The 55840-nt window shown below is 72.1% G+C and carries 52 protein-coding genes and 1 pseudogene (1 of these 53 cut by a window edge); 19 read left to right on the forward strand and 34 right to left on the reverse strand.

The window, feature by feature from the left end:
* Window positions 1-121 precede the first annotated feature (121 nt).
* From ABZ192_RS17420 to ABZ192_RS17435, 4 genes are read left to right on the forward strand one after another with little or no spacing between them, the layout of a single operon-like run.
* Window positions 122-556 (forward strand): CBS domain-containing protein, encoded by a 435-nt coding sequence (locus ABZ192_RS17420; RefSeq protein WP_356925347.1) that lies wholly within the window; start codon window positions 122-124, stop codon window positions 554-556.
* A complete protein-coding gene (locus ABZ192_RS17425; RefSeq protein WP_356925348.1) occupies window positions 553-1227 on the forward strand; it encodes a diguanylate cyclase in 675 nt (224 codons plus the stop codon). The genes ABZ192_RS17420 and ABZ192_RS17425 overlap by 4 nt, the downstream gene beginning before the upstream one ends.
* A gap of 5 nt (window positions 1228-1232) precedes the next feature.
* On the forward strand, window positions 1233-1775 hold the full coding sequence (locus ABZ192_RS17430) for a type 1 glutamine amidotransferase domain-containing protein (protein WP_356925349.1): 543 nt from the start codon (window positions 1233-1235) through the stop codon (window positions 1773-1775).
* Entirely contained in the window at window positions 1775-3877 is a 2103-nt protein-coding gene (locus tag ABZ192_RS17435) for a catalase (protein ID WP_356925350.1), read from the forward strand. Before ABZ192_RS17430 ends, ABZ192_RS17435 begins: the two co-directional genes overlap by 1 nt.
* A gap of 527 nt (window positions 3878-4404) precedes the next feature.
* On the opposite strand, the gene ABZ192_RS17440 is transcribed toward ABZ192_RS17435, so the two are convergent.
* Window positions 4405-4692, reverse strand: a complete 288-nt coding sequence (locus ABZ192_RS17440; RefSeq protein ID WP_010038687.1) for a DUF6158 family protein — start codon at window positions 4690-4692, stop codon at window positions 4405-4407.
* A gap of 65 nt (window positions 4693-4757) precedes the next feature.
* On the opposite strand from ABZ192_RS17440, the gene ABZ192_RS17445 reads away from it, so the two are divergent.
* The gene (locus tag ABZ192_RS17445; RefSeq protein ID WP_356925351.1) at window positions 4758-5858 is read left to right on the forward strand and encodes a Vms1/Ankzf1 family peptidyl-tRNA hydrolase; all 1101 of its coding nucleotides are present in this window, start codon (window positions 4758-4760) and stop codon (window positions 5856-5858) included.
* Between the two features lie 46 nt (window positions 5859-5904).
* On the opposite strand, the gene ABZ192_RS17450 is transcribed toward ABZ192_RS17445, so the two are convergent.
* Together ABZ192_RS17450 and ABZ192_RS17455 are read right to left on the reverse strand one after the other, a co-directional pair.
* Window positions 5905-7524, reverse strand: coding sequence for an ATP-binding cassette domain-containing protein (locus ABZ192_RS17450; protein ID WP_356925352.1), 1620 nt, complete (start codon window positions 7522-7524; stop codon window positions 5905-5907).
* A gap of 106 nt (window positions 7525-7630) precedes the next feature.
* Window positions 7631-8173 carry an MOSC domain-containing protein gene (locus tag ABZ192_RS17455; protein ID WP_356925353.1) on the reverse strand — a complete coding sequence of 181 codons (543 nt, stop codon included), beginning with the start codon at window positions 8171-8173 and terminating at the stop codon, window positions 7631-7633.
* 92 nt (window positions 8174-8265) lie between these two features.
* Here ABZ192_RS17455 and ABZ192_RS17460 point away from each other — a divergent pair, with 92 nt between their 5' ends.
* The 3 genes from ABZ192_RS17460 (at window position 8266) to ABZ192_RS17470 (ending at window position 10749) form a co-directional block, all read left to right on the forward strand.
* Window positions 8266-9615, forward strand: a complete 1350-nt coding sequence (locus tag ABZ192_RS17460) for a diacylglycerol kinase family protein (protein ID WP_356925354.1) — start codon at window positions 8266-8268, stop codon at window positions 9613-9615.
* Window positions 9616-9714: 99 nt separating this feature from the next.
* Window positions 9715-10536, forward strand: a complete 822-nt coding sequence (locus tag ABZ192_RS17465; protein WP_356925498.1) for a methyltransferase domain-containing protein — start codon at window positions 9715-9717, stop codon at window positions 10534-10536.
* Between the two features lie 42 nt (window positions 10537-10578).
* Window positions 10579-10749, forward strand: a complete 171-nt coding sequence (locus tag ABZ192_RS17470) for a hypothetical protein (protein WP_020270859.1) — start codon at window positions 10579-10581, stop codon at window positions 10747-10749.
* A 1-nt stretch (window position 10750) separates the two neighbouring features.
* On the opposite strand, the gene ABZ192_RS17475 is transcribed toward ABZ192_RS17470, so the two are convergent.
* The 13 genes from ABZ192_RS17475 to ABZ192_RS17535 all read right to left on the reverse strand — a co-directional run bounded on the left by ABZ192_RS17475 (window position 10751) and on the right by ABZ192_RS17535 (window position 21004).
* Entirely contained in the window at window positions 10751-11071 is a 321-nt protein-coding gene (locus tag ABZ192_RS17475) for a gas vesicle protein K (RefSeq protein WP_356925355.1), read from the reverse strand.
* The gene (locus ABZ192_RS17480) at window positions 11068-11256 is read right to left on the reverse strand and encodes a gas vesicle protein (protein ID WP_003994122.1); all 189 of its coding nucleotides are present in this window, start codon (window positions 11254-11256) and stop codon (window positions 11068-11070) included. Before ABZ192_RS17480 ends, ABZ192_RS17475 begins: the two co-directional genes overlap by 4 nt.
* A 16-nt stretch (window positions 11257-11272) precedes the next feature.
* Window positions 11273-12028, reverse strand: a complete 756-nt coding sequence (locus tag ABZ192_RS17485; RefSeq protein ID WP_356925356.1) for a GvpL/GvpF family gas vesicle protein — start codon at window positions 12026-12028, stop codon at window positions 11273-11275.
* Window positions 12025-12363 (reverse strand): gas vesicle protein, encoded by a 339-nt coding sequence (locus tag ABZ192_RS17490; protein WP_086560744.1) that lies wholly within the window; start codon window positions 12361-12363, stop codon window positions 12025-12027. The genes ABZ192_RS17485 and ABZ192_RS17490 overlap by 4 nt, the downstream gene beginning before the upstream one ends.
* Window positions 12360-13460 (reverse strand): SRPBCC family protein, encoded by a 1101-nt coding sequence (locus ABZ192_RS17495; protein WP_356925357.1) that lies wholly within the window; start codon window positions 13458-13460, stop codon window positions 12360-12362. Before ABZ192_RS17495 ends, ABZ192_RS17490 begins: the two co-directional genes overlap by 4 nt.
* Entirely contained in the window at window positions 13457-14062 is a 606-nt protein-coding gene (locus ABZ192_RS17500) for a DNA primase (protein ID WP_356925358.1), read from the reverse strand. The genes ABZ192_RS17495 and ABZ192_RS17500 overlap by 4 nt, the downstream gene beginning before the upstream one ends.
* A complete protein-coding gene (locus ABZ192_RS17505; RefSeq protein WP_356925359.1) occupies window positions 14059-14322 on the reverse strand; it encodes a gas vesicle protein GvpG in 264 nt (87 codons plus the stop codon). The genes ABZ192_RS17500 and ABZ192_RS17505 overlap by 4 nt, the downstream gene beginning before the upstream one ends.
* Window positions 14323-14326: 4 nt before the next feature.
* Window positions 14327-15100 carry a GvpL/GvpF family gas vesicle protein gene (locus ABZ192_RS17510; RefSeq protein ID WP_356925360.1) on the reverse strand — a complete coding sequence of 258 codons (774 nt, stop codon included), beginning with the start codon at window positions 15098-15100 and terminating at the stop codon, window positions 14327-14329.
* On the reverse strand, window positions 15097-15531 hold the full coding sequence (locus ABZ192_RS17515) for a gas vesicle structural protein GvpA (protein ID WP_010038714.1): 435 nt from the start codon (window positions 15529-15531) through the stop codon (window positions 15097-15099). Before ABZ192_RS17515 ends, ABZ192_RS17510 begins: the two co-directional genes overlap by 4 nt.
* A 46-nt stretch (window positions 15532-15577) precedes the next feature.
* Window positions 15578-15955: a gas vesicle protein gene (locus ABZ192_RS17520; protein WP_356925361.1), complete on the reverse strand. Its 378-nt coding sequence runs from the start codon at window positions 15953-15955 to the stop codon at window positions 15578-15580.
* A 92-nt stretch (window positions 15956-16047) separates the two neighbouring features.
* Window positions 16048-16977 carry a non-homologous end-joining DNA ligase gene (ligD, locus tag ABZ192_RS17525; RefSeq protein WP_356925362.1) on the reverse strand — a complete coding sequence of 310 codons (930 nt, stop codon included), beginning with the start codon at window positions 16975-16977 and terminating at the stop codon, window positions 16048-16050.
* Entirely contained in the window at window positions 16974-18821 is a 1848-nt protein-coding gene (locus ABZ192_RS17530; protein ID WP_356925363.1) for a transketolase, read from the reverse strand. Before ABZ192_RS17530 ends, ligD begins: the two co-directional genes overlap by 4 nt.
* Window positions 18818-21004, reverse strand: coding sequence for an FAD-dependent oxidoreductase (locus ABZ192_RS17535; protein ID WP_356925364.1), 2187 nt, complete (start codon window positions 21002-21004; stop codon window positions 18818-18820). The genes ABZ192_RS17530 and ABZ192_RS17535 overlap by 4 nt, the downstream gene beginning before the upstream one ends.
* A 171-nt stretch (window positions 21005-21175) precedes the next feature.
* Between ABZ192_RS17535 and ABZ192_RS17540 the strand changes: the two genes are divergently transcribed.
* The gene (locus ABZ192_RS17540; protein WP_356925365.1) at window positions 21176-22138 is read left to right on the forward strand and encodes an LLM class F420-dependent oxidoreductase; all 963 of its coding nucleotides are present in this window, start codon (window positions 21176-21178) and stop codon (window positions 22136-22138) included.
* Between the two features lie 115 nt (window positions 22139-22253).
* Here ABZ192_RS17540 and ABZ192_RS17545 read toward each other — a convergent pair.
* Window positions 22254-22655, reverse strand: a pseudogene (locus ABZ192_RS17545) (SDR family NAD(P)-dependent oxidoreductase); the annotation flags it as partial.
* A 6-nt stretch (window positions 22656-22661) separates the two neighbouring features.
* A complete protein-coding gene (locus ABZ192_RS17550; RefSeq protein WP_356925366.1) occupies window positions 22662-23165 on the reverse strand; it encodes a phage holin family protein in 504 nt (167 codons plus the stop codon).
* Window positions 23166-23213: 48 nt separating this feature from the next.
* On the opposite strand from ABZ192_RS17550, the gene ABZ192_RS17555 reads away from it, so the two are divergent.
* Window positions 23214-23561 carry a VOC family protein gene (locus ABZ192_RS17555; RefSeq protein WP_354746164.1) on the forward strand — a complete coding sequence of 116 codons (348 nt, stop codon included), beginning with the start codon at window positions 23214-23216 and terminating at the stop codon, window positions 23559-23561.
* Window positions 23562-23578: 17 nt separating this feature from the next.
* On the opposite strand, the gene ABZ192_RS17560 is transcribed toward ABZ192_RS17555, so the two are convergent.
* The 11 genes from ABZ192_RS17560 to ABZ192_RS17610 all read right to left on the reverse strand — a co-directional run bounded on the left by ABZ192_RS17560 (window position 23579) and on the right by ABZ192_RS17610 (window position 36197).
* Complete coding sequence (locus ABZ192_RS17560; protein WP_356925367.1) at window positions 23579-24139, reverse strand: GNAT family protein; 561 nt, start codon at window positions 24137-24139, stop codon at window positions 23579-23581.
* A gap of 64 nt (window positions 24140-24203) precedes the next feature.
* On the reverse strand, window positions 24204-26000 hold the full coding sequence (locus ABZ192_RS17565) for a CocE/NonD family hydrolase (protein ID WP_356925368.1): 1797 nt from the start codon (window positions 25998-26000) through the stop codon (window positions 24204-24206).
* Between the two features lie 136 nt (window positions 26001-26136).
* The gene (locus tag ABZ192_RS17570; protein WP_356925369.1) at window positions 26137-27069 is read right to left on the reverse strand and encodes an LD-carboxypeptidase; all 933 of its coding nucleotides are present in this window, start codon (window positions 27067-27069) and stop codon (window positions 26137-26139) included.
* Window positions 27066-29033, reverse strand: a complete 1968-nt coding sequence (locus ABZ192_RS17575; RefSeq protein ID WP_356925370.1) for a prolyl oligopeptidase family serine peptidase — start codon at window positions 29031-29033, stop codon at window positions 27066-27068. The genes ABZ192_RS17570 and ABZ192_RS17575 overlap by 4 nt, the downstream gene beginning before the upstream one ends.
* Before the next feature lie 3 nt (window positions 29034-29036).
* On the reverse strand, window positions 29037-30350 hold the full coding sequence (locus ABZ192_RS17580) for a M20/M25/M40 family metallo-hydrolase (RefSeq protein ID WP_356925371.1): 1314 nt from the start codon (window positions 30348-30350) through the stop codon (window positions 29037-29039).
* The gene (locus tag ABZ192_RS17585) at window positions 30343-31176 is read right to left on the reverse strand and encodes a M55 family metallopeptidase (protein WP_356925372.1); all 834 of its coding nucleotides are present in this window, start codon (window positions 31174-31176) and stop codon (window positions 30343-30345) included. The genes ABZ192_RS17580 and ABZ192_RS17585 overlap by 8 nt, the downstream gene beginning before the upstream one ends.
* 76 nt (window positions 31177-31252) lie before the next feature.
* Complete coding sequence (locus tag ABZ192_RS17590; RefSeq protein ID WP_356925373.1) at window positions 31253-32344, reverse strand: GDSL-type esterase/lipase family protein; 1092 nt, start codon at window positions 32342-32344, stop codon at window positions 31253-31255.
* Between the two features lie 97 nt (window positions 32345-32441).
* Window positions 32442-33713 carry an FAD-dependent oxidoreductase gene (locus ABZ192_RS17595; RefSeq protein WP_356925374.1) on the reverse strand — a complete coding sequence of 424 codons (1272 nt, stop codon included), beginning with the start codon at window positions 33711-33713 and terminating at the stop codon, window positions 32442-32444.
* The gene (locus ABZ192_RS17600) at window positions 33710-34504 is read right to left on the reverse strand and encodes an amino acid ABC transporter ATP-binding protein (RefSeq protein ID WP_356925375.1); all 795 of its coding nucleotides are present in this window, start codon (window positions 34502-34504) and stop codon (window positions 33710-33712) included. Before ABZ192_RS17600 ends, ABZ192_RS17595 begins: the two co-directional genes overlap by 4 nt.
* Window positions 34501-35256, reverse strand: a complete 756-nt coding sequence (locus ABZ192_RS17605) for an amino acid ABC transporter permease (RefSeq protein ID WP_356925376.1) — start codon at window positions 35254-35256, stop codon at window positions 34501-34503. Before ABZ192_RS17605 ends, ABZ192_RS17600 begins: the two co-directional genes overlap by 4 nt.
* A gap of 11 nt (window positions 35257-35267) precedes the next feature.
* Window positions 35268-36197: a transporter substrate-binding domain-containing protein gene (locus ABZ192_RS17610; protein WP_356925377.1), complete on the reverse strand. Its 930-nt coding sequence runs from the start codon at window positions 36195-36197 to the stop codon at window positions 35268-35270.
* 204 nt (window positions 36198-36401) lie between these two features.
* On the opposite strand from ABZ192_RS17610, the gene ABZ192_RS17615 reads away from it, so the two are divergent.
* Entirely contained in the window at window positions 36402-37583 is a 1182-nt protein-coding gene (locus ABZ192_RS17615; protein WP_356925378.1) for a sugar diacid recognition domain-containing protein, read from the forward strand.
* 34 nt (window positions 37584-37617) lie between these two features.
* On the opposite strand, the gene ABZ192_RS17620 is transcribed toward ABZ192_RS17615, so the two are convergent.
* The 4 genes from ABZ192_RS17620 to ABZ192_RS17635 form a co-directional block, all read right to left on the reverse strand.
* Window positions 37618-38343 carry a methyltransferase domain-containing protein gene (locus ABZ192_RS17620; RefSeq protein WP_356925379.1) on the reverse strand — a complete coding sequence of 242 codons (726 nt, stop codon included), beginning with the start codon at window positions 38341-38343 and terminating at the stop codon, window positions 37618-37620.
* Window positions 38344-38375: 32 nt separating this feature from the next.
* Window positions 38376-40802: a SpoIIE family protein phosphatase gene (locus ABZ192_RS17625; RefSeq protein ID WP_356925380.1), complete on the reverse strand. Its 2427-nt coding sequence runs from the start codon at window positions 40800-40802 to the stop codon at window positions 38376-38378.
* Between the two features lie 144 nt (window positions 40803-40946).
* Entirely contained in the window at window positions 40947-43337 is a 2391-nt protein-coding gene (locus tag ABZ192_RS17630) for an MFS transporter (RefSeq protein WP_356925381.1), read from the reverse strand.
* Window positions 43338-43492: 155 nt separating this feature from the next.
* Window positions 43493-43936: an SRPBCC family protein gene (locus ABZ192_RS17635; protein WP_356925382.1), complete on the reverse strand. Its 444-nt coding sequence runs from the start codon at window positions 43934-43936 to the stop codon at window positions 43493-43495.
* A 171-nt stretch (window positions 43937-44107) separates the two neighbouring features.
* Here ABZ192_RS17635 and ABZ192_RS17640 point away from each other — a divergent pair, with 171 nt between their 5' ends.
* The 3 genes from ABZ192_RS17640 (at window position 44108) to ABZ192_RS17650 (ending at window position 47579) form a co-directional block, all read left to right on the forward strand.
* Window positions 44108-45148 (forward strand): Rv2578c family radical SAM protein, encoded by a 1041-nt coding sequence (locus ABZ192_RS17640; RefSeq protein ID WP_356925383.1) that lies wholly within the window; start codon window positions 44108-44110, stop codon window positions 45146-45148.
* A 161-nt stretch (window positions 45149-45309) separates the two neighbouring features.
* Window positions 45310-46923, forward strand: coding sequence for an alpha/beta hydrolase (locus ABZ192_RS17645; protein ID WP_356925384.1), 1614 nt, complete (start codon window positions 45310-45312; stop codon window positions 46921-46923).
* Window positions 46924-47033: 110 nt separating this feature from the next.
* The gene (locus tag ABZ192_RS17650; protein ID WP_356925385.1) at window positions 47034-47579 is read left to right on the forward strand and encodes a GNAT family N-acetyltransferase; all 546 of its coding nucleotides are present in this window, start codon (window positions 47034-47036) and stop codon (window positions 47577-47579) included.
* Between the two features lie 2 nt (window positions 47580-47581).
* Here ABZ192_RS17650 and ABZ192_RS17655 read toward each other — a convergent pair whose 3' ends face one another.
* Window positions 47582-48157 carry an adenylosuccinate lyase gene (locus ABZ192_RS17655; protein WP_356925386.1) on the reverse strand — a complete coding sequence of 192 codons (576 nt, stop codon included), beginning with the start codon at window positions 48155-48157 and terminating at the stop codon, window positions 47582-47584.
* A 391-nt stretch (window positions 48158-48548) separates the two neighbouring features.
* Here ABZ192_RS17655 and ABZ192_RS17660 point away from each other — a divergent pair, with 391 nt between their 5' ends.
* The 5 genes from ABZ192_RS17660 to ABZ192_RS17680 all read left to right on the forward strand — a co-directional run.
* Window positions 48549-50354, forward strand: coding sequence for a 3-hydroxyacyl-CoA dehydrogenase family protein (locus ABZ192_RS17660; protein ID WP_356925387.1), 1806 nt, complete (start codon window positions 48549-48551; stop codon window positions 50352-50354).
* A 136-nt stretch (window positions 50355-50490) separates the two neighbouring features.
* Window positions 50491-51300 carry a TetR family transcriptional regulator gene (locus ABZ192_RS17665; RefSeq protein WP_356925388.1) on the forward strand — a complete coding sequence of 270 codons (810 nt, stop codon included), beginning with the start codon at window positions 50491-50493 and terminating at the stop codon, window positions 51298-51300.
* A 378-nt stretch (window positions 51301-51678) separates the two neighbouring features.
* Complete coding sequence (ccrA, locus tag ABZ192_RS17670; protein WP_356925389.1) at window positions 51679-53022, forward strand: crotonyl-CoA carboxylase/reductase; 1344 nt, start codon at window positions 51679-51681, stop codon at window positions 53020-53022.
* 10 nt (window positions 53023-53032) lie between these two features.
* Window positions 53033-55060 carry a protein meaA gene (locus tag ABZ192_RS17675; RefSeq protein WP_356925390.1) on the forward strand — a complete coding sequence of 676 codons (2028 nt, stop codon included), beginning with the start codon at window positions 53033-53035 and terminating at the stop codon, window positions 55058-55060.
* Window positions 55057-55840 carry the 5' portion of a CoA ester lyase gene (locus ABZ192_RS17680; RefSeq protein ID WP_274820852.1) on the forward strand. Its footprint extends 233 nt past the window's final position, so 784 of the gene's 1017 nt are visible here — the first part of the coding sequence; the start codon lies at window positions 55057-55059; its stop codon lies beyond the right edge, outside the window. Before ABZ192_RS17675 ends, ABZ192_RS17680 begins: the two co-directional genes overlap by 4 nt.

Consider the following 55840-nt stretch of genomic DNA (forward strand, 5'->3'; position numbering starts at 1 on the left):
CGAACCCGTCGGCGTTCTCGCCGGGCGCGTCGTTGCTGCGCAGGTCGTAGTTGTAATGTGCGTCCGAGTTGAGGACGAGGTTGCCGCCCCCGCCGGCCGGGGAACGGAGGGAGGGCCCTCAGTGAAGGCCGAGTTGGTGAAGGACGTGATGACCCCGGGTGTGGTCGCCGTACGCCCGGACGCCTCGCTCGTCGAGGCGGCGCAGTTGATGCGCACCCAGAACATCGGCGACGTGGTGGTGGCCGACGGGCAGGACGTGATCGGCGTGCTCACCGACCGTGACATCACGGTACGGGCGGTGGCCGACGGGGCCGACCCGATGACGGTGAGCGCGCAATCGGTGTGCACACCGGATCCGGTGACGGTGACGCCGGACGAGCGGGTGGCGACCGCGGCCGCGCTGATGCGCGAGCACGCGGTGCGCCGCCTGCCGGTGGTGGAGAACGGGCTGCCGGTCGGGATGGTGAGCCTCGGCGACCTGGCCGAGGCCGAGGATCCCGCGTCGGCGCTCGCCGACATCAGCCGCGCCGAGCCGGACGCCCGGGGTGGTGTGTGAGCACCGACCAGGCGAAGGAGATCAGTGCCAGTGGCGTCACCGTGGACGTCGGTGACGCCACGACCCGCTATCTGCTGTACGGACTGCTGCCTAGCTGGTTCGTGCCCGGGGTGGCCGACTGGGCGATGCACCGGCGGACCCGTATCGAGGAGACGGCGGGGACGAGGGAGTCCCTGATCCACTCCCTGATGATGGCCGAGGTAGGCATCCCGATCGCGCTGACGCTGCGCTACGAGGTCAACCCGCTGCTGCTGAGCGTGCAGCTGGGCGGGGCCGCGGTGCACGAGGCGACGGCGCTGTGGGACGTCCGTACGGCCGTCGACAGCGAGCGGGAGGTCAAGCCCGTAGAGCAGCACATCCACAGCTTCCTGGAGTCGCTGCCGTTCGCGGCGCTGGCCTCCCTGATGTGCCTGCACGCCGACCAGGTGAAGTCGCTGCTGCGCGGCGGCCGCGGGGATCCCGAGGCGTGGCGTCTGGTGCCGCGCCGGCGGCCGCTGTCACGCGGCTATCTGGCGGGCATCGCCGCGGCGATCGGCACCTGTGTGCTGCTGCCGTACGGCGAGGAGTTGCTGCGATGCGTGCGTACGGGCCGCAGGAACCGCAAGAAGGAGAAGAACGCGAGGAGCGACGCGGCGCGCTGGAGCGCCGCGCGCTCCGGGAAAGGACGTTGAGCATCATGCGTATCGCATTTCTGGTGGCACCCGAGGGCGTCGAGCAGGTCGAGCTGACCGATCCGTGGCAGGCCGCGAAGGACGCCGGTCACGAGCCCGTGCTGGTGTCGACGCAGCAGGGGGAGATCCAGGCGTTCAACCACCTCGACAAGGCGGACACCTTCCCCGTGGACGAGGTCGTGGGCGAGAGCGAGCCGGGCTCGTTCGCCGCTCTGGTGCTGCCGGGCGGTGTGGCCAACCCGGACTTCCTGCGGATGGACCCCAAGGCCGTCGCGTTCGTCCGGGACTTCTTCGAGCAGGGCCGCCCCGTGGCCGCGATCTGCCACGCGCCGTGGACCCTGGTCGAGGCGGACGTCGTACGCGGCCGGGTGCTGACCTCGTGGCCGAGCCTGCAGACCGACATCCGCAACGCGGGCGGCACCTGGGTCGACGAGCAGGTGAAGGTCTGTGACCACGGCGCCAACAAGCTGGTCACCAGCCGTAAGCCGGACGACCTGAAGGCGTTCTGCGAGGCCTTCCTCGACGTCTTCGCCGAGGAGGCCGCCTGATGCCCTCGCCCGCCGACCGGAAACAGGAACAGCGCGAGGCCTTCAAGGCGGACGATCCGGCCGGCGGGCCGCTCACCACCGACCAGGGAGTCGAGGTCGACCACACCGACGACTCCCTGGCCGCGGGCGAGCGCGGCCCGACGCTGATGGAGGACTTCCACTTCCGGGAGAAGCTCACCCGCTTCGACCACGAGCGGATCCCGGAGCGGGTGGTGCACGCACGGGGTGCGGGCGCGTACGGCTATTTCGAACCGTACGAGTCCTGCGCGGAGTTCACCCGTGCGGCGTTCCTCCAGGACCCGGCCGTGCGCACGCCCGTGTTCGTACGGTTCTCGACCGTGCAGGGCCCCAAGGGCTCGGCGGACACGGTGCGGGACGTGCGCGGCTTCGCGACCAAGTTCTACACGTCGGAGGGCAACTACGACCTGGTCGGGAACAACTTCCCCGTCTTCTTCATCCAGGACGGGATCAAGTTCCCCGACTTCGTGCACGCGGTGAAGCCCGAGCCGCACAACGACATCCCGACGGGCGCGTCCGCGCACGACACCCTGTGGGACTTCGTGTCGCTCCAGCCCGAGACGCTGCACGCGATCATGTGGCTGATGTCGGACCGGGCGATCCCGCGCAGCTACCGCATGATGCAGGGCTTCGGCGTGCACACGTTCCGGTTCGTCGACGCGGACGGCAAGGGCACGTTCGTGAAGTTCCACTGGAAGCCACGGCTCGGCGTGCACTCGCTGGTGTGGGACGAGGCACAGGAGTGCCAGGGCCGCGACCCGGACTTCAACCGGCGTGACCTGTGGGACGCGATCGAGGCGGGCGAGTACCCCGAGTGGGAGCTGGGCGTGCAACTCGTGCCGGAGGAGGACGAGTTCGCGTTCGACTTCGACCTGCTCGACCCGACGAAGATCATTCCGGAGGAGCAGGTGCCGGTGCGGCCGATCGGCCGGATGGTGCTGGACCGCAACCCGGAGAACTTCTTCGCGGAGACCGAGCAGGTCGCCTTCCACACGGCGAACGTCGTCCCCGGCATCGACTTCACCAACGACCCGCTGCTCCAGGCGCGGAACTTCTCCTACCTGGACACCCAGCTGATCCGGCTCGGCGGGCCGAACTTCTCGCAGCTGCCGGTGAACCGGCCGGTCGCGCCGGTGCGCAACAACCAGCGCGACGGCTATCACCAGAGCGCGATCCACTCCGGCACGAACTACTTCCCGAACTCGCTCGGCGGGGGCTGCCCGGCCCACGCGGGTGCCGGGGGAAGTGCGTACACGCATTACGCCGAACGGGTGGACGGCCACAAGATCCGGCGCCGCAGTCCCAGCTTCCAGGACCACTACAGCCAGCCCGCGCTGTTCTGGAACAGCATGGCGGACTGGGAGAAGCAGCACATCGTCGAGGCGTTCCGGTTCGAGCTCGGCAAGGTGAGCGCGATGACCGTGCGGGCGCGTACGGTCGAGCACCTGGCCAAGGTCGACGGGGACCTGGCGGTGCAGGTGGCGCGGGGTGTGGGGGTGCCGGAGCCGTCCACTGCGCAGGCCGGGTCCAAGTCGGCCTCCCCCGCGCTCAGCCTGGAGTCGCTGCGCGGGGACGGATCGATCCGGACCCGGCAGATCGCGGTGCTGGTCACCGACGGCGTGGACGCCGAGCAGATCACCTCCGTGCGGGAGCGGCTGGCCGCCGAAGGCGCGATCGTCGAGGCGCTGGCCCCGACGGACGGGACGATCACCGGCTCCGACGGCGAGACCTACGCCGTCGACCGTGCCCTGCCGACCGTGGCGTCCGTGCTGTACGACGCCGTGCTGCTGCCCGGCGGGCCCGTCGGCACCCCGCCGACGGCGGCCGACCCGGACGCGGTGCGGTTCGTACGGGACGCCTACCGGCACGGCAAGCCGGTCGGCGCACTCGGCTCGGGCGTGGGCGTCCTGTCGGCCTTGGAGCCCGAGGGCCTGCGGCTGTCGACGGAGTTCCACCGCGTGGTCACGGACCAGGGCGTGGTGACGGACACCTCCCCGGGCCCGGCGAGCGAGGAGTTCCTCAACGAGCTCTGCGCCGCGATCGCGGCACACCGCCACTGGGGACGGGCGCCGGTGCGGCACTGAGCCGGGGCCGGGGACAGGGCCGGGCCGCGCTTGTGGGGGCGCGGCCCGGCTCGCTTTGCGCCGGTGCGGGCGGGGTCGCGCGCTTGTGCGGCGCGGGCCGGGTTGCGGTGTGCCGGTCCGGGCAGGGGCCCGCGTGTGATGCCCCGGTACGGGGCGGGGGCACGCTTGTACGGTGCGGACAGGCCGGGCTGCGCGGTGCGGAGCGGCCCGCCTTGTGCCGAAACCCGGTCGCGACGGGCCGGTGCCGACCCGCGTGAAGCGCCGGCGGGCCGGGGTTCGCTGCGCGGTGCGGGTCAGGTCGGGGGCCGGGTCAGGTCGGGGGCTGTGCGGCGCGGGCCGCGGGCGCGTGGTGCCGCTGCCGGCCCGGGGCGCGGTGTGCCGGTGCCGGCCCGGGGCGCGGTGTGCCGGTGCCGGCCCGGGGCGCGGTGTGCCGGTGCCGGCCCGGGGCGCGATCGGCCGGTTCCGTACAGGGCGCGTTACGCCGCTGCACGCCCAGGTGCGTCGCTTCCGTGGCGGTCCGGCAGGGTTCAGGTGCCGGGAGTCGTGGGCGTCGTCGACTCCCCGCTTCCCCGTTCCCGGGCGCCTTCGCGGGTGCGGCCCGCGGCCACCGGGCGGCGCGGGTTGCGGCGCAGGAACTCGCCCTCCAGCTGCGCCATGCGCTCGTTGTGGGCCCGCAGCGCATCGTTCGAGCCGTAGAGCAGCGTGTCGTGGCGCGTGCGGTGGATGGTCTCCAGCTCTTTCATGAGCTGCTGGTCGTCCAGCCGGTCAGGGTCCACTCCGGTCATGGTGTTGCCCCGCTCGTCGTGTTCGTTCATGTGGTCCGGGTACCCGCCCGGGGAGCAACTGAGCACTACCCCCGAGCGGCATCCGGGAGGGAGCCATGGATCTCGCCTTTCTGCACCCACTGTACGAACACCCCGGGCCTTGGGCCTCGGTGTACGTCGACACCTCCCGGCATACGGAGGCCACCCCCCACGAGCGGCAGCTCACGGCCCAGGCGATGGCCAGGCAGCTGGCCGACCAGGGCGCGGACGAGGCGACCTGCCAGGCCGTGCAGAGCGCGATCGAGGACCTGCGGCACTCTTCGGAACCGCACGGCCGGGCCCTGTTCGCCCGCGCCGGCGAGGTGGTCCTCGACCCGCCGCTGGCCCGGCCCCCGCAGGGCGGCGACTGGGCCGAATGGGCCCCGCTGCCGCGGGTGACGCCGCTGCTGGAGCTGGCCGGCGAGGACCCGGTGTGCGTGGTGGCGTACGTCGACCGCAAGGGCGCGGACTTCGAGCTGCGCAGCGCACTGGGCCGTGAGGACGCCGGAAGCGTCACCGGGCGTCAGTGGCCGGTGCACCGGACGAGCTCCGTGGACTGGTCCGAGCGGCATTTCCAGCTGCGGGTGGAGAACACCTGGGAGCACAACGCCGCGGAGATCGCCGACGCGCTCGCCGTGTGCCAGGAGGAGACCCGCGCCGACCTGCTGATTCTCGTCGGCGACGACCGTGAGCGGCGGTCCGTGCACGAGCGGCTGCCCAAGCGGCTGCACGACCTCGTCGTCGAGGCGCCGCACGGCACCGGCAGCCGGCTCCTCGACGAGGACGTGGAGCGGGCCCGCGCCGAGCACGTGGCGCGGCGGGCCGAGGCGGAGCTGGAGCGGTTCCGGGCCGCGCGGAACCCGGACGACGAGGGCCGCGCCGCAGCCGTGGAGGGCGTGCCCGCGCTGATCGAGGCGGCGCGCGAGCGCCGCATCGACGAGCTGCTGATCAGGCCGGACGGGCCGGACGCGCACCGCGAGGTGTGGATCGGCGAGGACCCGGACCAGGTCGCGGTGCGGCGTACGGACCTGAAGATCCTCGGCGAGCAGCACTCCTGGCCGGCCCGGGCGGACGACGCGCTGATCCGGTCCGCCGTGGCGACGGACGCGGCGGCACTGGCCGTCGCGGAGCGCGAGGTCCCGGCAGGGGGTCTCGGGGCGCTGCTCCGCTGGAAGTGAGCGGGGAGCAGGGCGCCCTACAAGCCGGCCCCGTACGAGCCGGCCCCTAGCGGGCCCGCTCCACCCTGCGCTCGTCCCAGACCGGGTCCGGGGTCTCCCGGACCCGGCCGTCGCTGCCGAAGACCAGGTAGCGGTCGAAGGAGCGGGCGAACCAGCGGTCGTGCGTGACCGCGAGCACCGTGCCCTCGAAGGCCTCCAAGCCCTCCTGGAGTGCCTCCGCGGATTCCAGGTCCAGGTTGTCGGTCGGCTCGTCGAGCAGCAGCGCCGTCACGCCCTGGAGCTCCAGCAGGAGGATCTGGAAGCGGGCCTGCTGTCCGCCGGACAGGCGGTCGAACGTCTGCTCGGCCTGGTTCGTCAGCTCGTAGCGGCGCAGCCGGGACATCGCCGCGCCGCGGTCCTGTGCGTGTTCCGTCCACAGGATGTCGAGCAGTGTGCGGCCCTCCAGCTCCGGGTGCGCGTGCGTCTGCGCGAAGTGCCCGGGTACCACCCGGGCTCCCAGTTTCCACTGGCCGGTGTGCGCCACGTCGCCGCCGGCGAGCAGGCGCAGGAAGTGGGACTTGCCGGAGCCGTTGGAGCCGAGGACGGCGACGCGTTCGCCGTAGAAGACCTCCAGGTCGAAGGGCTTCATCAGGCCGGTGAGTTCGAGTCCTTCGCAGGTGACGGCCCGGACGCCGGTGCGGCCGCCCTTGAGCCTCATCCTGATGTCCTGCTCGCGGGGCGGCTCGGGCGGCGGGCCGGCCTCCTCGAACTTGCGCAGGCGGGTCTGGGCGGCGGCGTATCGAGAGGCCATCTCATGGCTGACGGCGGCGGCTTGACGGAGCGTCAGCACCAGCTTCTTCAACTGGGCGTGTTTCTCGTCCCAGCGCCTGCGCAGCTCCTCGAAGCGCTCGAACCGCTGCCGGCGGGCCTCGTGGTACGTGCCGAAACCGCCGCCGTGCACCCAGGCGTCGGCGCCGGCGGGGCCGGGTTCCAGGGAGATGATCCGCTGGGCGGCGCGGGCGAGCAGTTCGCGGTCGTGAGAGACGAAGAGGACGGTCTTGCGGGTCTCGGCGAGCCTCTCCTCCAGCCAGCGTTTGCCGGGGACGTCGAGGTAGTTGTCGGGCTCGTCGAGGAGGAGCACCTCGTCGGTGCCGCGCAGGAGGGCCTCCAGGACGAGCCGTTTCTGCTCACCGCCGGAGAGGGTGCGGACCTGGCGCCACTGTGCCTTCTCGTAGGGAATGCCGAGCGCGGCCGTGGTGCACATGTCCCACAGGGTCTCGGCCTCGTAGCCGCGGGCCTCGGCCCAGTCGGCGAGGGCCTGGGCGTATGCCAGCTGTGCGGCCTCGTCGTCGACGCTCATGAGGGCGTGCTCGGCGGTGTCCACGGCGTGGGCCGCCTCGCGGATGCGGGGGGTGGCGACGGACACGAGCAGGTCCCGTACGGTGCTCTCGTCGCGTACGGAGCCGACGAACTGCCGCATCACGCCGAGTCCGCCGCCCACGGTGACGGTTCCGCCGTGCGGCTTGAGCTCACCGGCGAGCATGCGGAGCAGGGTCGTCTTCCCGGCCCCGTTGGGGCCCACGAGGGCGACGACGGCCCCCTCCCCGACCCGGAACGAGACGTCACCCAGCAGCGCCCTTCCGTCGGGCAGGTAGTACTCCAGATGCGCTGCTTCGAGGTGACCCATGCGTGTGATTCTGTGTGGCGGACGCCGCCGCGGGCAAACCCATTTCCGCGGGGCCGCGCACCCACCCGGCCCGGGCCAAACGGTCAGACGGCCGGGGTGACGACGGTCAGACTCGCTCCAGAGGCCGGTGCGGCTCCGCAGGAAGTTCGACCGCGATCGCGTCGCCGGGACGCACCACGCCCCCTTGCCGCACCACGCTCATGATCCCTGCCTTGCGCACGACGTTCCCCGCCTCGTCGCGCCCCACGACCCGCTTCAGCAACCCGTCCTGGAAGAGGTCGATCTGCAGGCAGGGATTGCGCAGGCCGGTCACCTCCAGCACCGCGGTGTCGCCGATGCGCAGCAGCGCGCCGGCCGGCAGACCGAGCAGATCGACGCCCCGCGTGGTGATGTTCTCGCCGAGTTCGCCGGGCGCCACCTTGAACCCCTCCTCACCGACCTCCTCGAAGAGCTCCTCGTGCATCAGGTGCACCTGGCGCAGGTTCGGCTGGGTCGGATCCTGCGCGATGCGCGACCGGTGCTTGACCGTCACCCCGGCGTGCACGTCCCCCTCCACACCCAGCCCGGCGAGCAGTCCGATGCTGTCACGGTTCGGCTTGGTGAACGAGTACTCCCCGTTGCTGCTGACCGCAGTCACTCGCCCGCTCATTCCTCGGTCCCCCCTCTTCGGTCATGATGATCAGCCCTGAGCCTGCCCATGGAGGGCCGGTGTGTCCACCCCCCTCCGGGTACCCGCACTCCATGACGCCCGCCGTCCCGCCCCGACTGAGCCGCAGCGCGAACCACGGCACCCTGTGGCTCGCTGCCGCCGCCGCACTCGCGGCGACCCGCACCCCCCGCGCCCGCCGCGCGGCGACCCGCGGACTGGCTTCGCTCGGCCTCGCCTCCCTCACCGTCGGCGCGCTCGGCAAGCGCACGGTCCCCACGGTGCGGCAGCTGAAGCGGCGGCCGGCCGCCGCCGCGTTCCCCTCCGGGCACGCCGCATCGGCCGCCGCCTTCGCGACCGGTGTCGCGCTGGAGTCCCCCGCCTGGGGCACGGTCGTCGTCCCGGTGGCCGCCTGCGTCGCCCTCGCTCGCGCCGACAGCGGCCCGCACGTCCCGGGCGACGTCGCGGCGGGCGCCGCCGTGGGCGTGGGCGCCGCGTTCGCCGTACGGGCCCTGGTGCCGACGCGGGGCCAGGTCGCCCCGCCGGCCCGGCCCCGCGCCGAGGTCCCGGCGCTGCCGGACGGCGAGGGACTCGTGCTGGTGGCGAACACCGGCGCGGGGAGCGCCGAACGGGTCCGTGCCCTGCGGGACGCCCTCCCCCGGGCCGAGGTGGTCGAGTGCGAACCGGCGGACGTACCCGCCGAGTTGGAGAAGGCGGCCACCCACGCCCGGGTCCTCGGCGTGTGCGGCGGCGACGGCACCGTGAACGCCGCCGCCCGTGTGGCGCTCAGGGCACGCCTGCCCCTCGCTGTGCTCCCGGGCGGGACCCTGAATCACTTCGCCTACGACCTGGGCATCGAGGACGTACGCGATCTCGCCCGCGCGCTGCGTGCGGGCGACGCCGCGCGCGTGGACGTGGGCCGGTACTCCTGCGGGGGGAAGCACGGTGTCTTCCTCAACACGTGCAGTGTCGGCGTCTATCCGGAACTCGTGCGCGAGCGGGAGCGCTGGTCGCACCGGATCGGCGGCTGGCCCGCGGGGGTGGTCGCGGCCCTGCGCGTGCTGCGGGCCGACCGGCACCCGCTGGAGGCGGAAGTCCGGGGCCGTACGCATCCGTTGTGGCTGCTGTTCGCCGGGAACGGCACCTATCACCGCATGGGGCTGGCGCCGGGGCGCCGGAGGGACCTGGCGGACGGGCAGCTCGACGTGCGGGTCGTGCACGGCGGTCGCCGGCCGGCAATCCGGCTGCTCGCCGCCGCCCTCGCGGGACCGCTGACCCGCTCCCCCGCCCACGCCGCCGTCCAGGTGGGACGGCTGCAGCTGGACCACGTGGCGCCCGGCACGCTCCTCGCCTACGACGGTGAAGTCACCGAGGTGGAGGGCCGCGTGACCCTGGAGAAGCTGCCCGAGGCGCTGACCGTCTACCGGCCGATCCCGTCTGACTGACACAGCGTCAGTCCATATGGCGGGAATGCTGTCTCAATATACGGCCGCACTGCGTACGGTGATCCCATGCCGACCCGATACGAAGGGGTGGGATCCGCCATGCCGGAACCACGGGAGACCGCCGTCTACACGCACGGGCACCACGAGTCGGTGCTCCGTTCACACACCTGGCGGACCGCCGCCAACTCGGCCGCGTATCTGGTGCCGTCGCTCCGCCCCCACATGAAGATCCTGGACGTCGGGTGCGGGCCGGGCACCATCACCGCCGACCTGGCGGAGCTCGTGCCCGACGGGCATGTCACCGGCGTCGACCGGGAGCCGGGGATCCTGGAGCGGGCGCGTGCCACGGCGGCCGGGCGGGGGCTCGCCAACGTCGACTTCGCGGTCGCCGACGTGCACGCCCTGGGCTACCCGGACGCCACGTTCTGTGTGGTGCACGCCCACCAGGTGCTCCAGCACGTGGGCGATCCGGTGGCGGCCCTGCGCGAGATGAGGCGGGTGCTGAGGCCCGGCGGCCTGGTCGCCGTGCGGGACGCCGACTACGAGGCCATGACCTGGTTTCCGGCGTCCGATGGGCTCGGCGACTGGCTGGACCTCTACCGCCGGGTCGCCCGGGCCAACGGCGGCGAGCCGGACGCCGGGCGCCGGCTGAAGGCGTGGGCGCTGCGAGCCGGGTTCACGGACGTCACGGCGACCTCCGGCACCTGGACGTTCGCCACGCGGGAGGAGCGGGACTGGTGGAGCGGACTGTGGGCCGACCGGACGCTGGCGTCGGCGTACGCGGACCGGGCCCGGCAGGGCGGGCACGCGAGCGAGGCGGAGCTGCGGGCCGTGGCCGACGCCTGGCGGGAGTGGGGGCGAAGGGAGGACGGCTGGTTCAGTGTCCTGCACGGAGAAATTCTCTGCCGGAAGGACGCCTGAAACACGGATTCGGGGACACCCTAAAAGCAGGAGGTTCGAATTATGGTTCCCATCCTGCTGGTGCTGCTTCTGGCGTTGGTTCTGTTCGGCGCCGGATTTGCAGTGAAGGTTCTCTGGTGGATCGCGCTCGCGGTTCTCGTTCTGTGGCTGCTGGGATTCTTCGTCCGTGGTACGTCGGCGGCCGGAGGCAGGGGCCGTTGGTACAGGTGGTGAATTAGCCCCCGTCGCGGGGCAGCAGCGGTCCGAGCGGCCCGAGGTCCAGATTGAGGTCCTCGGGCCGCAGTCCGTAGCGGTCCCGTAGTTCCGCCATCCGCTCCTCCAGCAGCATCAGCGTGAGGCCGATCCGCTCCTCCTGGTCCTCGCTCAGATCCCCCACGTCGAACCGGCGCAGCGCCTGGCGCTCCATGAGCTGGCGCAGCAACTCCACTACCGTGAGCACGAGTTTGACCAGGTCACGCTCGACGGTGTCGGGTTCCAGGTCCAGCCGGTTGCGGCGCGGCCGCGGGTCCTGCGCGGGCTGGTCGGACGACGTCACAGCAACTCCTCGAACGGGGAGGGCACCTGGGCGTTCACCGAGCTGATGAGCGCGTTGAGGTCGATACGGACGAGGTCGACGTCGGCGATGCGCAGCGTGATGTCCCCCGTGATCACGACGCCGCCGGCGAGCAGCCGGTCGAGCAGGTCCACGAGGGCGACCTCACGGCGTTCCACTACGGTCACGGCTTCTTCCCGTCAGTCATGTGGTCTCCCCGGCGAACGAATAGGCCGCCCAGGGGCCGGTGAGTTCGACACGCATTCCGGGCAGCTCGCCCTTCGTGCGGTCGACCATTTCCACGAATTCCTCGGAATGCGAGCGCGGCACAAGATAGGCGGCGTTCAGTACGTTCCGCCCGGTCGCTTTCGACAGCGCGGGATTCTGCGGGGGATGCAGCCGGGAATCCTCCGCAAATGCGGAAAGCTTTTCGTGCAGTCGGGCGGAAAAGCTTTCCGCCTTCTGCCACATCTCCTCGTGCGACCGGGTCTGCATACGCCGCTGCCGCAGGTAGTCGCGGCCCGATGCGGCTTTCTGCGCGGGCCGGGCGCTCTCCTGCGGCTCGGACTCGGCGTACACCTTCACGCCCCACTCGACCCGGCCCTCCAGCCGGTCGAGGGTGCGCCGGAAGTCCTCTTCGCGCGCCTCGATCATGGTCCGTACGCCGCTGTCGTCACGGAAGACGGTGCCCAGCCGCAGCGGCAGCGGCGTCGTGACCGTGGTGAGCGCGTCGATCACGCCCTGGTGGGCGCGGGCGGTCGCGGTGAGCCAGTCCAGATCCTCCAGATGGGCGCGGAGCGGTTCCTCCGCGAAGTCCCGCTCCGGTACGTGGCTGACCACGGCCACGAGGCCGTGGTGGGTGAGCGCTCTGGGCGGATCACCCGCCACACCCGACAGCTGGGACTGGAGCGGCGTACCGAAGGGGCGGCAGACGGCGTAGACGTACCGCAGTCCGGTCACGGTGCCTCCTTCTTCTGCGCTCGGCCGGGCTCCAGTTCCTCCAGCCGGGCCAGCCTCTCGCGCAACTCGGCATTCTCACGGGTCAGTTCATCACGGCGGGCCCGCGAGCTCAGTGCCGGGTCGGTCTCCCACCAGTCGATGCCCATCTCCTTCGCCTTGTCCACGGAGGCGACGATCAAACGCAGCTTGATCGTGAGGAGTTCGATGTCGAGCAGGTTGATGCGGATGTCGCCCGCGATCACGATGCCCTTGTCGAGCACCCGTTCCAGGATGTCGGCGAGGTTGGCGCCGCTTCCGTGGCCGTAGGGTTCGGGCATCCTGCTGGGCGTTGTCATCGACGGCTCCCGCCTTCGGCGTACTCGTCCTCGTCGGCCTCTTCCTCCTCGTATTCCCCTTCAGGCTCTTCCTCGGGCTCTTCCTCCGGCTCTTCCTCGTCGTACTCCGACTCGGCTTCGTCCTCGTACTCGCCCTCGGGTTCCTCCTCGCCTTCCTCTTCCTCGCCCTCGGGTTCCTCGCCCTCGGGTTCCTCGCCCTCTGGACGCTCCTCCTCGGACTCCTCCTCGGCGACCGCGTCCTCGTGGCTGCGGACGACCTCACCGTCGCGGATCTCGCCGCGCCAGCTGTCCTCGGCCTCGCCCTTGATCGTGATGAAGCGGACGAAGTTCTTCAGGTCGAGCCGGGCGCGGCGGCCCTGGGCGCGCCAGATGTTGCCGGTCTTCTCGAACAGGCCCGTGGGGTAGTACTCGATGACCAGCAGGACCCGGGTGAGGTTGTCGGCGAGGCGGTGGAAGGAGACCACGCCCTTCGTCGTGCCCTTGGCGCCTTCCGACGTCCAGGCGATGCGGGCGTCGGGCACCTGCTCCGTCGTCTGCGCCTTCCAGCTGCGGTTGGACCAGAAGACCTTCAACTGCCAGTCCGAAGTGGTGTCGTCGGCCTTGTTCGCGGCCTTGACACCTTTCGCGAAGGTGCTGAAATCCTGGTACTGCGTCCACTGGTCGTACGCCGTGCGCAGCGGCACGCCGACATCGATGTGCTCGATGATGACGGTGGGCTTCTTGCCCGCCGAGCGCTTGCGTTTGCCCTTGCCGCCGCCCAGGCTCTTGAAGGCGCCTGTGACCTTTTCCTTGATGCTCGACCCGCCGGTCTCCAGGGCGGCGCGCACCGGGCCCTTGCCCTCGGCGAGCTTGCGGCCGCCGTCGAGGGCGAGCTTGGCGAGGCCGGGGCTGTTGCCCTCGGCGATGTCGTTCAGTCTGTTGGTGGTCTCGCCGAGCTTGCGGCCCACGCCGGTCAGCATGCGCGTGGCCTGGAGCGTGAGGTACTCCTGCAATTCGGCCTTCAGCCGGTCGGCCGCCTCGCTGTGGGCCACGTCGGTGAGTGGGTTCTTCTTCGCTCCGTTCGCGGCGGAGGTCGCAGATCCGAGAGTGTCGGTCATCCCTCACCGCCTCCCTTCGGCAGCCGGGTCCGTGAGCTGCCGCCCCCGGCCGTTGTCTTCTTCGCCGCCGTCTTCTTGCCCGCGGTCTTCTTGGCGGGGGCCTTCTTGGCCGGGGCCTGGCGCGCCGCCTTCTTCCCGGGCGCCTTCTTGGCCGGAGCCTTCTTCGCCGCCTCCTTCGGGGCCGGCTCCGGCTCCTCGTCCCCTTCCGGCCCTGAGTCCTCGGCTTCGGCCTCGGGCTCCTCGTCCTCGGCGTCCTCGGCGTCGGCCTCAGGCCCCCCGGGCACCACGCCCGACAGCTGGTCGCGCACCTGGGCCGTACGGCCGTGCAGCCGGTCGGCGAACGCGTCGATCTGCCGCTCGACCATGGCGCCGGATGCCGCCTTGCCGACACCGCGCAGGTCCTGCCGCAGCTGGTCGCCGATCTCCTTGAACTGCGGGTTGTTCCGCAGTTGCTGCTGGACCAGGTCCGCGACCATGCGCGGGCTCAGGTTCATCTTCTTCCCGGCCACCAGGCCACCGACGGCCACCGCCATCTTGAGTTTCTTGGTCCGTCCCAGGAGGTATCCGGCCCCCACGGCGAGACCCAGTCCCACTCGGTTCATTGTGTTGTCCCGTTACCCGTTCCCGCGCTCCCGCGCGAAGCGATCTCCAACCGGTCGAGAAGTTCGTCCTCGAGGCGGTCGAACTCCTCCTCGGTGATCTCTCCGGCCTCCAACTGCTCCTCGAGGCGGCCCAGTTCGGCCCGGATCGTGGCGGGGTCGTAGTAGATCCGCTCGGCTTCCTGGACTACCTGTCTGATGGCCCAGGCGCTGCCGCGCACCGGTGCGAACGGCAGCAGCAGCACCTCGGAGATCAGGCCCACGTCGTCACCCCGCTCCGGTGTCCGTGCCGCTCGCCATGGCGTCCGCCGGCTCGGCCGGGCCGGGCTCGACGAAGCTGTACGGCGGCAGCGGCCCGTTGACCCGCACCTCCAGGTGCGGCAGCTCCTTGCGGGCCTCTTCCACGGCCGCCAGGAAGCTGTCGGCCGACTTCCGGTCCACCAGGAACGACACGTTGGCCAGCCAGCCGGTGGACTCGGGGCCCACGCTCACGGCCTCGGCAGCGGGCTCCAGGACGCGCTGGAGCGCGGCGGCGTCCTCGGCCTCCCGGGCCTTGACCGCGGCCGCGACCATCTCGCCCAGCCGGATCTTGTCGTCGTAACTGCCGCCGCCGGCCTGACGGTTGGCCTCGGCGAGACCGCGGATCTCCGGGTTCTCGGCCATCACCTGGTGCAGTACGGCCTCTTCGACGTGGTTGGCCTTGACGTTGTACTCGACCCGGCCGTCCAGGGCCCGCAGCCGCTCCTTGTAGTGCTCGGCGCGCTCGGCGAGGACCGAGGTGATCGAGTTGTCGTCCGGGGCGACGCTGCCGAACCGCATGGGCAGCACACAGCCGGCCGCGCCCGCCTCGCTGAGCACGTTCTGGTGGGCGAGCAGGTCCTTGCGCTTGGGCCGCAGCCCTTCGGGCGCCTCGCTGACGACGGCCGCCAGGTCGCCCTCGCGCAGGATGCGCACCGGGCGCGGCGGGTCGCCGACACCGCCCATGCCCTCGGGGAGTCCGGGGTGCGAACTCGCCGCGATGCCGTAGACGTAGGTGCTCACTCCTGCTCCTCCTTCCGGCGGGCGGACGTGCTCTTACGGGCTCGCGGACGGGACTCGGTCTCCTGCTCGGAGCCTTCGGAACGCGCCTGCTTGAAGGCGTCGGAGATGGTTTCGGCGGCGCCGGACAGCGCCCCCTTGGACTTGCCGCGCGCGCCGGACTCGGTCATCTCGCCGACCAGGTCGGGCAGACCCGGATCCTTGCGCGGTCCGGCCTCCAGGTCGAGCCGGTTGCACGCCTCGGCGAAGCGCAGATAGGTGTCGACGCTGGCGACGACGACGCGAACGTCGATCTTGAGGATCTCGATGCCGACCAGGGAGACTCGCACGAATGCGTCGATGACGAGCCCCCTGTCCAGAACAAGTTCAAGCACGTCGTAGAGACCGCTGCTGCCGCCTCCGCCGCCGGTCTGCTGTGCCGGTACGACTGTCATGCCGGGTGTCCCTCCTTGTCTGTGGGTGCGGGTCCGGTCGGGCGGCCTAGTGACCGCCGGTCCTTCGCGGGTCGGACCGCCCCCGCTCGTAGCGGCGGACGCGGCGATACCCCGTGAGCTGCCCCTGAGCGTCGAGCTCCACCTGGTAGCTCGCCATCAGGCTCATCGTGTCGGGCACGCGCTCGAGTTCGAGAACCTCGACCTCCAGCGCCCAGCCCTGCTCGGTCTGCTCGAAGGACGACACGGACTCGGCGGTCATGCCGGTGAGCTCCGCGAGCTGGCCGCGCGCCTGGCGCAGCACCTCCATGGGGCTCGGCCGGTCGTCGGCCGCCTTGTCAGTCGGTTTGCGGGAATTCTGAGAGCTCTGGGAGTCCTGAGAGTTGTGTGCACTCTGTGACTCTTGCGTGTTCTTTGTGTTCGACATGGCCACCTCCCCCTCCGTGTGGCCGCAAGCGTGTTCGCCAAACCTCTACGGACGCATGCATCTGCCACCCGCCGGAGGGCGGCGGGCGTGGTTCAGCCGCTCAGCGCGGTCAGCCGGCGTCGGGCCGGTCCCAGGGCCCGGCCGCGGGCCGGCAGGCCCGACCAGGGGTCGGTGCGGGCCTGCTCGACGGCGTCGGCGATGGTCCAGCGGCGGGCGTGCAGCTCGGGGTCGTCCAGCTGGTCCCAGGTAATCGGGGTGGCCACGGGCGCGCCCGGCCGGGGCCGGACGGTGTACGGCGCGACGGCGGTCTGCGCGTAGGCGTTGCGCTGCACGTCGAGGTAGAGCCGCTCACCGCGGTCCTTCTTGCGGGCGGCGGTGGTCAGCCGGTCGGGGTGGGCGCCGGCGAGGGTGCCGGCGACGTCGTGGGCGAAGGAGCGCACCTCGTCGAAGTCGTGCCGCCCGTTCAACGGCACGATCACGTGCAGCCCGCGCGATCCGGTGGTCATCAGCGCCGAGGGCAGCTCCAGCTCGTCCAGCAGCTCCCCCAGCAGCCGGGCGGCCTCGCGCACGGCCTCGAAGTCGTCCCCCGCCGGGTCGAGGTCGAAGACCAGCCGGTCGGGGTGGTCGACGCTGTCGGCGCGCGACAGCCAGCGGTGCAGCGTGATGCTTGCCTGGTCGGCCAGGTAGAGGAGGGTGGCGGTGTCGTCGCAGACGACATGGCGGACGGTGCCGCCCTCCTTGGCCACCTCGGCTCGGGTGATCCACTCCGGGTAGTGGTCCGGGGTGTTCTTCTGCATGAACGTGGGCCCGTCCAGCCCGTCCGGGTGCCGCTCCAGCATCAGCGGACGGCCGCGCAGGTGCGGCAGCATGAAGGGAGCGGCGGCCCGGTGGTAGTCCACCAGATCGCCCTTGGTGTACTCCTTGGCGTCCCCGCCTCCGGGGAAGAGCACCTTGTCCGGCCGGTGGACCTCCACGGTGCGGCCGCCGGCCCGCACCCTGCGCGTGCCGTCGCCGCCGCTCACGGCACGACCGCCTCCTCCACCAGCAGCCGCCCGGCCGCCGCGATCGACTCGGCGTCGATGCCCGCGGCGTGCAGCTGCTCGTCCGGGGAGGCCGAGCCGGGCGTGCTCCGCACGGCGAGCCGCACCAGGCGCGGTACGGGGCGTCCGTCGGCGAAGGCCTCCAGGACGGCGTCGCCGATGCCGCCCTCCGGGTGGTGGTCCTCCACGGTCACCAGGCAGCCGGTCTCCTCGGCGGCCTTGCGCAGGGCGGCCCGGTCGACGGGCTTCACCGAGTACAGGTCGATCACCCGTGCGTTGATGCCCTCCTGCTCCAGGGCGTCGGCGGCGGCCAGCGCCTCGTGCACGGTGACGCCCGCCGCCACGAGGGTCAGCCGGTCGTTGCCGGAGGAGCGCAGCACCTTGCTCCCGCCGACCGGGAAGTCCTCGTCCGGGCCGTAGATCACCGGGCTCTCGCCGCGCGAGGTGCGCAGGTAGCGGACGCCCTCCAGACCGGCCATCGCGCCGACGAGCCGCGCGGTCTGGTTGGCGTCGCAGGGGTACAGCACGGTCGAGCCGTGCACCGCCCGCATCATCGCCAGGTCCTCCAGGCCCATCTGGCTGGGCCCGTCCTCGCCGATGGCGACGCCCGCGTGCGAGCCGACGAGGTTGATGCCGGCGCCGCTGACGGACGCCATCCGGATGAAGTCGTAGGCCCGGGTCAGGAAGGCGGCGAAGGTGGCGGCGTACGGCACCCAGCCGCGGGTCGCGAGCCCGACGGCCGAGGCGACCAGCTGCTGCTCGGCGATGTAGCACTCGAAGTAGCGGTCGGGGTGCTCCTTGGCGAAGAACTCGGCGCGGGTGGAGTCGCCGACCTCGCCGTCCAGGGCGACGATGTCGCCGCGGCCGGTGCCGAGGGCGGCGAGGGCCTCGCCGAAGGCATTGCGGGTGGCGACCTCCTCGCCCGTGTCCCACTTGGGGAGTTCGAAGTTCCCGGTGTGGACGGAGTGCAGCATGCGGGCGGCCGGCGGCTCCTGCACCTGGACGCGGATGTCGCGCGGGCCGCCGAGTTCGGCGATCGCCTCGTCGGCCTCGGGGAGCGGTTTGCCGTGCAGGCCCTCGCGGTCCTGGACCCCTTCGACGCCCTTGCCCTTGAGCGTGCGGGCGAGGATCGCGGTGGGCTGGCCCTTGGTGGACAGGGCCTCGCCGTAGGCGCGGTCGATCGCGTCCACGTCGTGCCCGTCGACCTCGATGGTGTGCCAGTCGAAGGCCTGGAAACGGCGGGCGTAGGCGTCCAGGTCGTGGCCGTGCCGGGTCGGGCCGCGCTGGCCGAGCCGGTTGACGTCGACGATCACGGTGAGGTTGTCGAGGTGCTCGTACCCGGCGTGCTCGGCGGCCTCCCACACGGAACCCTCGGCCAGTTCGCTGTCGCCGCACAGCACCCAGGTGCGGTAGCCGGTGCGGTCGAGCCGCTTGCCGGCCAGCGCGATGCCGACCCCGACCGGCAGGCCCTGCCCGAGCGAACCGGTGGCCGTCTCGACCCAGGGCAGGCGCTGCGGCGTGGGGTGCCCCTCCAGGCGGCTGCCCAGCTTGCGGAAGGTGAGCAGCTCCTCGTCGTCGATGGCGCCGGCCGCCTTGTACGCGGAGTACAGCAGCGGGGAGGCGTGGCCCTTGGAGAGGACGAAGCGGTCGTTGCCGGGGTGGGCCGGGCGGTCGAAGTCGTAGCGGAAGTGATGCGCGAGCAGGACGGCCAGCAGGTCGGCCGCGGACATGGAGGAGGTCGGGTGCCCGGAGCCCGCGGCGGCGGCAGCGCGGACACTGTCCACGCGCAGCTGTTGTCCGAGGTCGGTGAGTTCACCGGTGTTCATGAGTCTCCTTTCGCGGAGTCGTCCGGGACGTCGGATCGCTTGACGGGCCCGGGGGCGGTGTCGGGGCCGGGGGGTGGCTGATCGGGCGGGGGATGGGGGGTGGGCCCGGGCTGGTTCTTGGCGGGTTCGCCGCCGGGCTGACTCTTGGCGGCTTCGCGCCCGGGCTGATTCCTGGCGGGCTCACCGCCGGGCTGGTTCCTCGCCGGTTCGCCGCCGGGCTGATTCCTGGCGGGCTCGCCGCCTGGCTGGTCCTTGGCCGGCTCCCCGCCGGACTGCCCCTTCGCAGACTCACCCCCGGGCCGGCCCTCGGCAGGCTCGCCGCCAGGCTGATTCCTGGCCGGATCGGCGGGCTCCCCACCGGAGCGCCCCTTCGCGGGCTCACCCCCCAGATGCCCCTTCGCGGACCCACCCCCGACCGGTCCCTTGGCAGGCTCGTCGGTCGGCCGGTTCCTGGCCGGTTCGCCACCGGGGCGGCCCTTGGCCAGCTCCTCTTCCGACCGGCGCTGCGCGGCCCCGGATCCGGGCCGGTGCTGGTTCCGCGTCGCCCCGGATCCGGGCTGCCCCTTCGCGGGCTCACCCTCCAGATGCCCCTTCGCGGACCCACCCCCGACCGGTCCCTTGGCAGGCTCGTCGGTCGGCCGGTTCCTGGCCGGTTCGCCGCCGGGGCGGCCCTTGGCCAGCTCCTCTTCCGACCGGCGCTGCGCCGCCCCGGATCCGGGCCAGTCCTGCGTCGCCCTGGATCCGGGCTGCCCCATCGCGGGTTCTTCTCCGGCCCGGCCCTGCGAGGGTCCGGCGCCGGTCCCCCCGTCGTGCGTGTCGGCCGCGATCGCCGCCCCCGGCCCGGACCGGGCGCTGGCCTCCTGCCGCCGTTCCGGCCCGCCCGGCACCCGGGCGAGCTCCGGCGAGGACGTGTCCAGCGGCACGGACCAGGACCGGACGAGCCCCAACTGCACGGCCTGGCGCGGCAGTACCGCGTCCAGCAGCCAGTCGGCGGCGACCCGGACACGGTTCCCGGGCATCGCGGCGAGGTGGTAGCCCCGCGTCACCGCACCCGCCGGCACCCCGGACAGGGGCACGCCGAGCGGATTGGCGGCGGCCTTCGCACCGCCCAGATCGACGACGAAGCCCAGGTCGCGATGGCGGTAGGGCTTGCGCGCGCCGCCGAGGCCGAGCGAGGCGGCGACGTTCTGCGCCGCGACCTTGCCGTGCCGCCAGGCGTGCTGCGCGGTCATCGGCGTGTAGCTGCCCGGCTTGTCCAGATCCGGCACCGCGGCCACGTCACCGCAGGCGAACAGCTCGGGCCGGCCCGGCACCTGCAGGTGCGGGTCGACGAGCAGCCGCCCCTTCTCCATGGGCAGCCCGAGGGACTCGACCAGCGGGTCGGGCCGTACGCCCACGCACCACACCAGCGTCCGGGTCTCGACGAACTCGCCGTCGGTCAGCACGACCCCGTCGGGCGTGGCCTCCTTCACGGAGGTGCCCATCCGCACGTCCACGCCCCGCTGCCGCAGCACCCGGTCGGCGGTGGCGGACAGTTTCTCGTCCATCTCGGGCAGCACCCGAGGCGCCACGTCCAGCAGCATCCAGCGGGGCCGCATGCCCTGCCGCAGCGGGTGCTTGCGGACCTGCGCGTCGGTGAACATCTGCCCGTGCGCCGCGACCTCCGTGCCGGTGTATCCGGCGCCGACCACGACGAAGGTGCACCGGGCGGCGCAGCTCTTGGGGTCGTCGGCGGCGGCTGCCAGCTCCACCTGCCGGGTCACGTGGTCGCGCAGGTACAGCGCCTCCGGCAGCCCCCGGAAGCCGTGCGCGTACTCGGCGACGCCGGGGATCGGCAGCAGCTTGTTGACGCTGCCGGCGGCGAGCACCAGCCGGTCGTAGGCGAGCGTGCCCTCATCGCCCTCGGGCCCGGTGTAGTGCAGGGTCCGTCCGTCGAGGTCGATCCGGTCGGCCTCGCCCAGCACGAGCCGTACGTTCGGCAGCGTGTCCGAGAGGGAGACCGTGACCCGGCGCGGCTCCAGGACACCGGCCGCGACCTGGGGCAGCAAGGGCAGATACAGGAAGTAGTCGGTGGGGTTCAGCAGGGTGATGTGCGCCCGGCCCCGGGTCTCCCGGGACAGGGTGCGGGCCGTGCGGTACCCGGCGAAACCGGCACCGACGATCACGATGCGGGGTCGACTCACGGTTCGCTCGCCTCCGGCGCTGTCGCGTAGCTCGGGAGCCTTCCGCGTCCCCCTGGCCAGGGCACCCAAACGTCCGCCGGGGCCCTCCCGGCCGAACGCCGCCGGTTTCCGGACCCGCGCCCGGGTACCCGGTGCGGGATACGGACCGCCGACGTCGCGGAGGCACTCCCCATGACCGAGTACGGCTACTTCCTGTCGTGCGAGCAGTACGGCCCCGCCGAGCTGATCGAGCAGGCGCGGATGGCCGAGCAGGCCGGCTTCCGGGCGCTGTGGATCTCGGACCACTACCACCCGTGGAACGACGAGCAGGGCCAGAGCCCGTTCGTGTGGTCGGTGATCGGCGCGCTGTCCGAGGCGGTGTCCCTGCCGGTGGAGACGGCGGTGACCTGCCCGACCGTGCGGATGCACCCGGCGGTGGTGGCGCAGGCCGCGGCGACCAGCGCGGTGATGACGGAGAACCGCTTCCGGCTGGGTGTCGGCTCCGGTGAGGCGCTCAACGAGCACATCCTGGGTGACCACTGGCCGCCGGCGCACGTCCGTCTGGACATGCTGGAGGAGGCCATCCAGGTGATGCGCCGGCTGTTCACCGGCGAGGAGGTCAATCACCACGGCCCGCACTACACGGTGGAGAACGCCCGCCTCTACACGGTCCCGGACGAGCCGATCCCGATCGACATCTCCGGCTTCGGCCCGGCGGCCACGCAGCTCGCCTCCCGCGTCGGCGACGGCTACATCACCATCGAGCCGGACGAGGCGATGGTCGAGCAGTACCGCAAGGGCGGGGGCGGCGGAAAGCTCGTCAGCGGCGGCACCAAGGTCTGTTACGACACCGACGAGGACGAGGCCGTACGGACCGTCCACCGGCTCTGGGCGAACGAGCAGCTGCCCGGCGAGCTCGGCCAGGTGCTGCCCTCCCCGAAGCACTTCGAGCAGGCGCAGCAGCTGGTCACCGAGGACATGGTGCGGGAGAACCGGGTGTGCGGCGACGACGTGGACGAGCACGTGGCCGAGCTGAAGCAGTTCGCCGACGCGGGCTTCGACCGGGTCTACGTCAACCAGATCGGCCCGGACCTGCGCGGTTTCTTCGACTTCTACCGCACGAAGGTGCTGCCACAGCTCGACCAGGCCGTCTGAGGGAAGGCCGGGGATCCGATCACGCCGGCCTGGGACTCCACGATCGTGCTGGTCTGCGAGGTGACGGCGGGCGACGCGACCGGCACGGGCCGGACGTACGCCCGGCGGTGGTCGGCGGCAGCATGTGGCGCAGGGCCGCCCGGGTGCCGAAGACATAGCCCAGGTAGGTCACTTCCGTCACGCGGCGGAACTCGTCGGGGTCGACCTCCGTGAACGGAGCGAAGACCCCGGTGAAGGCGTTGTTGACCCAGACGTCGATGGGGCCGAACGTGTCGACGACCTGCTGGGCGGCGTCGTCGACGGCCTTCGCGTCGGAGACGTCCACGCTGATGGCGAGGGCCTCGCCCCCGGCGCGCCGCACGTCGTCGGCCGCGGCGGCGAGCCCTTCCGTGCCCCGGGCCAGCAGGGCGACCCGGTCGCCGCCGGCGGCGAAGGCCCGGGCCGTGGCCCGTCCCACGCCGCCGCTGGCCCCCGTCACGACGACGACGCGGCCGTGGGGTGCTTCTGCCGTGCTCACTGCGGATCACGCCCCGCGGGGAGGAACGTCGGGTTCGTCCGTCGGCCGCGGGGGCACGGCGCCAGGGGCGGGCCCACCGGCAGCGCCGGCGACCGGTCCGGCGGCGGGCGGGGCCGGCGGCACGGGCGGCACACCGCCGGGCACTCCGGTGCCCGGGCCGGTGCTGCTCTCGTGTCCCGGCGTCATGCCGGCCGCGTGCGCCGGGCCCGGCGGGGAGGCGGACGGCCGGGCCATGCCGCGCAGCACGTACGCCAGGGCGCCCAGGATCACGGCGGTGATCAGCGCGGCGGCCCAGTCGGGCAGGCCGAGGGCGAGGGCCAGTCCCACGGCGAGCGCGAGGGCCGCGCCCGCGTACAGGGCGAGGGCGCCGGACGCGGCGTACAGCGCGGCCTTGCGGCGCTGCTTGCGCGTCTGCTCGCGCAGTTCGTCCCGGACGGTCTCGCGCGCCACCTGTGCCAGCTCGTCGACCAGATGCTTGTCCAGATGCTCCAGGTGATCCAGCGGCTTCATACCCGGCCGGGTACCCTCGCCCCCTCGCGCGTAACTAGGCTCGTCCCCATGGAGATTCTGGGTGCCACACTGCGCGTCTGCGTCGACGACCTCGAGACCGCGATTCCCTTCTACGAGCGGCTGGCGGGCGGCAGAGCCCAGCGCTTCGAACGGGGCGGTGTCCAGGTGGCGGCGATCGGCTGCTTCCTGCTGATGAGCGGTCCCCCGGCCGAACTGGAGGTGCTGCGCAAGGTGGCCGCCACGATCGCCGTGACGGACGTCGAGGAGACGCACAAGGTGCTGACCGAGCTGGGCGCCCACATCATCGCGGGGCCCATCGCCTCCCCGGCGGGCCGCAACCTGATCGTCCTGCATCCGGACGGGTCGGTCTACGAGTACGTGGACCGCCAGGCGTGATCCCGGCCGGGGCCTGCTCAGCGCCGCCCCGGCTCCTCGATCATCTCGGCGGTGATCGCCCAGCGCTCGTGGTCGCGCCAGGCTCCATCGACGAAGAGCATGTTCGGCGAGAAGCCCTCCAGGCGGAATCCGCGGCTGCGGGCCAGGGCGATCGACGCGGCGTTCCGGGGCTGGACGTTGATCTCCAGCCGGTGCAGCCGCATCGGGCCGAAGGCGTACCGCACCACGAGGTCCAGCCCTTCGCGCATCAGCCCCCGCCCGGCGGCGTGCGCGAAGGCGCCGTAGCCCAGCGTCCCGCACTGGAAGCCGCCCTCGACGATGTTGTTGATGTTGATGAACCCGGCGATGGACCCGTCGGCCTTCTCGCAGACCAGGAAGCCCGCCTTGGACGGGTCCTCGATCAGCCGGCCCACGTACGCGGTGTACGCGGGTGAGCTGTCCGGCGGGAAGAGCCAGGGCTGGTGCAGGTCCTTGCTCTCCCGGGCGCGGGCGGTGAACTCGGCACCGTCCTCGTAGGTGAAGTGGCGTATGCCCACCCGGGGGCCTTCGGCGAGGTAGCGGGATGCGTTGTGCGGCACCCCGCCACAGTAACCGCGCCGGCGGTGTCCCTTCAGAACCCGACGGCCTCAGGACCCGACGGCCTCAGGACCCGGCGACCGGCAGCCGGAGCACGCCGGGCTCGCCCGGTCCGCCGACCACGGTCACCGGCTTGGTCCCCCGGTTGCCGAAGTAGGCGTCGTCGCTCGCCGCGATCACGAACCGCAGCCGGTGCCCGGTCTCGTACCGGTGCACGACGCCGGGCAAGGTGACGGTGAAGCTCTTGGTCACGTCGGGCACCCGGACCGGCGCGACCAGGCGGCGCACGAGGGTGCGGGTGCCGTCGGGGGCGACGTCGTAGATCTTGGCGAAGAGGACGAGCTTGTCGGCCGCGTCGGCGGAGTTCTGGGTGCGTTCGGCCTTCGGGGAGTGCACCTTGAGGGTGGCCCGGGGCGCGCCCACGACGTCGAGGGGGCGGACCAGCGGCTCGCTGGTCCAGTCGAGGTAGGTGCCCTTCGTGTCGCGCGGTGGTGAGTCCCGCAGCCCGATGAGCCCTGCCAGCGAGCTCTCCGAATGGCTCGTGGGGATCAGCCAGTTGGTGTAACCGCGCGTGCCGCGGGCCACTTTGCCGCGGTTGTCGACGAGCTTGCCGTCGCCGGAGAGGTACAGGGTGCGGTTGAGCGCGGGGAGGCGGTCGGCGGTGGCGTAGGTGCGGTCCGGGTCGGTCACCCAGTCGCGGTAGTAGGCGAAGGCCGGTCCGGTGTCGACGTCCGTCCGCTTGCGCAGGTGGCGGTCGAACCAGGCGAGGACGCGGCGGCCGACGTAGCTGGTCTCCAGGTTGCCCTTCGACAGGTCCAGCTCACCGGCGGCTGCCGGGCCGGTGAGGCCGCCGCTGTGGCCCCAGGACTGCCAGATCATCTTCACGGGGGTGCCCTGGGCCCGGAGTGTCCGGTACGTCGCCGTGGCCTCGTTGAGGTTGAAGAGGGTGTCGGCCTGGCCCTGGACCAGCAGGGTGGGCGTCTTGACGCGGTGCAGGTAGGACGCCGGGGAGACGCGGTGGGCGAAGGCGAGCAGCTCGGCGGTCCGGTCGGCGGGGTAGCTGCCGGAGTTGAGGGTGTGGACGGTCCGGCAGGCCTGGGTGACGAAGTGCAGACAGGCCAGGGAGTTGATGCGGGAGGGGCCGAGGCTGGGCTGGAGCAGGGGCTGGCCTTCACCGATGAGGTAGAAGCCGTTGGTCCACTGCCACTTGAAGACGCCGGGGACGCCGGCGCTGCCGACGGCGTTGTTGGGGTCCAGCGAGTACGCCAGGTCGTTCCAGGTGATCATGGGGACGAGTGCGTCGAGGCGGTGGTCGACGGAGGCCGTGGCGAGCTGGACGGCGCCGCCGTAGGAGCCGCCGATCATGCCGACGCGCGGGTCGCCGGGGGCGTCGAGGGTGACGAAGTCGGCGGTGGTGCCGTCGTCGGCGGCGCGTTTGCCGCCCAGGAAGTCGACGAGCTGCGCGGCGGCGGCGCCGTCGATGGCCGGGTCGTCGAGGGAGACGAGGCAGCCGCTGCGGCCGAAGCCGAGCCCGGAGTAGACGAGGGAGACGTAGCCGCGCCGGACGAAGGCCTTGCCGATGGTGTCCGTCGAACCGTCCGACTTGCTGCCGCCGAAGCCGTTCGTGCCGAGCACGGCGGGTGCCGGGTGGTTCCGGTCCACACCCGCGGGGCGGTACAGGTCGGCGTCGACCGTGCAGGAGCGGCCGCCGGCCTGGACGGTGAACTTCAGCGGGGTCACGGTGTAGGGGTCGGCCGCTGAGGCGGGTGGGCCGAGGGCGAGGGGGGCGGCCAGGGCGGCGCCCAGAGCGAGAGCGAGGGGTGCACGGGTTCTGGGCACGCGTCGGGACACACGGACCTCCACGGTGAGGGGGAAAGACAACCTGGACAACCCGGATACCGACCAGTAGGTACTGGCCGGTAGTCATGGTGTGACACGTGTCAAGGGCCGTCAATCACCGAACCAAGGGTTTCTTGACAGGATTTCAGTAGCGGCGTGCTCAGCTCAGGGCCGGCCCGTCGAGCGTCAACGTGCCCGTGTCGGCGTCCAGTTCGGCCGGGACACCGAGCGGCATCGTCAGCGCGCCCTCGCCGTGCCCGAACCCGAACTCCTCCACGACCGGGACGCCGAGGCCGCCGAGCCGGTCGGCGAGCACCGGGCGCAGCTCCTCGTACGGACCGCACGCCGCCCAGGAGCCGAGCACGATCCCGGCGACTCCGTCCAGCCAGCCGGTGCGCAGGAGTTGGGTCAGATACCGGTCGACGCGGTACGGGCTCTCGCCCACGTCCTCGATCAGCAGCAGCCCGCCCCGGGCACCGGCGAGGGCGTGCGGGGTGCCGAGGTCGCTGGCGAGCAGGCTGAGGCAGCCGCCCAGGGTGACGCCACGGGCCCGCCCTGGCACCAGCGCGGTGCCGCCCGGGCACACGGCGGTGACGGTCCGCACCGACTCGGGCTCGAAGAGCGTCGCCCGGAGGTGTTCCTGCGCCCGGGCGTTCTTGAGGAAGTCGACACCGGCCGCCGCCGGTCCGTACAGGGTGGCCAGTCCCAGGCGGGTGGCGAACGCCTGGTGCAGGACGGTGATGTCGCTGAACCCGGCGAACACCTTCGGGCCCGCCGCCCGCATCGCCTCCCAGTCGAGCAGGTCCACCATGCGCTGCGCCCCGTATCCGCCCCGGGCGCACAGCACCGCGGCGACGGCCGGGTCGCACCAGGCGTTCTGGAGGTCGGCGGCCCGCTGGGCGTCCGTACCGGCCAGGTAGGCGAACTCCCGGTGGCGGCCGAGCACATGGGGTGCCACCACGGGGTCGAGATCCCAGCCGCGCAGCACGTCGAGCCCGGCCTGGAGCCGCGCCTCGGGCACCGGCCCGCTGGGCGCGACGACGGCCACGCGGGCGCCGGGGCGGAGTCGGGGCGGTCGCAACAGAGGTCTCACTTGTCGAGCTCCAGGGTCGGGACGCCGGGCGGGTTCAGTCCGAACACCTGGGCGTACAGGGAGAGTTCGGCCTCCAGGGCGCGCACCATGGTCTCCGCCCGCCGGAATCCGTGTCCCTCCCCCTCGAAGGCGAGGTAGGCGTGCGGCACCGGCCGGTCCCCCAGCCGGGCCAGGAACCGCTCGCACTGGACGGGCGGGCAGATCACGTCGTCCAGGCCCTGGAGCAGCAGGAACGGCACGTGGAGGCGGTCGGCGTGGGTGGCGGGTGAGCGCTCCGTGTAGCGCGCGGGCACGTCGGCGAGCGGCCCGATCAGGCTCTCCAGGTAGTGCGACTCGAAGTCGTGGGTCTCGCCCGTGCCCCAGCCGGTGAGGTCGAGGATGGGGTACTTGATCGTGCCGCAGGCGTAGACGTCGGTCGTGGTGAGCGAGGCGGCGGCGGTCCAGCCGCCCGCGCTGCCGCCCCGGACGGCGAGCCGGTCGCGGTCGGCGGTGCCCTCGTCGGCGAGGGCGAGGGCGACGGCGGCGCAGTCCTCCACGTCGACCACGCCCCACTGCTCGCGCAGCCGTTCGCGGTAGGCGCGGCCGTAGCCGGTGGAGCCGCCGTAGTCGACCTCGGCGACGCCGATGCCGCGCGAGGTGAAGTACGCGATCTCCAGGTCGAGCACGAGCGGCGCGCGTCCGGTGGGCCCGCCGTGCGCCCAGACGACGTACGGCGGCAGTTCATCGGCGGGGGCGACGCAGCCGGGGTGGTGCGGCGGGTAGACGTGGGCGTGGATGTCGCGTCCGTCGGGGCCGGTGAAGGTGCGGATCTGCGGCTCGGGGTAGTACGCGGGGTCCACGGCGTCGTCGTGTTCGGCGCCGATGACGCGGGCGTGGCCGGTGCGGGTGTCCAGCTCGACGACCTCGTAGGCGCTGCGCGGGCTGGCCCCCACGGCGACGACCCGCTCGCCGTGCGCCGCGAGGGTTGCGGCGAACTCGGTCCAGGGCCCGGCCGCGTCGACGACCTCGGCGGTCTCGGGGTCCAGGACGCCGAGGGCGGTGGCGCCCCGGCCGTGCACGACGGCGATCAGACCGCTGTCGAGGGGCGCGAACCAGCGCATCCCCGGTTTCCACAGCGCCCCGGCGAACTCCTCCTCGCGCGGGCACACGGGCTCCCCGTCGAGGTAGAGGTTCCACCAGCCGCTGCGGTCGCTCGCGTGCAGCAGGCGGCCGTCGTGGGTGAAGTCGGCCTGGGCAATGGACTCTTCCGGCCCGCCGGCGACGGTCCGGGCGCCGTGCAGGGTGCCGTCCGGGCCGACGTCGGCGAGGAGCAGTTCGGTGCCGTCCCACGGCATGCGCGGATGGTCCCAGGCGAGCCAGGCGGCCCGCCGCCCGTCGGGCGACAGCTTCGGCCCGGTGACGAACCGGTGCCGGTCGTCGGTGAGTTCCCGTACGGCGTTCCGGTCCCGGACGGCGGAGCCGTCCAGCGGTACGGCGGCCAGGACGCGGCGCACATCGGTGGGTCCGGGGCCGGTGAACTCCTCCAGCACGCACCACACCTCGCCCCGCTCGGGCCGCAGTTGCGGCTCCGCCCAGCGCAGTCCCGCGCCCACGTCGGACACGGGCGTGAGCGGACGCGGCTCGCCGCCCGGCTCGTACCGGTACAGCCGCTGGTCGGTGAAGTTCACGAACACCACCAGCGGGCGGCCGTCGTCCTGCGCGAGGACCGCCCACGGGTGCCCGCCGTACTCGATGACCCGGCTGCGCACGTTCCACGGCGCGGGCAGCAGCGACTCCTCCGTACCGTCGGCGTGCCGCCGCACCAGGGTGCGTCTGCCCGCCTCGGCGGGGCGCGGTTCGGTCCACCACACCTCGTCGCCGACGAACCCCACGTACTCCGGGTGCCCGTCGTGCGCGGCGGCCAGGGCCGCGTCGATGGGCGAGGGCCACGACCCGTACGGCAGTGTCCGCACCGTCTCCCCCACCCCCTAGGCCGTGCGCAGGAACCGGTCGAGCACGCGGACGCCGAAGTGCAGCGCCTCGACGGGGACCCGCTCGTCGACGCCGTGGAACATGGCGTTGTAGTCGTAGCCCTCCGGCAGCTTCAGCGGTGTGAAGCCGTAGCCGGTGATGCCGAGGCGGGAGAACTGCTTGGCGTCCGTGCCGCCGGACATGCAGTACGGCACCACGTGTCCCTCCGGGGCGAACTCCTGGACGGCGGCCCGCATCCGGGCGAACGTCGCCGAGTCCACCGGCGCCTGGAGGGCCACCTCGTGGTGGTGGAACTCCCACTCCACGTCCGGCCCGGTGAGCAGGTCGAGGGTCTCGCGGAACTCGTCCTCGCCGCCGGGCAGGTACCGGCCGTCCACGTGCGCCACGGCCTCCCCGGGAATCACGTTGATCTTGTAACCGGCGTCCAGCATGGTCGGGTTGGCGCTGTTGCGGACGGTCGACTCGACGAGCCGGGCGGCCGGTCCGAGCTTGTCGAGCAGCCGGTCCACGTCGGTCAGGTCGGGCTCGATGCCGTACAGGGCGGCGAGTTCGGTGAGCGCGGCGCGCACGGTCGGGGTCAGGCGCAGCGGCCACTCGTGCTCGCCGATCCGGGTGATCGCGGCCGCGAGCCGGGTGACCGCGTTGTCCTTGTTCACCTTGGAGCCGTGCCCGGCCCGGCCGCGCGCGGTGAGCTTCAGCCAGGCGGTGCCCCGCTCACCGGCCGACAGGGGGTAGATCTGCCGCCCGGCGCCGTCGTGGAAGGTGAAGGCCCCCGACTCGCTGACGCCTTCGGTGCAGCCCTCGAACAGCGCGGAGTGGCGGTCGGCGAGGAACCCGGAGCCGTCCTCGGCGCTGGCCTCCTCGTCCGCGGTGAACGCGATGACGATGTCCCGCCGGGGGCGGACGCCCTGGCGCGCCCAGGCACGCACCACGGCCAGGATCATCGCGTCCATGTTCTTCATGTCGACGGCGCCGCGCCCCCAGACGACGCCGTCGCGGATCTCCCCGGAGAACGGGTGCACGCTCCAGTCGGCGGCCGCGGCGGGAACGACGTCGAGATGGCCGTGGAGCAGCAGCGCGTCGGCCGAGGGGTCGGTGCCCTCGACGCGGGCGACGACGTTGGTGCGGCCCTTGGTGCGTTCCAGGAGCGTCGGCTCGATGCCGGCCTCGGCGAGCCGCGCGGCGGCGTACTCGGCGGCGGGCCGTTCCTGGCAGTCGCCCCCGCCCCGGTTGGTGGTGTCGATCCGGATCAGGGCGGACGTGAACGTCACGACCTCGTCCAGCGCCTGCCGGTCCGGCTGCTCAGCCATACTGCTCCTCCACCGCGGCCGAGACGATCGTGGTGACCGCCTTGAAGGCGCGGATGCCCTCGTACATGGTCTCGCTCGTGTAGGCCACCTTCCGCTCCCCGATCCGGTCCACACCCGGCACGACGGTGGCGGCCATGGCCAGGTGCTCGGCGTCGAACTCCACGGCGACGGTGAACGGGCCGCCGCGCACGGGTTCGTGACGTACCGCCAGCGAGGCCGCCTCCTTGGCCGCAGCCCGGATGTCGGCAGCGGTCCTGGCGGGCGTGCGGCACACGGCGGCGTACCGCGAGACGTGGTCCTTCACGGCGACCTTCAGCGCCTCGGGCGCGTACCCGAGCGCGTCCTCGCAGGCGACGTCGTCCCCGGTGACCAGCACGACCGGCACCCCGAACTCGGCGACGACATGGGCGTTGAGCAGCCCCTCGCTCGCCGGTACGTCGTTCAGCCACACGCCGGTGATCTGGTTCGCGAGGTAGGTGTGCGCGAGGACGCCCTCCATGCCGGCGCCCGCGTGGTAGCCGACGAACGCGATGCCGTCCACGTCGCCGTGCTGCACGCCCTCCACCATGGACAGCGCCTTGTGCCGCCCGGTGAGCAGCTGGGCCCGTTCGTCCAGCTGCTCCAGCAGCAGATTGCGCATGGTCCAGTGCGCCTCGTTGATGACGACCTCGTCGGCGCCGCCGTCGTGGAAGCCGAGCACGGCGGCGTTGACGTCCGAGGTGAGCAGCGAGCGGCAGCGCTCCCACTGCGAGGCGCCCGGCAGCACGTCGTCGGGCCAGGTGACGCCGGTGGCGCCCTCCATGTCGGCGCTGATGAGGATTCTCATGACGAGCCGTCCCCCCGGATGGAGATCTTCATGGTTCGTCACGTTACGCGCTGCGGGCGGAACCGGCTACGACATGTCACCACCGTATCGGCAGGTCGGTGATGAACGCGGTGAGCCGGTCGGCGAGCAGGCGGTCGTCGCGGGCCGAGTAGTGCCAGTGGCAGCCCGTGTAGTCCAGGCCCGTGTCGTCGAGGCGCCAGTAGCGGACCCGGCGGTCGCCCGCGCCCGCGCGTTCCTCGACCACCTGCTGGACGTGTCCGGCGAACGGGCCGGCGCCGACGGCCAGGAGGGTGGTCCCGGGGCCGTAGCGCGCCCGCAGCTTCTGCAGGAAACCGCTGTAGGCGCTCCGGTAGGCGGCGGCGAGGCTCTCCTGCGTCCACGGCTCGCCCGGGTTGACGGGGGTCGAGAAGTCGTTGGTGCCGAGGTGGACCACCACCAGCTGCGGCCGCCAGGTGCCCGGGTTCTGCCAGACGTCGCCGGGCGCGTTCAGCAGCGCGCGGTCGTAGAAGGTGCGGTAGTTCACCTCCGGCGTGCCGCCGTTGTAGTTGCGGACCATGCCCAGGCCGGAATACGCGTTGATCTGGTAGTCGGCGCGCAGACGGCGGGCGGTGAGGGCGCCGTAGCTCACATCGGCGTTCGTGGTGCGGGCGACCTGCTCGCCGGTGCAGTCGCGGGAGGTCGAGAGGTTGCCGTAGCCCGCCGTGAGGGAGTCGCCGACGAACTCGATCTGGCGGTTGCGCGCGGCCGGTCCGCCGAGGACGGCGCCGCCCGGCGCGGCGACGAAGCCGCCGAACGAGCTGGTGCTCCAGGGGGTGTCGTTGCGCTTGACGAGCCGGACGGTGTGCACGCCGTCGCGCACACCCTTGATCCATTGGGTGGTCCTGCCCGGCGTGACGAGGGTGGCGACGGTGGTTCCGTCGATCTGGACGTCGTAGTCGGCGGCCGGGTCGTCGAGCACGACGCCCACGCCGGTGCCGCGGAACCGGCCCTCGAAGTACACGCCGGGCCAGCTGTACTGGAGCACGTCCCCGGCGTCCTTGACCCGCCCGGCGGTGTGCACGCTCGCGCGCACCCCGTCCCGGTCCGGCGGGGCGGCGGTGGCGACGGCGGGCGGACCGGCCAGCGCCAAGGCCGCCGTCGACGCGACCAGCATCCGTAACCAGGGCATCGGCATGACTGTCCTCCGGGGGGACGAGGCAGGTGCACGGATCGGGGCGACATGACCGTACATCGACAAAATCCCCGCCCACCAGACCGCGTCGCGCTCAGCTCCGCAGCCGGTCGAAGCCGAAGGGCACGAGGGCCTCGGGCCGCCGCCCGGTGGCGATGTACTGGGCGAGCCGGTGCCCGGTGACCGGGCCCAGGGTGACCCCCAGCATGCCGTGGCCGGTGGCCGCGAAGGCGTTGTCGTGCCCCGGGACGCGGTCGATCACCGGAAGCCCGTCGGGGAGGAACGGCCGCCCGCCGACCCAGGGGTCCCGGATCAGGCCGACCAGGTCGTCCGGGTCGTCGAACCAGCGGCCCAGGTAGTGCCGGCTCGCCAGGGCGACCGCGACGATACGGCGCCAGTCGAGGCGGTTGTTGTTGCCGCTGAGCTCCATCGTGCCGCCGATCCGCGTGCTGCCGCCGATCGGTGAGGCGACGGCCCGGCGCTCGCCGAAGTACAGCGTGTGCCGGGGCGCCGGATCCAGGTCCACCGAGAAGCTGTAGCCCTTCCCGGCCTGGAGGGGCAGACGGTGCCCCAGGAACCCGAGCAGATCCGGCGAGCGCATGCCCGCCGCGACGACGACCGCCGCACACGGCAGTTCGGTGTCGGCGGTGCGCAGGGCGGTGACCCGGCCGCCCTCCGTCCGGAACCCGGTGACCTCGGAGTTCTCGTGGATCTTCACACCCGCGGCGGCCAGTGCCTCGCCCAGGGCACGCGCGAACGCCTCCGGGTCGACGACCCCCTCCCCCGCCACCAGATAGGCCGCGCGCACGGCCGGTGACAGCGCCCCGTCCAGCAGGTGCGCCTCGGCGCCCGTGACGATGTCGTCGGGCACGGGGTAGTGCCCGTCCGCCATCTCCCGCTGGATCGCGAGGTGGTGCCGGGCCTCGGCAGGCGACAGGAAGGCGTGCACCATCCCGGGCCGGGTCAGCGTCGTGTCCACCCCGGCCTCGCGCATGCCGTCGAACAGGCCGAAGGTCTCGCGGTTCAGCTCGGCGACCGCCGCGTAGCCGCGCTTGAAGACGGCCGGGGTGCTGCTGCGCCAGAACCGCCACAGCCACCGTACGAACGCGGGATCAGGGAGCGGCCGCAGGTAGAGCGGGGAGTCCGGGCGGCCCAGCGAGCGCAGGGCGTAGCGCACCACGCCGGGGGCCGGCACCGGCGTCGAGTGGCTGAGACAGACCCAGCCGGCGTTGCCCCGGGACGCCCCGGACCCGAGCCGGCGCCGCTCGACGACCTCCACCGGCAGCCCCGCGGCGGCCAGGTAGTAGGCCGTGCACAGCCCGACCACGCCGCCGCCCACTACGACGACGGGGTCCACGGAACTCATGACGCGTTCCCGTACGACGCGAGGAACTCCCTGGTGCGGGCCTCGGCGGGAGTGTCCAGGACGTCCTCGGGCCGGCCCTCCTCCACGATCCGGCCGCCGTCGACGAACACGACGTGGTCGGACACCTCCCGGGCGAAGGGCAGTTCATGGGTGACGAGCAGCATCGTCATCCCGTCGGCGGCCAGTTCGCGCATCACGCTGAGGACCTCCCGGGTCGCCTCGGGGTCCAGGGAGGAGGTCGGCTCGTCGAAGAGCAGCACCTCGGGCCTCAGGGCGAGGGCCCGCGCGATGGCGACGCGCTGCTGCTCACCGCCGGAGAGCTGCTCGGGCTGGGCGAGGGCGCGGTGGGCCACCCCGACCCGGCGCAGCAACGCCACGGCCCGCTCCAGGGCCTGCGCTTCGGGCACTCCCGCCTTGCGCTGGGCGAGCACGACGTTCTCCACGGCGGTCAGGTGCGGGAACAGGTGGAACCGCTGGAAGACCATGCCGACGGTGCGGCGCAGCCGGGGCAGGTCGCGGCAGACCATGCGGCCGCCCTGGTGGACGACCTCCCCGGCGACTTCGACCGTGCCCTGGTCCGGGCGTTCCAGCAGGTTCACGCAGCGCATCAGGGTCGTCTTCCCGCCCCCGCTCTGCCCGATGACGCTGACGATGCTGCCCCGGCCGACCTCCAGGTTCACCCGGTCGAGCACGAGCCGGCCGTCGAAGGACTTGCACAGCCCCTCGATCCGTATGACGGCCTGGGAGGAGGCCCGGGTGGCGGGCGTCGCCGCGGCCACTGACTCGGTCATGCGGAAACCTCCTTCACGGCGACGGCGGCGGCCGGCTCGGCGGCCAGCAGGGCGCGGGCCGCCCGCAGGCGCCGCCGTCGCCACGGCGACAGGGGCACTCCCGACCGGACCTTGCGCTCCAGGAGGAGGAGCAGCTGGGACAGCGGGTAGCACAGGGCGAAGTAGATCGCCGCGATGACCAGGTACACCTCCAGGGCCCGGAAGGTGGCCGAGGTGATGAGCCGCCCCTCGGACATCAGCTCCGCGGCGGAGACGGTGACCAGCAGCGAGGTGGACTTGAGCAGGTCGACGAGCATGGTGTTGGTGCCGGGCAGGGCCAGGCGCAGGGCCTGCGGCAGCACGATGTGGCCGAAGATGCCGGTCCTGCCGACTCCCAGCGCCTCGCCGGCCTCGGTCTGCCCGGCGTGCACGCCGCTGATCGCGGCGCGGAAGATCTCGGACAGGTAGGCGGCGTAGAAGACGATCAGGCTGAGGCAGCCGGCCGTGAAGACGTCCAGCCGGATCCCGGCCGAGGCGAGGCCGAAGTAGGTCAGGAAGATGATGGCGAGCAGCGGGATGTTCTTGAACACCTCGGTGTAGACGGCGGCAAGGGCGCGTGCCGGCCAGGCCTTGCTGAGCCGGAGCAGCGCCACGGCCAGGCCGAGCAGCACCGCACCCGCGAAGCTGACGACCGTATAGGACACGGTGCGCCCGAGCGCGGAGATCAGATCGGGCCGGTAGTCGGACCAGGGCACCTCGAAGAGACCGGACATGACGGCTGCTTTCACTGGGCGATGGACGGGGGCGTCCAGTCCTTGGGCCGGTCCACGCCGCGGCGGGCCGTGGCGACGTCGGCGGCGGGCACGAGGAACTGCTTCGGGTCGCCGCCGTACTTGCGGACGAGCTTGTCCAGCTCGCCGTTCTCGTACATGGCGTCGATCTGCGCGGAGATCGCCCGCTCCAGCTTCGTGGCCTTCTTCGGCAGGTAGAAGCCGGTCTGGTACGGCTGGAAGTACGCGTAGGCGGGCTTGGCCTTCACCTGCGCGGCGGTCGGCGGCGTCAGGTACTGGGTGTCGATCTTCAGCTCCGGACGCTGCTTCTGCGCCGCGATGATGATCAGCGGGTCGAGGAAGCCGACGTCGACCCGGCCCGCGCCCAGGTCGTCGAAGACGCCGTTGGCGTCGGGGTAGGCGTGCAGCTTGCCGCCCGGCACGGCCTGGATGGACTTGACCCAGACGTAACCCTCGACGGTGCCCAGGTTCAGGCCTTCCAGGTCACCGACCGTCTTGTACGTCTTGCCGCTGCGGACGGCCATCGCCGGGGGCGAGTAGTAGGGCGGATCGGTGAACAGTCCCTGTTTCTGCCGGTCGGCGGACCAGGCGACGCCGCCGACGGTGATGTCGACCCGGCGGGACTGCACCCCGGCGAGCATGCCCGCGAAGTCCGTCACCTCGGGCTCGATCTTCAGGCCCAGCTTCTTGGCGGCGTAGGCGAGGATGTCGCCGTCGAGGCCGACGATTCTGCCGCCCTGGACGCTGGTGTAGGGCGCGTAGGGCTGGACGGCGACCTTGAGGACGCCGGGCGTGAGCGTGCCCAGCGCGGCGGCCTCGGCGGACACGTTCTTCGGGGCGTCGTCCCCGCCCGAGCCGCAGGCGGCGGTGGACATCAGGAGCATCGCGGACAAAGCGAGAGCGAGCGAGCGCACACGGATCATCGGCTCGGGCCTTCCGTCTCGGTGCTGGAGGATCCCGCCGATTCACCGGACACTGTGCTCCCGGCGGGGAGGTGATGAGGCCCATACGCTAGGCACAGGCCCGCCGCGCGTCACCGTTCACTTCGTACGAACTTGTCGCCGGAATGCCCACCTCCCCTGTACGGTGCGTCCAACCCGGACCGCCCTCGGCGGGAGGAATCGCCCATGCTGAGCCCGTCACTCGCGCAGGAGATCGCCGGGGACACCTCCGCGGTCATCGGCTTCAACGTGCTGATCACCGACGCGGAGGGCATGGTCATCGGCAGCGGCGACAGCAGCCGCGTCGGCACCTTCCACGAGGCGTCCGTCGAGGTCGTCCGCAGCAAGGAACCCGCCACGCACAATGCCTCTCAGGCCCAGTCGCTGCGCGGGGTCCGGCCCGGGATCACCCTGCCCCTGGTCACGGACGGGCGGGCGGTGGGGACCGTCGGGATCACCGGCACTCCCGCCCAGGTGGGCCGCTTCGGGCTGCTGGTGAAGCGGCAGACGGAGATCCTGATCCGGGAGTCGGTGATGCTGCGCTCCCGGCTGCTCGCCGAGCGGGCGGCCGAGAAGCTGCTCACCGACATCGCCGCGTACGACCCGCTGGTCGTGGAGGGCGACCTGCTGATGTTCCGGGCCGCCGACCTCGGCTTCGACCTGCGGCTGCGCCGGGTCGCGGTGGCGTTCGAGGTGACGGTGCCGGATGCGGGCGCCCGTCGGGGTGCCCGGGCGCGGGACGTGGCGCTGGTCCGCTCCGAGCTGCTGCGTACGGTCCGGGACGTCTTCGCCGATCCGCAGGACATCGTCGCCGGCACGGCTCCCGGCTGGATCGGCGTCCTGCACCGGCTGCCGGCCCGGGCCCCGGCGGACGTGCCGGCCGCCGACTGCCGCCGGGTCACGGACGTCATCGCCGCCCAGGACGGGCTCACCGCCCGCGCGGGCATCGGCGAACCGGCCACCTCCGTCGGCGCTCTGCACGACTCGTACCAGGACGCGTGCGACGCGCTGCGCCTGGGCGCCCGGGTGGACGGCAGCTCCACCGTCCACTCGATCGGCGACCTGCGGGTCCACCAGCTGCTGGCGGCGGTGAGCCAGTCCGCCCGCACTCGGCTGCTCGACCTGACCGCCGCGCGGCTGCGGGAGCAGCCGGACTGGCCGGTCCTCCGGGACACGATCACCGCCTGGTGCGAGAGCGGCTTCAACCTCGTCCGGGCGTCGACGGCGCTGCACATCCACCGCAACACCGTCGTCTACCGCATGAACAAGATCGAGCAGCTCACCGGCCGCCCGCTGCGCGAGCACCGGACGGCCATGGCGCTGTACCTGGCGTGCCTGGCCGACCGGCTGGGCGGCCCGGACCGCTGACCGTCCGCCTCAAGGGCCTTCAACGTGGGGACATCTAAGCCGTACGCCCCGCCACCAGCCACCTGGCGGGCAGCTCGATCCGCGTGCCGTCGGGGTGGAACTCCGCGGTCACCAGGGGTAGTTCCCCGCTCGCCAGGACGGTGAGACCGGCCGAGCGCAGATAGGCGGGTACGGCGTCGTCGGAGACCTCGCCGGGTGCGAGGCCGTGCCGGAACACGGGCGCGAGCTTGGGCGGCGGCCCGGCCGGGCCGCTCGCCAGCCCCAGCAGCACCGCCTTGGCCGCCCCCGACAGCTCCACGAGGAAGGCGCGACCCCGGTCGCCGACCAGCGTGGCGATCCCGTCGACCAGCGCCTGCCGGTCGTCCGGCTCGCACTGGTGCAGCACGCCCCGCATGTAGACGTTGGTGTCGCCGAAGTCGGCGTGCAGGCCCTGTGCCTCGCTCTTCTCGGCGGCGTCCAGCTGCCGGTAGGAGGCCTGCCCCGCCGGGTCGGCCCGCCGGGCGTGGTCGAGGGCCGCGGCGGACAGATCGGCGCCCACGACCCGCGGGAAGCGGTCGGCGAGGAAGCGCGTCTGGGTGCCGTTGCCGCAGCCGAGGTCCACCAGCGGCAGCGCGGGATCGGCCAGGTGCGGTTCGAACAGGGCGAGATGCGGCCCGGCGGTCACGGCCGGCTCGGCGTCCCACATCACCGCCCCCGGTTCGTCGGACGCCTCCCGCCAGAACCCCTCCCAGGCCTCCCGGTACCGGCTCGTCACGCTCATGCCCACTCCCCAGGGTGTCGACGCGGTGGTGTTCAGCGGCGCGGCAGGGTCAGCTCGAACCAGACCGTCTTGCCGGCCTTGGTCCGGCTGGTACCCCACTCGCGGGACAGTGTGCTGACGACCCGCAGACCGCGCCCGGTGTCATCGAGCGGGCCCGTGCCGAGGAGCGTCGGCAGCTCGTGGTCGTCGTCGTCCACCTCGCACAGCAGGCTGTCACCGCGGACCAGGCGCAGTGCGACGGGGCGGGCGCGGGAATGCCGTACGGCGTTGGTGACGAGCTCGCTGACCATCAGCTCGGCGGGCGCGGCCAGCTTCGCCAGGCCCCAGTCGTGCAGTTGCTCGCGGACCGCCGCGCGGGCCCGGCCGACCTCGGCCGGTTCGAGGGCGAGCCGCCACTCGGCCACGTCGTCCGGTTCGATGCCGTTCAGGCGGGCCATGAGCAGCGCCACGTCGTCCTTGCGGCCGCCGCGTGTGTTGAGGGCGCGGATGATCGTGTCGCAGGCGTCATCCATGGAGGCGGCCGGGTGGGCGGCCGACTCACAGAGGGTCGCAAGGCCCACGCCGATGTCCTCGCCGCGCACCTCGACCAGCCCGTCGGTGCACATCACCAGCCGGTCACCGGGCCCGACGCGCACCCGTACCGCCTCGAAGGGCACCCCGCCGACGCCGATGGGCGCGCCGGTGGGCAGGTCGAGCAGTTCGCTGCGCCCGTCGTCGGCGCGGACCAGGACGGGCGGGATGTGACCGGCGTTGGCGAGGCGCAGTTCGCCCGCGATCGGGTCGTAGACGGCGTACAGGCAGGTCGCGAGGTAAGTGTCGCCGAGGCGCTGGGCGAGGTCGTCGAGGTTGCGCAGCAGCTGGGCGGGCGGCAGGTCGAGCCCGGCCATGGTCTGCACGGCCGTACGCAACTGGCCCATCATGGCGGCCGAGTTCAGTCCGTGGCCCATGACGTCGCCGACGACGAACGCGGTGCGCCCGCCGGGCAGCTTCACCGCGTCGAACCAGTCGCCGCCGACCCGCCCGAGCAGCGTGCCCGGCAGATAGCGGGTGGCGATGTCGCATCCGGCCATGCGGGGCGGGATGTGCGGCAGCATGCTGTCCTGGAGCGTCTCGGCGACGTTCTCCTGGAACGTGTACATGCGCGCGTTGTCGAGCACGAGGCCTGCGCGGGCGGCGAGTTCGGCGCCGGTGACCCGGTCCATGTCGTTGAAGACGGGCCGCTCCGGGTGCCGCAGCAGGATCATGAAGCCGAGCACGACCTGGCGGGCCTTCAGGGGGACCACCAGCATGGAGCGGCCCGTGATGAGCGGCCGGATGTCGCGCTTCTCGAACTGCGCGGCGATGGCGTGGCCCATCTCCTCGCTGATGCGCGGCACCAGCACGGGTTCGCCGGTCGTCATGCACTGGAAGAACGGCGTGTGCGCCGGGAACGGCATGGCCTCGCCGACGGGCACGACGTCGTCCCAGCGGCCGGGTTCGTCGGTGTGCTCGACGGCGACCCGGTGCCACAGGGTCGTCGTGTCGGGCACGCCCTCCGGGAACCCCTCCCCCGCGACGACCTGTTCGCGCAGATAGGTCCCGGCGACGTCGGTGAAGCGGGGCACGACGGCCTTGCTGACCTCGATGATCGTGCGGGACAGGTCGAGGGAGGTGCCGATGCGGCCGCTGACCTCGTTGAGGAACTCCAGGCGCTCGCGGACGGCGGCGTACTCGAGATCCTCGCCCTCCTCGCGCAGTTCCTCCGGGACGGGCTCCCCGGCGGCCAGGGCCCGCGCTGCCCGTTCCCGGCGTGCCTTGCGCTCGGCGCGCCGTGCGACGCCCCAGTCCGGGGTGACGGGCACTCGGTCGTTCTGGCTGAATTCCAGGACGGGGTAGCCGAGTTCGAGGATCTGCGCGACGATGCGGGCGCTCTCGCCGACGCTCATGCTGGGCAGGATCTCGGGGAGCCTGCGGGCGAGGTCCTCCGAGCCGGGGAAGTCGGTGTGCAGCGCGAAGCCGGGCGCGATCCGCTCGAACGCCCCGTCGGTGCCGCCGGCGCGCAGACCGTCCGCGTCGGCGGCCAGCACGAGCAGCCGCTCGGGGCCGGGGCCGACCAGGGGGTAGGCCCACCACAGGACGTCGACCCGGTCGCTGCCGGGTGCGGTGAGCCGGGCGCGGCCCGCCGCCGGGTAGGACAGCCCGCCGTCGAGGGACGGTCCGAGGCCGGGGCCCGGTCCGTCGTAGGCCCCGTACGGGGTGGTGCCCTGGTCCTCGGGGAGTGCGCCGGAGACGGGGAGCAGGTCGAGGGCCGGGCGGCCGATGGCCTCGTCCTTGAGGACGCCGAACAGGCGCCGTGCGCCCCGGCTCCAGTGCGACACGAGGCCTTCGCGGTCGACGACGACCACGGCCAGGGGGACACGGCCGGGCTCGGCGGGGTCGGTCACCGAGCCGTACTCGGCGCTCTCGGTGCCACGGTCCATGGCCCAGGCCCTCTCTCCCCACGGATCCGCAAGATCTGTGCCGGTGTCACCACCGTACGGCGAGCGCCGGTTGCCGTGTGCGGCAACGGGGGAATTCCTCGCGCGGGGTGCGCACCGGCGTGCGACCCCGCGCGCCGGTGCGGCTCAGTCCTCGTGTCCGAGCTGGAGGTCCCGTTCGGTGCGGCCGCCTCCGGCCACCTGGAGGACGGTGGCGACGGGCGGGTAGCCGGCGGCGATGACGGTGTACTCGCCGGAGGACAGGTCCACGAACCGGAAGGTGCCGTCGGGGCCGGTGGTGAGGGTGTCGACGACGTTGCCCGCCACGTCGAGCAGCGTCACCCGCGCGTCCTCCACGGGCCGTCCGCCGCCCGCCCGGACCGTGCCGCGCAGCAGGGCGCCGCCGGCCAGTTCGATGTCCCGGCGGGTCTCGCGGGCGGCCTGGACGGTGACGGGGAGCGCGGCCGGGCGGAAGGCGGGGGCACTTGCGGCGAGGGTGTACTCGCCTGCGACCAGATCGGTGATGACGTAGCCGCCCTCGCGGTCGCTGCGGGTGGTGGCCACGACCTCGCCGTGCGCATTGGTGAGCGTGACGCCGGCGTCCCGTACGGGGGTGCCGTCGGCGGTGACCACGCTGCCGACGAGGTTGCCCGCGCCGCCGAGGACGATGTCCAGTTCGACGGGGCGCTCGCCGACGGTCACGGAGACCGCCTGCGGCTGGTGGCCGCCCGCGGCGGCGATCAGCACATAGGAGCCGGGCCCCGGAGTGGCCAGCGCGTAGCGCCCGTCCTCGCCGCTCGCGCCGCGTCCGGTCTGCCTGCCGGTGACGTCGATGAGGGTGAGCGCCGCGCCGGGCACGACGGTCCCGTCGTGGTGCTGCACCGAGCCGCAGACGGGGACCCCGGCGGTGTGCGGAGCGCGGGCCCGCGGGATCGGGGTGCTCCCCGGCTCCGTGTCCGGGTCGGTGACGGATGCGTGGTGGGACACCAGGGGTTTCTCCTTGAGGAAGAGGGCGATGACCAGCCCGAGGGCCAGCACCGGCACCAGGTAGAGGAAGATCCTCGGCATGGCGTCGGCGTACGCCCCGATGTAGGCGTCGCGCAGCCTGGGGGGCAGGGCGTGCACGAGCTGCGGGGTGAGGGACTCGGGGTCGGGGAGCCGGTCGCCCGCGCGCGTGGGCAGGTGGTGGGCCAGGGCGTCGGCGAGCCGGCCGGCGAGGAACGTGCCGAGTACGGCGGCCGAGACGCTGCCGCCGATCTGCCGGAAGTAGTTGTTGGCGCTGGTCGCGGTGGACAGGTCGGCGGGGCGCACGGAGTTCTGCACGGCGAGGATCAGCACCGGCATCACCATGCCGATGCCGGCGCCGAGGACGGCCGTCCAGATGCTGTAGTGCAGCCGGGGCGTGTCGGCGTCGAGGCGGGACAGCAGCCACATGCCGGCGGCGGAGAGGGCGCAGCCGAGGATCGGGTAGGCCTTGTAGCGGCCGGTGTGGCTGATGAGCTGTCCGGCGATGACCGAGGCGCCGACGATGCCGGCCGTCATGGGCAGCATGAGCAGGCCCGACTCGGTGGCGGAGACCCCGTCGACCATCTGGAGGTAGGTCGGCAGGTAGCTGGCGGCACCGAACAGCCCGGCTCCGGTCACCAGGCCGACCAGGCCGGTGACGTTGAAGACCGAGTCCTTGAACAACCGCAGCGGGATGAGGGGTTCGGCGGCGAAGTGCTCGGCGACGAGGAAGAGGACGGTCGCCACGGCCGCTCCGGCGCCCAGGCCGAGGATCATGCGCGAGTCCCAGGCGTACTCGGTGCCGCCCCAACTGGCCAGCAGGACCAGGCAGGTGGAGGCGGCGGTCAGCAGCAGCGCGCCGAGGAGGTCCAGCCGGGCCTTGCCCGCCGGTTTCGGCAGCTTCAGCGCGACGGCGACGACGGCCAGTGTGACCAGGCCGAAGGGCACGTTGACGTAGAAGCACCAGCGCCAGGAGAGATGGTCGGTGAAGTAGCCGCCGAGCAGGGGCCCGGCCACGGAGGCGAGTCCGAAGGCGGCACCGATCAGGCCCAGGTAGCGGCCGCGCTGCCGGGCGGGCACGATGTCCGCGACGATCGCCTGGACACCGACCATGAGGCCGCCCGCACCGGCGCCCTGGAGGGCGCGGAAGGCGATCAGCTGGTCCATGGTCTGCGCCCGGCCCGCGAGCGCGGAGCCGGCGACGAAGACGACGATCGCGCACTGGAAGACGCCCTTGCGGCCGAGCAGGTCGCCGAGCTTGCCGTAGACCGGCAGTCCGACGGTCGCGGTGAGCAGGTAGGCGGTGATCGCCCAGGACATCCGGTCCAGGCCGTGCAGCTCACCGACGATCTCGGGGAGCGCCGTGGCGACGATCATCTGCTCCAGGGCGGCGAGGAGCAGGGCCGGCAGGAGTGCGAGGAAGACCAACCGCACTCTGCGCGGGCTCAGTTCGACGGCCGGGGCCGGCGGCGGGGCGGGAGGTCCGGGAGGCGCCACCGCCGGTTCGTCCTGCGCCAGAGTGATCCCGCCCACCTACCGCTCCCCTCGTCGCGCTGCCGCACAATTCCCGCGTAAAAGCGACAACTACGAGCAAGCGCGACGAGTTACGGCACAGGAGCGAGCCGGACGGAGATCACTCGAACCGGTGAGGGACACAACAGCCCCTCCGTGTTTGCGCCTTGGGGAGGCTACTTCTCGACCTCGGTGGCGAGCCGGGCGAGCAGCGCGTCGTAGATCCGGCCGAGGCCCTTGGGCGCGAAGGTCTTCTCGAAGAAGCCGCCGATACCGCCGGCGCCGGTCCAGGTGGTGGTCACGACGACCCGGGACTTGCCGTCGCCGGCCAGGGTGACCCGCCAGGTGGTGACCATGGAGGAGTTGCGGTCCTTCTCGACCAGCTCTCCGTCCGTGGGCTCGCTGACCTCCAGGAGGCAGTCCCGCACGCGCTTGCTGGTGGCCTGGAGCCTCCAGTGGACGAGGGTGCCCTCGCCGTCACCGCCCTCGCGGACCTCGTACTCGCTGAACTGCTCGGGCAGCAGCTTCGCGCGCGTGCCGCTGTAGTCGGCGAGGGCGTCGAACACCGTCTCCGCGTCCGCCGCGACGATCCGCTCCGTAGTGGCCTCGACCTGCGCCATCGCTTTCCTCCAGGACATGGGTTCTCGGGGATTGGGGGCAAGCCAACCACCCCGCTGCCCGGCCCCCCAAATCGGGGTCGCCCAACCCGGTCGCACCCGTTCGGAAAACACCCTCGCACGATCAAGGGAACATGTGTTCTATTCTGTCGTCAGTGCTACCGAGGAGGCGTCATGCGCTGGGACAACCTCACAGAGGACTCCGAACACAGCCGGGCCGACGCCGCGCTGTTCGGCGCGGACGCCGTGACCACCCGCACGTTCGACACGCCGGAGTTCGCGGGAATCACCTTCCACGAGATCCGGGCCCGGTCGATCATCAACCGGGTGCCGGCGGTCTCCCGGATGTCGTTCCAGTGGACCGTCAATCCCTATCGCGGCTGCTCACACGCGTGTGTGTACTGCTTCGCGCGCAAGACGCACAGCTATCTCGACCTCGACACGGGCCTGGACTTCGACTCCCAGATCGTGGTCAAGACCAACGCGCCGGAGCTGCTGCGCCGGCAGCTCGGCTCACGCCGCTGGCAGGGCGAGCACATCGCGATGGGCACGAACGTCGACTGCTACCAGCGCGCCGAGGGCCGCTACCGTCTGATGCCGGGCATCATCTCGGCCCTGCGCGATCACGCGAACCCCTTCTCGATCCTGACCAAGGGCACCCTGATCCTGCGCGACCTGGACCTCATCAAACAGGCCGCGGAGGTGACCGACGTCGGCATCTCCGTGTCGGTCGGCTTCACCGACCAGGAGCTGTGGCGGACCGTCGAGCCGGGCACTCCCGCGCCGGACCGGCGCCTGGAGGTCGTCCGGACCTTCGGCGAGCACGGCATCGGCTGCGGCGTGCTGATGGCACCGGTCATCCCGTTCCTGAGCGACCAGCCGGACCGGCTGCGGGCCACCGTACGGGCGATCGCGGCCTCCGGCGCCACGTCCGTCACCCCGCTGGTGCTGCATCTGCGGCCGGGCGCCCGCGAGTGGTTCATGGCCTGGCTGGGGCAGCACCACCCCCACCTGGTGCCGCGCTACGAGCGGCTGTACGCGGCGGGCTCCTACGCCCCGAAGTGGTACCAGCGCCGGATCACCCGTCAGGTGCACGAGCTGGCCGAGGAGTACGGCATCGGGCCGACACGCGCGGGGATGCCACGCCGGATACGGCCCCCGGAGCCGGCCGGGGAACCCCCGGTGTCCGGGCCGACACAACTCTCGCTCCTTTAGCGGCGTTCGAGCGCATGCCTTCAGGCGCGTTCGAGCGCATCCGAAGATCCATCCGGGTCATGACAGTGATGGAATGAGCCCTTCCAGGACTCCTCTCCGGGACGATGCGGCCAGGACGGTGACCCTCGCGGTCCTCCATCCCGCCGTCCTGGGAGGACTCCATGAGAAAACGCGCAGCCGCGCTGTGCGGCGCCGCCGCCGTCATGGCCGGTACCTTCACGGCCGTTCCCGCCGAGGCGAGCGCACCGCGCACCGCGGAGCCCGTGCACACCGCCGGGCCCATCGCGGAATCCACCGCGGAAGCCATCGCGGAACCCAGTTGGAAGAACTGCGCCACCAAGACGTACCCGACGCTCCAGTGCGCGTCCCTGGAAGTGCCGCTCGACCACCGCAGGCCACACGGACAGCGGATCACCCTCGCCCTGTCCCGCGTCCCGCACACCGCCAGGACCTACCAGGGCCCGCTGCTGGTCAATCCCGGCGGCCCCGGCGGCAGCGGCCTGGCGCTCGCCGGGTTCGTCGCGTCCGCGCTGCCCGGGAAAGTGGCGGCCCAGTACGACGTCATCGGGTTCGACCCGCGCGGCGTGGGCAAGAGCCGGCCCGCGCTGGACTGCCGCCCCGGCCACTTCGGCCCGGTGCGCCCGGACTCCCTGCCGGTCACACCCGCGATCGAGCGGGCCAACCTCGCCCGCGCCGAGTCCTTCGCGACGGCCTGCGGCAAGAAGTACGGCCATCTGCTGCCGTATCTGAACACCACCAGCGCCGTGCGCGACATGGACGCCATCCGGCAGGCCCTGGGAGCGCGGCGGATCAACTACCTCGGCTACTCGTACGGCACCTACCTGGGCGCGGTCTACGCCAAGCTCTTCCCGGAGCGCGTCCGGCGCCTGGTCCTGGACTCGGTCGTCGACCCCACGGAGGTCTGGTACGACGCCAACCTCAACCAGGACCTGGCCTTCAACGACCGCCACCGCGCCTTCCTGGCCTGGGTCGCCGAGCACGACGCGACGTACCGGCTCGGCACCGACCCGGAGCGGATCGAGGCCAGGTGGTACGCGATGCGGGCGGCGCTGGCGAAGAAGCCGGCGGGCGGCAGGGTGGGGGCGGCGGAGCTGGAGGACACCTTCATCCCGGGCGGTTACCACAACGGCTCCTGGCCACGTCTGGCCGAGGCGTTCGCGGCGTACGTGAACTACGGGAAGCCCGAGCCGCTGATCGAGGCGTACGAGGCCCTCGGTGCGGTCGATGCCCCCGGCGCCAACGGCTACAGCATCTACACCTCGGTGCAGTGCCGGGACGCCGGCTGGCCGCGCGACTGGCGCCGGTGGCGCGAGGACAACTGGGCGGTGCACGAGAAGGCGCCGTTCATGACCTGGAACAACGCCTGGTACAACGCGCCGTGCGCGTTCTGGCCGGCGGACTCGCTGAAACCGGTGAACATCGCCAACGGCAAACTGCCGCCCGCCCTGCTGTTCCAGGCGACCGACGACGCGGCCACCCCCTACGAGGGCGGTGTCACCGTCCATCATCTGCTGGCGGACTCCAGCCTGGTGGTCGAGGAGGGCGGCGGCAACCACGGCATCACGCTGAGCGGGAACGCCTGTCTGGACAAGCATCTGGCGGCGTACCTCTCCGACGGCACGGTGCCGCGCGGCCACGGCGAGGCGGACGCGGTGTGCGAAGCGCTGCCCGACCCGGAGCCGGCCGCCGGGAAGGGAGCACCGGCCTCCTCGAAGGGCTCGACGCTGCACGGCCTGCTCGGCTTCCGGGGCTGAGCCCGAGTGAGCTCCCCTGCAGGTGTGCGAAGCAGCGGCACAGCCTCGACCGCCTGATGACGGAGGCGATCAAGGACGGCGAGGCCCCCGCCGTGGTCCAGCATGGGCCCATGAGTGAGTCGACCAGGACAGGAAAGCTCCGGATACGGGAGATGACGTTCGCCGACTGCGACCGCGTCGCCGAGATCCGCATCCGCGGCTGGCAGAGCGCGTACCGGGGGCTGATGCCGCCGTCGTACCTGGACGGGCTCAGCGTGGCGGAGGACGCCGAGCGTCGTCGCGGGCATCTGGCGCAGGCCGACGGCAGCGTGGTGAACCTGGTCGCCGAGGACAGCGGCGGCGAGGTCGTCGGCTGGGCCTGCCACGGTCCGTACCGGGACGGTGAACTCCTCACGTCCGACGCCGAGTTGTACGCCCTCTACGTCCATCCCGACCAGGTGGGACAGGGCGCGGGGCAGGCCCTTCTCGCGGAGTCCGTCGCGCGCTGCGCCGCCGCGGGCCACGGCCGTCTGCTCCTGTGGGTCCTCAAGGGCAACGGCCGGGCCCGCCGCTTCTACGAACGGGCCGGCTTCGAGGCGGACGGCGCGGAGGAGTCCTTCGAGGTGGACGGTGTCAGGGTCCCCGAGGTGCGGTACGCACGCGCGCTCCCCCGCTGACCTCACCTCTGTTTCGGAATCCGCCCCAGCGCCCGCACCGCCGCCTCCGCCAGCACCGGATGCGCGAGGGCCTCGTTCAGCACGGGTCTGGCCCGGGCGTCGCCCAGCGTGCCGAGCCCGTCCACGCAGGCGAGGGCCACGCGGCGGTACGGGTCGTGCGGGCGCAGCCGCCGCTGGAGGGTGGTGATCAGGGCGGGCACGGCCTCCGGGGCGCGCAGGTCGACCAGGAGCCGGACGGGGTGGAGGGCGTAGGCGACGCGCAGTTCGTTGGTGGCGAGGGCGGCGGCCGCGCGGGCGGTGCGGGGGTCGCCGAGGCGGGCGAGGGCGTAGGCGGCACAGGCGCAGCGCGGCGGATCACGGTGGTTGAGCAGCAGCACCAGGGACTCGAAGGCCCGCCGGTCCCCGGCGAGTCCCAGTCGGAAGGCGGCCAGCTCCCGCGCCCACAAGGGCTGCCCGGGTTCGGTCAGCACGGCGGCCAGGGTGTCGAGGTCGTCGGTCGCCACGAGCCGCTCGAAGGCGGGCGACGCCCCCGACTCCTGCCGTAAGCGCTCCGTGAGTGATCGCAACTCTTCGTCCATGACTGAGAGATTAGGGGCTGGCGCGAGCCGCGCGGGACGTACATCACAAACACGAGGGCTGGCGCGCTCGTTACCCGCGAGTTAAGCTCAGACGAGCGAGTTACCCACTCGTATCTCCTCGCGGCGGTCTGGTGACGCGGCCACCGTGAGAGCAGTCGGTTCGGTACATCGGTACCGCAGTACGGCTCGGCCCCGGGACAGGGCCGGTCGGAACCGCCGTTCACCGGGCGTGTGCACGCCCGGCCCGACGGCACCGGGCGTGTGCGCTCGCAGCCCGGCCAACACCCGCACTTCTCACGCACCCGGTGCGCCCGGGACCGGCCCCTGCCGGTCCGTACCCGGCGCACCCGGGTCGCGTTCCCCGTCGTCACCCTCATCCTGGAGTCCCGCGATGGCCACTCCCCTGTCCGACCCGTCCCTGTCCCCGCTGCGCACCATCGCCGTCGTCGGCCTCGGCACGATGGGCACCGGCATCGCCGAGGTCCTCGCCAAGGCCGGCCGCGAGGTCGTCGGCATCGACATCAGCGAGGCCCAGGCCGCGAAGTGCGTCGCCGCCCTGGAGTCCTCCACCGCCCGTGGCGTGGAGCGCGGCCGGCTGACCGAGCAGGAGCGCACGCAGATCCTGGACCGCGTGCGCACCTCCACCGACCTGCGGGCCGCGGCCGACGCCGACCTGGTCATCGAGGTGGCTCCGGAGTCGTACGAGGTCAAGCACCAGGTCTTCCGGGAGCTGGACGGGATCGTGCGCCCCGAGACGATCATGGCGACCGGCACCAACGCCCTGTCCGTCACGCGGCTCGCCGCCGACTCGGCCCGTCCCGAGCGGGTGCTGGGCCTGCACTTCTTCAACCCGGCCCCGGCGATGCGGCTGGTCGAGGTCGTCTCCTCGGTGCTGACCGCCCCGGCCGCCGTCACGGCGGTCACCGATCTCGCCCTCGACCTGGGCAAGGAGCCCGTCGCGGTCGGCGACCGGCCCGGCTTCGTCGCCGACGGGCTGCTGTTCGGCTACCTCAACCAGGCCGCCGCGATGTACGAGGCGAAGTACGCCTCCCGCGAGGACATCGACGCCGCGATGCGGCTGGGCTGCGGCCTGCCGATGGGCCCGCTGGCGCTGCTCGACCTGATCGGCGTCGACACCGCGCGCACGGTCCTGGAGGCGATGTACGCCGCCTCCCGCGACCGGCTGCACGCCCCGGCGCCGATCCTCAAGCAGCTGAGCGAGGCGGGCCTGACCGGCCGCAAGGCGGGACGCGGCTTCTACACGTACGAGGCGCCGGGCAGCGGCACCGTCGTGCGGGACGCGCTGACCCCGCTGGAGGGCGGTGACCTGGTCCCGGGCCGGGAGGTCCGCTCGGTGGGTGTCGCGGGCTCGGGCACCATGGCCTCCGGCATCGCCGAGGTCTTCGCCAAGGCCGGGTACGAGGTCGTCCTCGCCGCCCGCAGCGAGGAGAAGGCCCAGGCCGCGAAGGCCCGCATCGGCAAGTCCCTGTCCCGCTCGGTCGACAAGGGCCGGATGACCGCCGAGGCCGCCGCCCAGACCCTGGACCTCATCACGCCGACGGGCACGTACGACGACTTCGCGGGCGTCGACCTGGCCGTGGAGGCGGTCGCCGAGGACCTGGAGGTCAAGCGGCAGCTGTTCGCCGCGCTGGACAAGGTCTGCAAGCCGGGCGCGGTCCTGGCCACCACCACCTCGTCGCTGCCGGTCGTGGCCTGCGCCCGGGCCACCTCGCGCCCGCAGGACGTGATCGGCATGCACTTCTTCAACCCGGCCCCGGCCATGAAGCTGGTCGAGGTCGTCCGTACGGTGCTGACGGCCGACGACGTCCACGCCACGGTCCGCGAGGTCTGCGGCCGGATCAGGAAGCACCCGGTCGACTGCGGGGACCGCGCGGGCTTCATCGTGAACGCGCTGCTCTTCCCGTACCTGAACAACGCGATCAAGATGGTGCAGGAGCACTACGCGTCCCTGGACGACATCGACGCGGCGATGAAGCTGGGCGGCGGTTACCCGATGGGCCCGTTCGAGCTGCTGGACGTCGTCGGGCTCGACGTCTCGCTCGCCATCGAGAAGGTCCTGCACCGCGAGTTCCGCGACCCGGGGCTCGCCCCGGCACCGCTCCTGGAGCACCTGGTGGCCGCGGGCTGCCTCGGCCGCAAGACCGGCCGTGGCTTCCGCGAATATGCCAAGCGCTGACGGTCCCGGCGACTGGTTCCGGTCCGGCGCGGAGTGGGGCGGCCTGCTCGGCCCGGACCGGTTCCCGCCGTCCCAGGGCGGCGGCGGAGAACCAGGTCACGCGCAGCGAGCTGCGCACATGCAGTACGTTCAGGGCATGTCCCAGCCCGCCAAGTCCTCACGTACATCGGCTACGACCGACGCGCCGGAAAGTGCCGCAGGCTCTCGCGCCGCCGCCCAGCGGCTCAAGATGCGCCGGGAACTGGCGGCCGCCGCGATGGAGCTGTTCGCGACCAAGGGCTACGAGGCGACCACCGTCGACGAGATCGCGGCCCAGGCCGGCGTCGCCCGCCGCACCTTCTTCCGCCACTTCCGCTCCAAGGAAGAGGCGATCTTCCCCGACCACGACGACACCCTGGTCCGGGCCGAGGCGGTGCTCAACGCCGCGCCCGCGCACGAGCATCCGCTCGACACGGTGTGCCGCGGCATCAAGGAAGTCATGAAGATGTACGCGGCCCGGCCGGAGATCTCGGTCGCCCGCTACAAGCTGACGCGCGAGGTGCCGACCCTGCGCGAGGCGGAGATCGCGTCGGTGGCCCGCTACGAGCGCCTGTTCACCCGGTATCTCCTCGGTCATTTCGACGAGCGCGCCCACGCCGACGACGCCAACGACGACCCGCTGCTCGCGGAGGTCGCCGCGTCCGCCGTGGTCACCGCCCACAACCACGTCCTGCGGCGCTGGCTGCGGGCGGGCGGGCAGGGGGACGTGGAGGCGCAGCTGGACCACGCCTTCGCGATCGTGCGCAAGACGTTCGGCACGGGCATCGGGGCCGGGCGCTCCACGGAGGCGCAGCCGGCCGCGGCGACGGCCTCGGCGCAGGGCGAGGTGCTGGTGACCGTCGCCCGGACGGACGCCCCGCTGGACGAGGTCATGCGGACGATCGAGCAGGCCCTCAAGGAGCGCTGAGCGGCTCCCGTTCCTGTGATGACGGCCACCCCACGGGGTGGCCGTTTTGGCATGTCAGGGGCCATTTTGCGGGCCCTCGACGAGGCCGTTCGATCGATCATCGCTCATTTGTTACGTAAAGATTTCATCTGAGAGCAAGTTCTGGCACTCAGTGCCTTGCGAGGTGACACGCGGTGTCATACGTTGAAGAGGTCCGGGCGACGTCCCAGCAAGCCCAGCGCCTGCCCGCCCGGACGCCTGCGTCACAGGCAACCTCCCGCGCCACCAGCGCTGCCGAACAGCACCACCGCCGAACCGACGGCACACCCCGACCCTCAGCAGCACCGACGTAACCATCGGCGCCCCTCCCTCAGGGCGCTCACCGCCGGAGGCAACACCGTGACCGTTAAGGACATCCTGGCCGCGATCCAGTCGCCCGACTCCACGTCGGAGGACTTCGCCGCCCTCCCGCTCCCCGAGTCGTACCGCGCGATCACCGTGCACAAGGACGAGACGGAGATGTTCGCCGGGCTCGCCACGCGCGACAAGGATCCCCGCAAGTCGATCCACCTGGACGAGGTGCCGCTGCCCGAGCTCGGCCCGGGCGAGGCCCTGGTGGCCGTCATGGCCTCCTCGGTCAACTACAACTCGGTGTGGACGTCGATCTTCGAGCCGCTGTCGACGTTCGGCTTCCTGGAGCGCTACGGCCGCACCAGCGAGCTGGCCAAGCGCCACGACCTGCCTTACCACATCATCGGCTCCGACCTCGCGGGCGTCGTCCTGCGCACCGGCCCGGGCGTCAACGCCTGGCGGCCCGGCGACGAGGTCGTCGCGCACTGCCTGTCCGTGGAGCTGGAGTCCAGCGACGGCCACAACGACACGATGCTCGACCCCGAGCAGCGCATCTGGGGCTTCGAGACCAACTTCGGCGGCCTCGCCGAGATCGCCCTGGTCAAGTCCAACCAGCTGATGCCGAAGCCGGACCACCTGAGCTGGGAGGAGGCCGCCGCCCCCGGCCTGGTCAACTCCACGGCCTACCGCCAGCTGGTCTCCCGCAACGGCGCCGGCATGAAGCAGGGCGACAACGTGCTCATCTGGGGCGCGAGCGGCGGACTCGGCAGTTACGCCACCCAGTTCGCGCTGGCCGGCGGCGCCAACCCCATCTGTGTCGTCTCCAGCGAGCAGAAGGCGAACATCTGCCGCTCGATGGGCGCCGAGGCGATCATCGACCGCAACGCCGAGGGCTACAAGTTCTGGAAGGACGAGAACACCCAGGACCCGAAGGAGTGGAAGCGCTTCGGCAAGCGCATCCGCGAGCTCACCGGCGGGGAGGACATCGACATCGTCTTCGAGCACCCCGGCCGCGAGACCTTCGGCGCGAGCGTCTTCGTCACCCGCAAGGGCGGCACCATCACCACCTGCGCCTCCACCTCGGGCTACATGCACGAGTACGACAACCGCTACCTGTGGATGTCGCTGAAGCGGATCATCGGCTCGCACTTCGCCAACTACCGCGAGGCATGGGAGGCCAACCGGCTCATCGCGAAGGGCAAGATCCACCCCACCCTGTCGAAGGTGTACTCCCTGGAGGACACCGGCCAGGCCGCCTACGACGTGCACCGCAACCTCCACCAGGGCAAGGTCGGAGTGCTGTGCATGGCCCCCGAGGAGGGCCTGGGCGTGCGCGACCAGGCCAAGCGCGCCCAGCACATCGACGCCATCAACCGCTTCCGGAACATCTGAGGGCTGCTGGATGACAGAGCGTCAGAAGGACCGTCCGTGGCTCATGCGGACCTACGCCGGTCACTCCACGGCCGAGGCGTCCAACGAGCTGTACCGGCGCAACCTCGCCAAGGGCCAGACGGGTCTGTCGGTGGCGTTCGACCTGCCGACACAGACCGGCTACGACTCCGACCACATCCTCGCCCGCGGCGAGGTCGGCCGGGTCGGCGTGCCCATCGGGCACGTCGGTGACATGCGCCGGCTGTTCCAGGGCATCCCCTTGGAGCAGATGAACACCTCGATGACCATCAACGCCACGGCCATGTGGCTGCTGGCGCTCTACCAGGTCGTCGCCGAGGAGCAGGGTGCGGACATCACCAAGCTCCAGGGCACGACCCAGAACGACATCGTCAAGGAGTACTTGTCCCGGGGGACGCACGTCTTCCCCCCGGGCCCCTCCCTCCGCCTGACGACGGACATGATCGCGTACACGGTCTCCCACATCCCGAAGTGGAACCCGATCAACATCTGCAGCTACCACCTGCAGGAGGCGGGCGCCACGCCGGTCCAGGAGATCGCGTACGCGATGTCCACCGCGATCGCCGTCCTCGACGCCGTGCGCGACTCCGGGCAGGTGCCCGAGGAGCGCATGGGCGACGTCGTCGGCCGGATCTCCTTCTTCGTGAACGCGGGCGTGCGCTTCATCGAGGAGATGTGCAAGATGCGGGCGTTCGGCCGCATCTGGGACAGGATCACCCGCGAGCGGTACGGCATCGAGAACCCCAAGCACCGCCGCTTCCGCTACGGCGTCCAGGTCAACTCCCTGGGCCTGACGGAGGCACAGCCGGAGAACAACGTCCAGCGGATCGTCCTGGAGATGCTGGCCGTGACGCTCTCCAAGGACGCACGCGCGCGTGCCGTGCAGCTCCCCGCATGGAACGAGGCGCTCGGCCTGCCCCGCCCCTGGGACCAGCAGTGGTCGCTGCGCATCCAGCAGGTGCTGGCCTACGAGAGCGATCTGCTGGAGTACGACGACATCTTCGAGGGCTCGAAGGTCATCGAGACGAAGGTGGACGAACTGGTCGAGGCCTCGCTGGCGGAGATCGACCGCATCCAGGAGATGGGCGGCGCGATGGCGGCCGTCGAGTCCGGCTACCTCAAGTCGCAGCTGGTCGCCTCGCACGCGGAGCGCCGGGGCCGGATCGAGTCCGGCCAGGAGAAGATCATCGGTGTCAACGCCTTCGAGGGCACCGAGCCGAACCCGCTGACCGCCGACCTGGACACCGCGATCCAGACGGTCGACCCGGAGGTCGAGGCCCGCGTCATCGCCGCGCTCCAGGCCTGGCGCGACAGCCGCTACCAGCCTCCCTTCAACCACCCGCGGCCCTGCAAGGCGCTGGAGCGGCTGAAGGAGGCCGCCCGGGGCACCGAGAATCTCATGGAGGCCACCCTGGAGTGCGCCCGCGCCGGGGTCACGACCGGCGAGTGGGCCGGGGCCCTGCGCGAGGTGTTCGGCGAGTTCCGGGCGCCCACGGGTGTCTCCTCGGCGCCGGTGGCCGTCCCCGCCGAGGAGGGCAGCACGCTGGCCCTCGTGCGCCGCAAGGTGGATCTGACGGCCAAGGACCTGGGCGTAGGCAAGCTGCGCTTCCTGGTCGGCAAGCCAGGCCTGGACGGGCACTCCAACGGCGCCGAGCAGATCGCGGTGCGCGCGCGTGACGCCGGCTTCGAGGTGGTCTACCAGGGCATCAGGCTGACGCCCGAGCAGATCGTGGACGCGGCCCTCGCCGAGGACGTGCACGCGGTCGGCCTGTCCATCCTGTCCGGCTCGCACGCCCAGCTGGTGCCGGACGTGCTCGAACGGCTGCGTGTGGCCGGTGCCACAGACATCCCGGTGATCGCCGGTGGCATCATCCCGAACGGGGATGCCGAGCAGCTCAGGGCAGCCGGAGTGGCCGCGGTCTTCACCCCGAAGGACTTCGACATCACCGGAATCATCGGCCGCATCGTGGACGAGATCCGGAAAGCGAACAAGCTCGACCCCCTGGAGGTCTCCGCATGACCGCCCACCCGTCGCCCACCACCACCCTTTCAACGGGCGGCTCCGCCGCGCATCCCTCGATCAACCGCCTTCGCCCCCGGCGTTCCTGCCTGGCGGTACCGGGCTCGAACCCCCGCTTCCTGGAGAAGGCGCAGGGCCTCCCCGCCGACCAGGTCTTCCTCGACCTGGAGGACGCGTGCGCCCCGCTCGCCAAGCCCGAGGCGCGGCACACCATCGTCAAGTTCCTCAACGAGGGTGACTGGACGGGCAAGACGCGGGTCGTGCGCGTCAACGACTGGACGACCGAGTGGACGTACCGCGACGTCGTGACGGTGGTCGAGGGCGCCGGCCAGAACCTCGACTGCATCATGCTGCCGAAGGTGCAGGACGCCCAGCAGATCGTCGCGCTGGACCTGCTGCTGACCCAGATCGAGAAGACCATGGGCTTCGAGGTCGGCAAGATCGGCATCGAGGCGCAGATCGAGAACGCCCAGGGCCTGAACAACGTCAACGAGATCGCGCAGGCCTCCCAGCGCGTCGAGACGATCATCTTCGGCCCGGCCGACTTCATGGCGTCCATCAACATGAAGTCGCTGGTCGTGGGCGAGCAGCCGCCCGGCTACCCGGCGGACGCCTACCACTACATCCTGATGAAGATCCTGATGGCCGCCCGCGCCAACAACCTCCAGGCGATCGACGGCCCCTACCTCCAGATCCGCAACATCGACGGCTACCGCGAGGTCGCCCAGCGCGCCGCCGCGCTCGGCTTCGACGGCAAGTGGGTGCTGCACCCGGGCCAGG

This window comes from Streptomyces sp. NPDC006235, from assembly GCF_040613735.1.
Taxonomy (GTDB): Bacteria; Actinomycetota; Actinomycetes; order Streptomycetales; family Streptomycetaceae; genus Streptomyces.

Bases quoted from the DNA above. Each gene is read 5' to 3' on its own strand.
- ABZ192_RS17610 (WP_356925377.1), bottom strand. From the start codon at position 36,197: ATGATCCGTGTGCGCTCGCTCGCTCTCGCTTTGTCCGCGATGCTCCTG.
- ABZ192_RS17445 (WP_356925351.1), top strand. From the start codon at position 4,758: ATGGATCTCGCCTTTCTGCACCCACTGTACGAACACCCCGGGCCTTGG.
- ABZ192_RS17550 (WP_356925366.1), bottom strand. From the start codon at position 23,165: ATGAAGCCGCTGGATCACCTGGAGCATCTGGACAAGCATCTGGTCGAC.
- ABZ192_RS17430 (WP_356925349.1), top strand. From the start codon at position 1,233: ATGCGTATCGCATTTCTGGTGGCACCCGAGGGCGTCGAGCAGGTCGAG.
- ABZ192_RS17460 (WP_356925354.1), top strand. From the start codon at position 8,266: ATGACGCCCGCCGTCCCGCCCCGACTGAGCCGCAGCGCGAACCACGGC.
- ABZ192_RS17600 (WP_356925375.1), bottom strand. From the start codon at position 34,504: ATGACCGAGTCAGTGGCCGCGGCGACGCCCGCCACCCGGGCCTCCTCC.
- ABZ192_RS17520 (WP_356925361.1), bottom strand. From the start codon at position 15,955: ATGTCGAACACAAAGAACACGCAAGAGTCACAGAGTGCACACAACTCT.
- ABZ192_RS17620 (WP_356925379.1), bottom strand. From the start codon at position 38,343: ATGAGCGTGACGAGCCGGTACCGGGAGGCCTGGGAGGGGTTCTGGCGG.
- ABZ192_RS17655 (WP_356925386.1), bottom strand. From the start codon at position 48,157: ATGGACGAAGAGTTGCGATCACTCACGGAGCGCTTACGGCAGGAGTCG.
- ABZ192_RS17455 (WP_356925353.1), bottom strand. From the start codon at position 8,173: ATGAGCGGGCGAGTGACTGCGGTCAGCAGCAACGGGGAGTACTCGTTC.
- ABZ192_RS17640 (WP_356925383.1), top strand. From the start codon at position 44,108: ATGCGCTGGGACAACCTCACAGAGGACTCCGAACACAGCCGGGCCGAC.
- ABZ192_RS17435 (WP_356925350.1), top strand. From the start codon at position 1,775: ATGCCCTCGCCCGCCGACCGGAAACAGGAACAGCGCGAGGCCTTCAAG.
- ABZ192_RS17645 (WP_356925384.1), top strand. From the start codon at position 45,310: ATGAGAAAACGCGCAGCCGCGCTGTGCGGCGCCGCCGCCGTCATGGCC.
- ABZ192_RS17440 (WP_010038687.1), bottom strand. From the start codon at position 4,692: ATGAACGAACACGACGAGCGGGGCAACACCATGACCGGAGTGGACCCT.
- ABZ192_RS17625 (WP_356925380.1), bottom strand. From the start codon at position 40,802: ATGGACCGTGGCACCGAGAGCGCCGAGTACGGCTCGGTGACCGACCCC.
- ABZ192_RS17470 (WP_020270859.1), top strand. From the start codon at position 10,579: ATGGTTCCCATCCTGCTGGTGCTGCTTCTGGCGTTGGTTCTGTTCGGC.
- ABZ192_RS17605 (WP_356925376.1), bottom strand. From the start codon at position 35,256: ATGTCCGGTCTCTTCGAGGTGCCCTGGTCCGACTACCGGCCCGATCTG.
- ABZ192_RS17555 (WP_354746164.1), top strand. From the start codon at position 23,214: ATGGAGATTCTGGGTGCCACACTGCGCGTCTGCGTCGACGACCTCGAG.
- ABZ192_RS17540 (WP_356925365.1), top strand. From the start codon at position 21,176: ATGACCGAGTACGGCTACTTCCTGTCGTGCGAGCAGTACGGCCCCGCC.
- ABZ192_RS17495 (WP_356925357.1), bottom strand. From the start codon at position 13,460: ATGACCGACACTCTCGGATCTGCGACCTCCGCCGCGAACGGAGCGAAG.
- ABZ192_RS17615 (WP_356925378.1), top strand. From the start codon at position 36,402: ATGCTGAGCCCGTCACTCGCGCAGGAGATCGCCGGGGACACCTCCGCG.
- ABZ192_RS17500 (WP_356925358.1), bottom strand. From the start codon at position 14,062: ATGAACCGAGTGGGACTGGGTCTCGCCGTGGGGGCCGGATACCTCCTG.
- ABZ192_RS17450 (WP_356925352.1), bottom strand. From the start codon at position 7,524: ATGGGTCACCTCGAAGCAGCGCATCTGGAGTACTACCTGCCCGACGGA.
- ABZ192_RS17650 (WP_356925385.1), top strand. From the start codon at position 47,034: ATGAGTGAGTCGACCAGGACAGGAAAGCTCCGGATACGGGAGATGACG.
- ABZ192_RS17660 (WP_356925387.1), top strand. From the start codon at position 48,549: ATGGCCACTCCCCTGTCCGACCCGTCCCTGTCCCCGCTGCGCACCATC.
- ABZ192_RS17675 (WP_356925390.1), top strand. From the start codon at position 53,033: ATGACAGAGCGTCAGAAGGACCGTCCGTGGCTCATGCGGACCTACGCC.
- ABZ192_RS17530 (WP_356925363.1), bottom strand. From the start codon at position 18,821: ATGAACACCGGTGAACTCACCGACCTCGGACAACAGCTGCGCGTGGAC.
- ABZ192_RS17580 (WP_356925371.1), bottom strand. From the start codon at position 30,350: ATGGCTGAGCAGCCGGACCGGCAGGCGCTGGACGAGGTCGTGACGTTC.
- ABZ192_RS17665 (WP_356925388.1), top strand. From the start codon at position 50,491: ATGTCCCAGCCCGCCAAGTCCTCACGTACATCGGCTACGACCGACGCG.
- ABZ192_RS17515 (WP_010038714.1), bottom strand. From the start codon at position 15,531: ATGACAGTCGTACCGGCACAGCAGACCGGCGGCGGAGGCGGCAGCAGC.
- ABZ192_RS17635 (WP_356925382.1), bottom strand. From the start codon at position 43,936: ATGGCGCAGGTCGAGGCCACTACGGAGCGGATCGTCGCGGCGGACGCG.
- ABZ192_RS17465 (WP_356925498.1), top strand. From the start codon at position 9,715: ATGCCGGAACCACGGGAGACCGCCGTCTACACGCACGGGCACCACGAG.
- ABZ192_RS17590 (WP_356925373.1), bottom strand. From the start codon at position 32,344: ATGCCCTGGTTACGGATGCTGGTCGCGTCGACGGCGGCCTTGGCGCTG.
- ABZ192_RS17585 (WP_356925372.1), bottom strand. From the start codon at position 31,176: ATGAGAATCCTCATCAGCGCCGACATGGAGGGCGCCACCGGCGTCACC.
- ABZ192_RS17595 (WP_356925374.1), bottom strand. From the start codon at position 33,713: ATGAGTTCCGTGGACCCCGTCGTCGTAGTGGGCGGCGGCGTGGTCGGG.
- ABZ192_RS17490 (WP_086560744.1), bottom strand. From the start codon at position 12,363: ATGACAACGCCCAGCAGGATGCCCGAACCCTACGGCCACGGAAGCGGC.